48 protein-coding genes, 3 tRNA genes and 2 pseudogenes (2 of these 53 cut by a window edge) are annotated in these 57,671 nt (G+C 59.3%); 19 read left to right on the top strand and 34 right to left on the bottom strand.

Annotated elements, in window-relative coordinates; genetic code table 11:
- The 5 genes from ABTV29_RS27150 to ABTV29_RS27170 all read left to right on the top strand — a co-directional run.
- On the top strand, positions 1-73 hold the final stretch of the coding sequence (locus ABTV29_RS27150) for an ABC transporter substrate-binding protein (RefSeq protein WP_433767637.1). It extends 1,523 nt beyond the left edge of the window; 73 of the gene's 1,596 nt are visible here — the last part of the coding sequence; the start codon falls outside the window, past its left edge; its stop codon occupies positions 71-73.
- A 74-nt stretch (positions 74-147) separates the two neighbouring features.
- Entirely contained in the window at positions 148-1,158 is a 1,011-nt protein-coding gene (locus tag ABTV29_RS27155; protein ID WP_110966326.1) for an ABC transporter permease subunit, read from the top strand.
- Between the two features lie 11 nt (positions 1,159-1,169).
- A complete protein-coding gene (locus tag ABTV29_RS27160) occupies positions 1,170-2,096 on the top strand; it encodes an ABC transporter permease subunit (RefSeq protein WP_433767639.1) in 927 nt (308 codons plus the stop codon).
- Positions 2,097-2,106: 10 nt separating this feature from the next.
- Positions 2,107-3,075: an ABC transporter ATP-binding protein gene (locus tag ABTV29_RS27165; RefSeq protein ID WP_433767640.1), complete on the top strand. Its 969-nt coding sequence runs from the start codon at positions 2,107-2,109 to the stop codon at positions 3,073-3,075.
- Positions 3,075-4,055, top strand: coding sequence for a peptide ABC transporter ATP-binding protein (locus ABTV29_RS27170; protein WP_433767641.1), 981 nt, complete (start codon positions 3,075-3,077; stop codon positions 4,053-4,055). The genes ABTV29_RS27165 and ABTV29_RS27170 overlap by 1 nt, the downstream gene beginning before the upstream one ends.
- Positions 4,056-4,236: 181 nt before the next feature.
- On the opposite strand, the gene ABTV29_RS27175 is transcribed toward ABTV29_RS27170, so the two are convergent.
- Positions 4,237-4,494 carry a hypothetical protein gene (locus tag ABTV29_RS27175; protein WP_433767643.1) on the bottom strand — a complete coding sequence of 86 codons (258 nt, stop codon included), beginning with the start codon at positions 4,492-4,494 and terminating at the stop codon, positions 4,237-4,239.
- Positions 4,495-4,829: 335 nt separating this feature from the next.
- Complete coding sequence (locus ABTV29_RS27180) at positions 4,830-6,413, bottom strand: peptide chain release factor 3 (protein WP_433767644.1); 1,584 nt, start codon at positions 6,411-6,413, stop codon at positions 4,830-4,832.
- A gap of 447 nt (positions 6,414-6,860) precedes the next feature.
- Between ABTV29_RS27180 and ABTV29_RS27185 the strand changes: the two genes are divergently transcribed.
- The 4 genes from ABTV29_RS27185 to ABTV29_RS27200 are packed head-to-tail and all read left to right on the top strand — an operon-like array spanning position 6,861 to position 10,325.
- The gene (locus tag ABTV29_RS27185) at positions 6,861-7,577 is read left to right on the top strand and encodes an ABC transporter permease (protein WP_433767645.1); all 717 of its coding nucleotides are present in this window, start codon (positions 6,861-6,863) and stop codon (positions 7,575-7,577) included.
- A 34-nt stretch (positions 7,578-7,611) separates the two neighbouring features.
- Entirely contained in the window at positions 7,612-8,505 is an 894-nt protein-coding gene (locus ABTV29_RS27190) for a glycine betaine ABC transporter substrate-binding protein (RefSeq protein WP_433767646.1), read from the top strand.
- A gap of 12 nt (positions 8,506-8,517) precedes the next feature.
- Entirely contained in the window at positions 8,518-9,171 is a 654-nt protein-coding gene (locus ABTV29_RS27195; protein ID WP_433767647.1) for an ABC transporter permease, read from the top strand.
- A complete protein-coding gene (locus tag ABTV29_RS27200; protein WP_433767648.1) occupies positions 9,168-10,325 on the top strand; it encodes an osmoprotectant ABC transporter ATP-binding protein OsmV in 1,158 nt (385 codons plus the stop codon). Before ABTV29_RS27195 ends, ABTV29_RS27200 begins: the two co-directional genes overlap by 4 nt.
- Before the next feature lie 201 nt (positions 10,326-10,526).
- Here the strand turns inward: ABTV29_RS27200 and ABTV29_RS27205 are convergent, their stop codons facing one another.
- Entirely contained in the window at positions 10,527-11,636 is a 1,110-nt protein-coding gene (locus ABTV29_RS27205) for a DUF3472 domain-containing protein (RefSeq protein ID WP_433767649.1), read from the bottom strand.
- A 406-nt stretch (positions 11,637-12,042) separates the two neighbouring features.
- On the opposite strand from ABTV29_RS27205, the pseudogene ABTV29_RS27210 reads away from it, so the two are divergent.
- From ABTV29_RS27210 to ABTV29_RS27220, 3 genes and pseudogenes are all read left to right on the top strand, one after another.
- Positions 12,043-12,252 (top strand): annotated as a pseudogene (locus tag ABTV29_RS27210) (type III PLP-dependent enzyme); the annotation flags it as partial.
- Positions 12,253-12,374: 122 nt separating this feature from the next.
- Positions 12,375-12,806: a hypothetical protein gene (locus ABTV29_RS27215; RefSeq protein ID WP_433767650.1), complete on the top strand. Its 432-nt coding sequence runs from the start codon at positions 12,375-12,377 to the stop codon at positions 12,804-12,806.
- A gap of 148 nt (positions 12,807-12,954) precedes the next feature.
- Positions 12,955-14,118 (top strand): annotated as a pseudogene (locus ABTV29_RS27220) (type III PLP-dependent enzyme).
- Positions 14,119-14,286: 168 nt separating this feature from the next.
- Here ABTV29_RS27220 and ABTV29_RS27225 read toward each other — a convergent pair.
- Together ABTV29_RS27225 and ABTV29_RS27230 are read right to left on the bottom strand one after the other, a co-directional pair.
- Positions 14,287-15,054, bottom strand: coding sequence for a tetratricopeptide repeat protein (locus tag ABTV29_RS27225; RefSeq protein ID WP_433767651.1), 768 nt, complete (start codon positions 15,052-15,054; stop codon positions 14,287-14,289).
- Complete coding sequence (locus ABTV29_RS27230) at positions 15,051-15,731, bottom strand: Fe2+-dependent dioxygenase (protein ID WP_433767652.1); 681 nt, start codon at positions 15,729-15,731, stop codon at positions 15,051-15,053. The genes ABTV29_RS27225 and ABTV29_RS27230 overlap by 4 nt, the downstream gene beginning before the upstream one ends.
- A 208-nt stretch (positions 15,732-15,939) precedes the next feature.
- On the opposite strand from ABTV29_RS27230, the gene ABTV29_RS27235 reads away from it, so the two are divergent.
- Together ABTV29_RS27235 and ABTV29_RS27240 are read left to right on the top strand one after the other, a co-directional pair.
- On the top strand, positions 15,940-18,264 hold the full coding sequence (locus tag ABTV29_RS27235) for a TonB-dependent receptor (RefSeq protein WP_433767653.1): 2,325 nt from the start codon (positions 15,940-15,942) through the stop codon (positions 18,262-18,264).
- Positions 18,265-18,522: 258 nt separating this feature from the next.
- On the top strand, positions 18,523-21,051 hold the full coding sequence (locus ABTV29_RS27240) for a PepSY domain-containing protein (protein ID WP_433772038.1): 2,529 nt from the start codon (positions 18,523-18,525) through the stop codon (positions 21,049-21,051).
- A 716-nt stretch (positions 21,052-21,767) separates the two neighbouring features.
- On the opposite strand, the gene ABTV29_RS27245 is transcribed toward ABTV29_RS27240, so the two are convergent.
- The 4 genes from ABTV29_RS27245 to ptsP all read right to left on the bottom strand — a co-directional run bounded on the left by ABTV29_RS27245 (position 21,768) and on the right by ptsP (position 29,016).
- On the bottom strand, positions 21,768-23,309 hold the full coding sequence (locus ABTV29_RS27245; RefSeq protein ID WP_433767654.1) for an alkaline phosphatase D family protein: 1,542 nt from the start codon (positions 23,307-23,309) through the stop codon (positions 21,768-21,770).
- Positions 23,310-23,462: 153 nt separating this feature from the next.
- Positions 23,463-25,202 carry a PTS fructose-like transporter subunit IIB gene (locus ABTV29_RS27250; RefSeq protein WP_433767655.1) on the bottom strand — a complete coding sequence of 580 codons (1,740 nt, stop codon included), beginning with the start codon at positions 25,200-25,202 and terminating at the stop codon, positions 23,463-23,465.
- A gap of 11 nt (positions 25,203-25,213) precedes the next feature.
- Positions 25,214-26,155: a 1-phosphofructokinase gene (gene pfkB / locus ABTV29_RS27255; RefSeq protein ID WP_433767656.1), complete on the bottom strand. Its 942-nt coding sequence runs from the start codon at positions 26,153-26,155 to the stop codon at positions 25,214-25,216.
- Positions 26,155-29,016: a phosphoenolpyruvate--protein phosphotransferase gene (gene ptsP, locus ABTV29_RS27260; protein ID WP_433767657.1), complete on the bottom strand. Its 2,862-nt coding sequence runs from the start codon at positions 29,014-29,016 to the stop codon at positions 26,155-26,157. The genes pfkB and ptsP overlap by 1 nt, the downstream gene beginning before the upstream one ends.
- Positions 29,017-29,310: 294 nt before the next feature.
- On the opposite strand from ptsP, the gene cra reads away from it, so the two are divergent.
- Both cra and ABTV29_RS27270 read left to right on the top strand, forming a co-directional pair.
- Positions 29,311-30,306, top strand: a complete 996-nt coding sequence (cra, locus tag ABTV29_RS27265) for a catabolite repressor/activator (protein WP_433767658.1) — start codon at positions 29,311-29,313, stop codon at positions 30,304-30,306.
- Between the two features lie 3 nt (positions 30,307-30,309).
- Entirely contained in the window at positions 30,310-31,086 is a 777-nt protein-coding gene (locus ABTV29_RS27270; RefSeq protein WP_433767659.1) for a TatD family hydrolase, read from the top strand.
- Here ABTV29_RS27270 and ABTV29_RS27275 read toward each other — a convergent pair whose 3' ends face one another.
- From ABTV29_RS27275 to ABTV29_RS27295, 5 genes are all read right to left on the bottom strand, one after another.
- Positions 31,087-31,476 carry a hypothetical protein gene (locus ABTV29_RS27275; protein ID WP_433767660.1) on the bottom strand — a complete coding sequence of 130 codons (390 nt, stop codon included), beginning with the start codon at positions 31,474-31,476 and terminating at the stop codon, positions 31,087-31,089.
- A 242-nt stretch (positions 31,477-31,718) separates the two neighbouring features.
- Positions 31,719-33,749 (bottom strand): methyl-accepting chemotaxis protein, encoded by a 2,031-nt coding sequence (locus tag ABTV29_RS27280; protein WP_433767661.1) that lies wholly within the window; start codon positions 33,747-33,749, stop codon positions 31,719-31,721.
- Positions 33,750-33,960: 211 nt separating this feature from the next.
- Positions 33,961-34,797, bottom strand: a complete 837-nt coding sequence (ampE, locus tag ABTV29_RS27285) for a regulatory signaling modulator protein AmpE (RefSeq protein WP_433767662.1) — start codon at positions 34,795-34,797, stop codon at positions 33,961-33,963.
- Entirely contained in the window at positions 34,794-35,369 is a 576-nt protein-coding gene (ampD, locus tag ABTV29_RS27290) for a 1,6-anhydro-N-acetylmuramyl-L-alanine amidase AmpD (RefSeq protein WP_433767663.1), read from the bottom strand. The genes ampE and ampD overlap by 4 nt, the downstream gene beginning before the upstream one ends.
- 64 nt (positions 35,370-35,433) lie before the next feature.
- Positions 35,434-37,356: a DUF1631 domain-containing protein gene (locus ABTV29_RS27295; RefSeq protein WP_433767664.1), complete on the bottom strand. Its 1,923-nt coding sequence runs from the start codon at positions 37,354-37,356 to the stop codon at positions 35,434-35,436.
- Positions 37,357-37,598: 242 nt separating this feature from the next.
- On the opposite strand from ABTV29_RS27295, the gene nadC reads away from it, so the two are divergent.
- A complete protein-coding gene (nadC, locus tag ABTV29_RS27300; protein ID WP_110966302.1) occupies positions 37,599-38,447 on the top strand; it encodes a carboxylating nicotinate-nucleotide diphosphorylase in 849 nt (282 codons plus the stop codon).
- A 95-nt stretch (positions 38,448-38,542) separates the two neighbouring features.
- Here nadC and ABTV29_RS27305 read toward each other — a convergent pair whose 3' ends face one another.
- Positions 38,543-38,848 carry a DUF6388 family protein gene (locus tag ABTV29_RS27305; protein ID WP_433767665.1) on the bottom strand — a complete coding sequence of 102 codons (306 nt, stop codon included), beginning with the start codon at positions 38,846-38,848 and terminating at the stop codon, positions 38,543-38,545.
- 300 nt (positions 38,849-39,148) lie between these two features.
- Between ABTV29_RS27305 and ABTV29_RS27310 the strand changes: the two genes are divergently transcribed.
- Positions 39,149-39,655 (top strand): hypothetical protein, encoded by a 507-nt coding sequence (locus tag ABTV29_RS27310; RefSeq protein ID WP_433767666.1) that lies wholly within the window; start codon positions 39,149-39,151, stop codon positions 39,653-39,655.
- Between the two features lie 8 nt (positions 39,656-39,663).
- Here the strand turns inward: ABTV29_RS27310 and ABTV29_RS27315 are convergent.
- The 16 genes from ABTV29_RS27315 to rlmE form a co-directional block, all read right to left on the bottom strand.
- Positions 39,664-39,739, bottom strand: a tRNA-Thr gene (locus tag ABTV29_RS27315).
- Between the two features lie 137 nt (positions 39,740-39,876).
- The gene (gene pnp, locus ABTV29_RS27320) at positions 39,877-41,982 is read right to left on the bottom strand and encodes a polyribonucleotide nucleotidyltransferase (RefSeq protein ID WP_433767667.1); all 2,106 of its coding nucleotides are present in this window, start codon (positions 41,980-41,982) and stop codon (positions 39,877-39,879) included.
- A gap of 216 nt (positions 41,983-42,198) precedes the next feature.
- Positions 42,199-42,468, bottom strand: a complete 270-nt coding sequence (gene rpsO, locus ABTV29_RS27325; RefSeq protein WP_002555121.1) for a 30S ribosomal protein S15 — start codon at positions 42,466-42,468, stop codon at positions 42,199-42,201.
- 117 nt (positions 42,469-42,585) lie between these two features.
- Positions 42,586-43,503 carry a tRNA pseudouridine(55) synthase TruB gene (gene truB, locus ABTV29_RS27330; RefSeq protein WP_433767668.1) on the bottom strand — a complete coding sequence of 306 codons (918 nt, stop codon included), beginning with the start codon at positions 43,501-43,503 and terminating at the stop codon, positions 42,586-42,588.
- A gap of 3 nt (positions 43,504-43,506) precedes the next feature.
- Positions 43,507-43,908 carry a 30S ribosome-binding factor RbfA gene (gene rbfA / locus ABTV29_RS27335; protein ID WP_110966297.1) on the bottom strand — a complete coding sequence of 134 codons (402 nt, stop codon included), beginning with the start codon at positions 43,906-43,908 and terminating at the stop codon, positions 43,507-43,509.
- 159 nt (positions 43,909-44,067) lie between these two features.
- Positions 44,068-46,596, bottom strand: a complete 2,529-nt coding sequence (infB, locus tag ABTV29_RS27340; protein ID WP_433767669.1) for a translation initiation factor IF-2 — start codon at positions 46,594-46,596, stop codon at positions 44,068-44,070.
- Between the two features lie 27 nt (positions 46,597-46,623).
- Positions 46,624-48,105 (bottom strand): transcription termination factor NusA, encoded by a 1,482-nt coding sequence (nusA, locus tag ABTV29_RS27345; protein ID WP_110966295.1) that lies wholly within the window; start codon positions 48,103-48,105, stop codon positions 46,624-46,626.
- Positions 48,106-48,152: 47 nt separating this feature from the next.
- Positions 48,153-48,611, bottom strand: a complete 459-nt coding sequence (gene rimP / locus ABTV29_RS27350) for a ribosome maturation factor RimP (protein ID WP_085728105.1) — start codon at positions 48,609-48,611, stop codon at positions 48,153-48,155.
- Between the two features lie 137 nt (positions 48,612-48,748).
- A tRNA-Met gene (locus ABTV29_RS27355) sits at positions 48,749-48,825 on the bottom strand.
- Positions 48,826-48,922: 97 nt separating this feature from the next.
- Positions 48,923-49,008: transfer RNA gene (locus ABTV29_RS27360), tRNA-Leu, on the bottom strand.
- A 22-nt stretch (positions 49,009-49,030) separates the two neighbouring features.
- On the bottom strand, positions 49,031-49,414 hold the full coding sequence (secG, locus tag ABTV29_RS27365; RefSeq protein WP_017336473.1) for a preprotein translocase subunit SecG: 384 nt from the start codon (positions 49,412-49,414) through the stop codon (positions 49,031-49,033).
- 4 nt (positions 49,415-49,418) lie between these two features.
- A complete protein-coding gene (gene tpiA / locus ABTV29_RS27370) occupies positions 49,419-50,174 on the bottom strand; it encodes a triose-phosphate isomerase (RefSeq protein WP_433767670.1) in 756 nt (251 codons plus the stop codon).
- Between the two features lie 66 nt (positions 50,175-50,240).
- Positions 50,241-51,578 carry a phosphoglucosamine mutase gene (gene glmM, locus ABTV29_RS27375; protein ID WP_433767671.1) on the bottom strand — a complete coding sequence of 446 codons (1,338 nt, stop codon included), beginning with the start codon at positions 51,576-51,578 and terminating at the stop codon, positions 50,241-50,243.
- 16 nt (positions 51,579-51,594) lie between these two features.
- Positions 51,595-52,446, bottom strand: a complete 852-nt coding sequence (folP, locus tag ABTV29_RS27380; RefSeq protein ID WP_433767672.1) for a dihydropteroate synthase — start codon at positions 52,444-52,446, stop codon at positions 51,595-51,597.
- A gap of 8 nt (positions 52,447-52,454) precedes the next feature.
- Positions 52,455-54,365: an ATP-dependent zinc metalloprotease FtsH gene (ftsH, locus tag ABTV29_RS27385; RefSeq protein ID WP_110966290.1), complete on the bottom strand. Its 1,911-nt coding sequence runs from the start codon at positions 54,363-54,365 to the stop codon at positions 52,455-52,457.
- A gap of 205 nt (positions 54,366-54,570) precedes the next feature.
- Positions 54,571-55,200: a 23S rRNA (uridine(2552)-2'-O)-methyltransferase RlmE gene (gene rlmE, locus ABTV29_RS27390; RefSeq protein WP_433767673.1), complete on the bottom strand. Its 630-nt coding sequence runs from the start codon at positions 55,198-55,200 to the stop codon at positions 54,571-54,573.
- A 101-nt stretch (positions 55,201-55,301) separates the two neighbouring features.
- Here rlmE and ABTV29_RS27395 point away from each other — a divergent pair, with 101 nt between their 5' ends.
- Positions 55,302-55,610 carry a YhbY family RNA-binding protein gene (locus ABTV29_RS27395; protein ID WP_007942889.1) on the top strand — a complete coding sequence of 103 codons (309 nt, stop codon included), beginning with the start codon at positions 55,302-55,304 and terminating at the stop codon, positions 55,608-55,610.
- A gap of 9 nt (positions 55,611-55,619) precedes the next feature.
- On the opposite strand, the gene ABTV29_RS27400 is transcribed toward ABTV29_RS27395, so the two are convergent.
- The 3 genes in view from ABTV29_RS27400 to carB are tightly spaced (at most 28 nt apart) and all read right to left on the bottom strand, a layout consistent with a single transcriptional unit that may run on beyond the window.
- Complete coding sequence (locus tag ABTV29_RS27400; RefSeq protein WP_433767674.1) at positions 55,620-56,024, bottom strand: MFS transporter; 405 nt, start codon at positions 56,022-56,024, stop codon at positions 55,620-55,622.
- A 28-nt stretch (positions 56,025-56,052) separates the two neighbouring features.
- A complete protein-coding gene (gene greA, locus ABTV29_RS27405) occupies positions 56,053-56,529 on the bottom strand; it encodes a transcription elongation factor GreA (RefSeq protein ID WP_433772040.1) in 477 nt (158 codons plus the stop codon).
- A 2-nt stretch (positions 56,530-56,531) separates the two neighbouring features.
- Positions 56,532-57,671, bottom strand: partial view of a carbamoyl-phosphate synthase large subunit gene (carB, locus tag ABTV29_RS27410; RefSeq protein WP_433767675.1) — the end only. Its footprint extends 2,082 nt past the window's final position; 1,140 of the gene's 3,222 nt are visible here — the last part of the coding sequence; its start codon lies beyond the right edge, outside the window; it ends in the stop codon at positions 56,532-56,534.

A 57,671-nucleotide genomic window follows, 5' to 3' on the forward strand; every position in this document is an offset into this window, starting at 1 on the left:
GCGCAACAACGTAGAGGGCTATCACATTAGCCCCCTCACCACGAATAACTTCGCCACCACCCAGGTGAAGTAAATAAGAAAACTCCCGGCATGCCTGATCCCAGGCCTGCCGGGCACGCCTAACCGGCTGATGAGGTACACCACACGATGTTTAGTTTTATTGCCCGCCGACTGGGGTTACTGATCCCCACGTTCTTCGGCATCACGTTGCTGACTTTCGCGTTGATTCGCATGATCCCTGGCGACCCCGTGGAAGTCATGATGGGAGAACGTCGGGTCGACCCCGAAATGCACGCTCAGGCAATGGAACGCCTTGGTCTGAACAAGCCGCTGTACGTCCAGTACCTGGATTACGTCGGCAAACTGGCCCACGGCGATCTGGGAGAATCCCTGCGTACCCGTGAAAGCGTCTGGACCGAGTTCACCTCCCTATTCCCCGCGACCCTGGAACTGTCCATGGCCGCGCTGCTGTTCGCCGGCATCCTGGGCCTGCTGGCCGGGGTGATTGCGGCACTCAAGCGAGGATCCCTGTTCGACCACGGGGTGATGGGCGTCTCCCTGGCGGGATACTCGATGCCGATCTTCTGGTGGGGCCTGATCCTGATCATGTTCTTCTCGGTGTCCCTTGGCTGGACCCCGGTATCCGGGCGGATCGACCTTCTGTACGACATCGAGCCGCGCACCGGCTTCATGCTCATCGATACGCTGCTGGCTGACGAGCCAGGTGCGTTCGCCGATGCCCTGCACCACCTGATCCTGCCGGCCATCGTCCTGGGCACCATTCCGCTGGCGGTCATCGCCCGGATGACCCGCTCCTCGATGCTCGAAGTGCTGCGCGAGGATTACATCCGTACCGCCAAGGCCAAAGGCCTGTCGCCAGCACGCGTGGTATTCGTGCACGGCCTGCGCAACGCGCTGATTCCGGTACTGACCGTGGTCGGCCTGCAAGTCGGCACCCTGCTGGCCGGTGCGGTCCTGACCGAAACCATCTTCTCCTGGCCGGGCATCGGCAAATGGCTGATCGAAGCCATCGGCGCCCGTGACTATCCAGTCGTACAAAACGGCATCCTGTTAATCGCCTGCCTGGTGATTCTGGTCAACTTCGTAGTGGACATCCTCTACGGCTTTGCCAACCCACGCATCCGTCATCAGCGCTGAGGTCAATATTCATGAGCACTCCAACTTCCTCAGTAGCCACCGCCGCAGCCGCCGCGGATCAAAGCCTGCTGTACCCATCGCCGTACAAGGAATTCTGGCAAGCGTTTGCCAAGAACAAGGGCGCCGTCGCCGGCCTGCTGTTCATGCTGCTGGTAATTTTCTGCGCCATCTTCGCCCCGTGGGTTGCCCCCCATGACCCGAGCGAGCAGTACCGCGACTTCCTGCTGACCCCGCCAGCCTGGCTGGAAGGCGGGCAACTGCAGTTCCTGCTGGGCACCGATGAACTGGGTCGCGATCTGCTTTCGCGCCTGATCCAGGGTTCGCGCCTGTCGCTGCTGATCGGTCTGTCGTCGGTGGTGATGTCGCTGATCCCGGGCATCCTGCTGGGCCTGTTCGCCGGTTTCTTCCCGAAAATGATCGGCCCGACCATCATGCGTCTGATGGACATCATGCTGGCCCTGCCATCGCTGCTGCTGGCCGTGGCGATCGTCGCCATCCTCGGCCCAGGCCTGATCAACACCGTGATCGCCATCGCCGTGGTATCGCTGCCGTCCTACGTTCGTCTGACCCGCGCCGCGGTGATGGGCGAGCTGAACCGCGACTACGTGACCGCTGCGCGCCTGGCCGGTGCCGGCCTGCCGCGCCTGATGTTCGTGACCGTGCTGCCTAACTGCATGGCGCCGCTGATCGTTCAGGCAACCTTAAGCTTCTCCTCGGCGATTCTCGATGCCGCCGCCCTGGGCTTCCTCGGCCTTGGCGTACAACCGCCAACCCCTGAGTGGGGCACCATGCTGGCCTCGGCTCGCGACTACATCGAACGCGCCTGGTGGGTAGTCAGCCTGCCTGGTTTGACCATTTTGCTCAGCGTGCTGGCAATCAACTTGATGGGTGACGGCCTGCGCGACGCGCTGGACCCGAAACTCAAGAACGCCGCCTGAGGAGATTCCAATGTCACTGCTAGAAATCAAGAATCTCAACGTTCGCTTCGGCGACAAGAACGCCACACCGGTAGTCGACGGCCTCGACCTGAAGGTGGACAAGGGCGAAGTACTGGCCATCGTTGGCGAGTCCGGTTCCGGCAAGTCCGTAACCATGATGGCGCTGATGGGCCTGATCGAGCACCCGGGGATCGTCACCGCCGACTCGCTCAGCTTTGACGGCAAGGACATGCTCAAGCTCAGCAACCGTCAGCGCCGGCAGATCGTCGGTAAAGACCTGGCCATGGTGTTCCAGGACCCGATGACCGCGCTGAACCCGAGCTACACCGTGGGCTTCCAGATCGAGGAAGTGCTGCGCCTGCACCTGAAACTGTCCGGCAAGGCCGCTCGCCAGCGCGCCATCGAGTTGCTGCAGAAAGTTGAAATCCCGGGCGCGGCCAGCCGTATGGACGCCTACCCGCATCAACTGTCCGGTGGTATGAGCCAGCGTGTCGCGATCGCCATGGCGATTGCCGGCGAACCGAAACTGCTGATCGCCGACGAACCGACCACCGCACTGGACGTGACCATCCAGGCGCAGATCATGGATCTGCTGCTGGCCCTGCAGAAAGAGCAGAACATGGGCCTGGTGCTGATCACCCACGACCTCGCCGTCGTGGCCGAAACCGCCCAGCGCGTGTGCGTGATGTATGCCGGTCAAGCGGTGGAAGTCGGCCAGGTGCCGCAACTGTTCGACATCCCGGCGCATCCGTACAGCGAAGCGCTACTCAAGGCGATTCCGGAACACAGCCTGGGTGCCTCGCGCCTGTCGACCCTGCCGGGCATCGTGCCGGGCCGTTACGACCGTCCACAGGGCTGCCTGCTGTCGCCGCGCTGCCCGTACGTGCAGGACAACTGCCGCGCGCAGCGTCCAACCCTTGACCCGAAAAGCAACAGCCTCGCCCGCTGCTTCTACCCGCTGAACCAGGAGGTGGCGTAATGGCCGTCGTACTTACCGCCCGCGACCTGACCCGTCACTACGAAGTGTCCCGTGGCCTGTTCAAGGGCCACGCCACCGTGCGCGCCCTCAACGGCGTGTCGTTCGAACTCGAAGCCGGCAAGACCCTCGCGGTCGTGGGCGAATCGGGCTGCGGCAAATCCACCCTGGCCCGTGCCCTGACCCTGATCGAAGAGCCGTCCTCGGGCTCCCTGAAAATCGCCGGCCAGGAAGTGGCCGGCGCCGACAAGGCCCAGCGCAAACAACTGCGCAAAGACGTGCAGATGGTGTTCCAGAGCCCGTACGCCTCGCTCAACCCGCGGCAGAAAATCGGTGATCAGCTGGCCGAACCGCTGCTGATCAACACCAACCTGTCTGCCGCCGAACGTCGCGAGAAAGTCCAGGCGATGATGAAGCAGGTCGGCTTGCGTCCCGAGCACTACCAGCGTTATCCGCACATGTTCTCCGGCGGTCAGCGCCAACGGATCGCCCTGGCCCGCGCCATGATGCTGCAACCGAAAGTGCTGGTGGCGGACGAACCGACCTCGGCACTGGACGTGTCGATCCAGGCGCAGGTGCTCAACCTGTTCATGGACATGCAGCAGGAGTTCAACACAGGTTACGTGTTCATCTCCCACAACCTGGCCGTGGTGCAGCACGTGGCCGATGACGTGATGGTGATGTACCTCGGTCGCCCGGTGGAAATCGGTCCGAAGGACGACATCTATGCCCGTCCCCTGCACCCGTACACCCAGGCACTGCTGTCGGCGACACCGACCATCCACCCGGATCCGTCGAAGCCAAAAATCAAGATCGTCGGCGAGTTGCCCAACCCGCTGAACCCGCCACCGGGCTGCGCGTTCCACAAGCGCTGCCCGTACGCCACCGAGCGCTGCAGCAGCGAAGAGCCGGCCCTGCGCCAGCTCGACAGCCGCCAGGTGGCTTGCCACTACGCCGAGCAGTTCCTCGACGGCGCGGCATAAAAGCAAAAAACTGTAGGAGCGAGCCTGCTCGCGATAGCGATCTGTCAGTCGGTATACATGCTGACTGACAGGACGCCATCGCGAGCAAGCTCGCTCCTACAGGGGATATGCGTTAACCCAACCCCCTTCTATTTCGATTGCGCATCGGTCGAGGCAGAAGGGGTTTTCTTTTGCCTCAAATCTACGTCTGGCTATCACCTTCGTCAGGATCATCCGAGTCTGGCTCGTCGGTGGTCGAGTCATCATCGCCCTCGCTGCCACCCTGCCCCTTGTCACCGGCCTCGGAGTCGGACGCAGCTATCATCAACCCACCCTGCCCCACCTGCCCGCTCGAAGCCTGGGTATCGTGATTCTCACATTCAGCCCAGGCCATCGATGTCCCGAAGGACAGCATCACCACCACCTTCAACAGCAATAAAACACGAAGCAACTTGTTCATAGCCGAATCCTTCCTTTCTTGAGGGCCTGTCTGGCGCTGAGTGAAATCTAGTTCCGAACAGCGGGGTTCTCCAGATAGGACGCTAACGAAGGGACGGAATGCGGTGGTTTCAGAGACTGGTTTTGAATAAGGGTTATACCCAAATCCACTAACACCGATGGGCCCTTGTAGGAGCGAGCCTGCTCGCGATGGACGCTAACGATGACGCGTACTGTCTGGATAAACGCGGTGTGCTTGAGATCTTCGCGAGCAGGCTCGCTCCTACAGGGGAATGAGCAGGCAATAAAAAACCCCGCAGCTTTCGCAACGGGGTTTTCGGTGTTTCAGCTCAGCGCTTAGTGATGCTCGCGCGTCGCACGGAATTTCACGTCCGGCCAGCGCTCTTCCATCAGCGCCAGGTTGACCCGCGTTGGAGCCAGGTAGGTCAGGTGACCGCCGCCGTCCAGCGCCAGGTTTTCCACGGCCTTGTTGGAGAATTCCTCGAGCTTCTTCTTGTCGCTGCAATCGACCCAGCGCGCGGAGTACACGGTGATGGGCTCGTAGGAGCACTCGACCTTGTATTCCTCTTTCAGGCGACTGGCGACCACATCGAACTGCAGCACACCCACGGCACCGAGGATGATGTCGTTGCTGCGCTCGGGGAAGAACACCTGGGTCGCGCCCTCTTCGGCCAGCTGTTGCAGGCCCTGGCGCAGTTGCTTGGATTTCAGCGGATCCTTCAGGCGCACGCGGCGGAACAGTTCCGGGGCGAAGTGCGGGATGCCGGTGAAGCCCAGGGTTTCGCCTTCGCTGAAGGTGTCGCCGATCTGGATCGTGCCGTGGTTGTGCAGGCCGATGATGTCGCCCGCGTAGGCCTCTTCCAGCTGCTCGCGCTCGGAGGAGAAGAACGTCAGGGCGTCGCCGATACGCACGTCCTTGCCGGTCCGCACGTGGCGCATCTTCATGCCTTTTTCGTACTTGCCGGAGCAGATACGCATGAAGGCGATGCGGTCGCGGTGCTTGGGGTCCATGTTCGCCTGGATCTTGAAGATGAAGCCCGAGAACTTCTCTTCCACCGGCTCCACGGTGCGCTCGTTGGCCACCCGTGGCAGCGGGCGCGGTGCCCAGTCGACAACGGCGTCGAGTACGTGATCGACACCGAAGTTGCCCAGCGCGGTACCGAAGAACACCGGGGTCATCTGACCGTCGATGAACTCCTGCTGGTTGAACTCGTGGCAGGCGCCCTGAACCAGTTCGAGCTGTTCGAGGAAACGCTCGTACTCGTCACCCAGATGCTCGCGCGCCTCGTCGGAATCGAGCTTCTCGATGATCTTGGTCTCGGTGCGTTCGTGACCATGACCGGCGGTGTAGACAATGATGTAGTCGCCGGCGAGGTGATACACGCCCTTGAAATCACGGTAGCAACCGATCGGCCAGGTGATGGGCGCCGCCTTGATCTTCAGGACCGCTTCGATTTCGTCGAGCAGTTCGATCGGGTCGCGGATGTCACGGTCGAGTTTGTTGATGAAGCTGACGATCGGCGTGTCACGCAGACGGCAGACGTCCATCAGGGCGATGGTCCGTGGCTCTACACCCTTACCGCCGTCGAGCACCATCAACGCCGAGTCCACCGCGGTCAGGGTGCGGTAGGTGTCTTCGGAGAAGTCTTCGTGGCCCGGTGTGTCGAGCAGGTTGATCATGTGCTCGCGATACGGGAACTGCATGACCGACGTGGTAATCGAGATACCCCGCTGCTTTTCCATTTCCATCCAGTCGGAGGTGGCATGGCGGTCGGACTTGCGGGATTTCACCGTACCGGCCACAGCAATCGCCTTGCCCATCAGCAAGAGCTTTTCGGTGATGGTGGTTTTACCGGCGTCGGGGTGGGAAATAATGGCGAAAGTGCGGCGTTTCGCGACTTCGGCGGCCTGTCTGGTCATGGGAAATCGCCTGGCGGTGATCAAAAAAAGGGCGGCGAGTATAGCGCAAACCGACCTCCACGAACCACCGTTCGCCCCGCAGGAAGGCCATCCGGGGTGGCCAAACGCTGCCAATTATGGAACCTTTTAAAAGGTGGAGGCGTCCACTCCCCTGTAACGACCACTCGTCGGGGGCTGAAACACCAGCAAGTCAGCCTGACGAGGCTGCGCTCATGGCTCGAAAAGCCGTACGCCTCCCCCTGTAGGAGCGAGCAAGCTCGCGATGGACGTTAACGATAACGCGGGATATCTGAATGCACGCGTTGTCTGGGCGTTTTTCGCGAGCATGCTCGCTCCTACAGGGGATTGCGCTCGGCTTGAGCTGCTTCTCGCGAACGCCTTGCCCGGCAGCCAATGATGGCCTGCCACACGGGACTGCGTTCGCCGACTGAAAAAAGGAGTCCGCCTGTGGCTATCCACCATGGCAAAGGGCTGATAGGAGGCGCGCTGGTAATCGCCCTTCTGGCCCTGCTGATCCACTGGATCGGCATCGACACGATCGAACATTACCGCGACGATCTGTTGTTTTACCTGCAAGCTCATCTGCTTCTCGTCCTCGCTTCCATGCTGGCCGCCCTCGTCGTGGGCCTCCCCGCCGGCATCTTCCTCAGCCGTCCGACCCGGGTCGCGCGTGCCGAGCGATTCATGCAGATCTTCAACATCGGCAACACCATTCCGCCGCTGGCGGTGCTGGCCATTGCCCTGGGCGTGCTCGGAATCGGCAGCGGCCCGGCGATCTTCGCCCTGTTCCTCGCCTCGTTATTACCCATCGTGCGCAACACCTTTGAAGGCCTGAAAAACGTTCAAAGCTCACTCAAGGAAGCCGCCATCGGCATCGGCATGACCCCGCGGCAGGTGCTGTGGAAAGTCGAACTGCCGAACGCCATGCCGATCATCATCGGTGGCGTGCGCGTGGCGCTGGCAATCAATGTCGGGACAGCGCCGCTGGCGTTCCTGATCGGCGCCAACAGCCTGGGCAGCCTGATTTTCCCCGGCATTGCCTTGAACAATCAGCCGCAACTATTGCTCGGCGCCGCCTGCACGGCGTTGCTGGCACTGTTGCTGGACGCCCTGGTGACAATGGCCAGCCGCCTCTGGCTCGAACGCGGATTGCGTCCGTCATAAGCGCTGAAAAGTAAGCCTCGTCAAAGGAATTCTCATGAAGACATCAAGCTTTTTATTAGGCTGCGTCCTGCTGTGCGCAGGATTTGCCCAGGCGGTCGAAAGGCCCGTGATCCGCATCGGCGCCCGGGTGTTCACCGAGCAGACGCTGCTGGCGGAAATCACCTCGCAATACCTGCGCGCCAAGGGTTACGACGCACGAGTGACCGGCGGCCTGGGCAGCAACCTGGCCCGCAGCGCCCATGAAAGCGGGCAACTGGACATGCTCTGGGAATACACCGGCGTGTCGCTGGTGGCCTACAACCATGTCACTGAAAAACTCGACAGCGAACAGTCCTACGCCCGGGTGAAAGAACTCGACGCGAAAAAAGGCCTGGTCTGGCTCACACCGTCGAAATTCAGCAACACCTATGCCCTTGCCCTGCCGAAAAACGTCGCAGACCAGTACCCGCAGATCAACAGCATCAGCGAGCTCAACAACGTGCTGCGTGACGAGGCTAAGACCCGTCATCTGGTGGCGCTCGATACCGAGTTCGCCAATCGCTCGGACGGCCTGGGCGGCATGGTGCAGCTATACGACATGAACCTGACGCGCCAAAACATTCGCCAGATGGATGCCGGGCTGGTCTACACCGCGCTGCGCAACGGCCAGGTGTTTGCTGGCCTGGTCTACACCACCGACGGTCGCTTGAACGCCTTCAATCTGAAGCTCCTCAAGGACGACAAGCATTACTTCCCGGACTACACCGCCGCCCCGGTGGTGCGTCAGGTGTTTCTCGATGCTCATCCGGAATTGGCCGGGCAGCTCAAGCCGCTGGCCGAACTGTTCGATGACGACACCATGCGCCAGCTTAATGCGCGGGTGGATGTCGACCATGAAAGCCCCTCTGCCGTTGCCGCCGATTTCCTGCGCCAGCATCCATTCAATTAAGGAGGAGAAGTCATGGAATTCTTGAACGCCTTTTCCCATCTCGACTGGCAGCAGGTGATGCACCTGACCTGGCAGCACATCACCCTGGTCGGCATCGCCGTGACCCTGGCCATTGCAGTCGGCGTGCCGCTGGGCATTCTGATGACGCGCTTCCCGACGCTCGCCGGCCCGCTGCAAGCCAGCGCCACGGTGCTGCTGACCGTACCGTCGATTGCCCTGTTCGGTCTGCTGCTGCCGTTCTATTCGAAATTCGGTCAGGGCCTGGGGCCGATGCCGGCGATCACCGCCGTGTTTCTGTATTCGCTGCTGCCGATCATGCGCAACACCTACCTGGCCCTGACCAACGTCGAGCCCGGCATCCGAGAAGCCGCGCGCGGCATCGGCATGACCTTCGGCCAGCGCCTGCGCATGGTTGAACTGCCCATCGCCGTGCCAGTGATCCTTGCCGGCGTGCGCACCGCCGTGGTGATGAACATCGGTGTCATGACCATCGCCGCCACCATCGGCGCCGGCGGCCTGGGCGTACTCATCCTCGCTTCCATCAGCCGCAGCGACATGTCGATGCTGATCGTCGGAGCCGTGCTGGTCAGTGTGCTGGCCATCTTCGCCGACCTGTTTCTGCAAATGCTGCAACGCTCGTTGACTCCAAAAGGACTGCTCAAATGATCGAACTTCAAAACCTCAGCAAGACTTTCCAAAGCAACGGCAAGGACGTGAAAGCCGTGGACTCGGTGAGCCTGACCGTCAATGAAGGCGAGATCTGCGTGTTCCTCGGGCCATCGGGCTGCGGCAAAAGCACCACGCTGAAGATGATCAACCGCCTGATCAAACCCACCTCGGGCAAGATCCTGATCAACGGCGAAGACACCACCGACCTCGACGCCGTGACCCTGCGGCGCAACATCGGTTATGTGATCCAGCAGATCGGCCTGTTCCCGAATATGACCATCGAGGAAAACATCGTGGTCGTGCCGAAACTGCTCGGCTGGGACAAACAGAAATGCCACGACCGCGCCCGCGAACTGATGAGCATGATCAAGCTGGAGCCCAAGCAGTATCTGCATCGCTATCCCCGTGAACTATCCGGAGGCCAGCAACAGCGCATTGGTGTGATTCGCGCGCTGGCGGCCGATGCGCCGTTGTTGTTGATGGACGAACCCTTCGGCGCGGTCGACCCGATTAACCGGGAAATGATCCAGAACGAATTCTTCGAGATGCAGCGGGCGCTGAACAAGACGGTGATCATGGTCAGCCATGACATTGACGAGGCGATCAAGCTGGGCGACAAGATCGCGATCTTCCGCGCCGGCAAGTTGCTGCAGATCGACCACCCCGACACCCTGCTGGCGCACCCGGTGGATGACTTTGTCAGTAACTTCGTCGGCCAGGACAGCACCCTCAAGCGCCTGCTACTGGTAAAAGCCGAAGATGCGGCGGACAACGCGCCATCCGTCAGCCCGGAAACTTCGGTGGCCGAGGCGCTGGAGTTGATGGATGAGCATGACCGGCGCTACGTGGTGGTCACCTGTGCCGAGAACAAGGCGCTGGGTTATGTAAGACGTCGCGACCTGCACCGTCAGACCGGCACCTGCGGCCAATACCTGCGCGAGTTCAACGCAACGGCCGCGTACGACGAGCATTTGCGCATCCTGTTGTCGCGGATGTACGAGTTCAACCGGGCGTGGTTGCCGGTGATGGATGCCGAGCGGGTGTTTTTGGGGGAGGTGACGCAGGAGTCGATTGCCGAATATTTAAGTTCCGGCAAGTCCCGTGGGGGCAAGACCAGCATCGTTTCGCCTGCCGAGATTGTGATCGCCTGATCTGCGCTCGTCGCCGCTGGCTCAGACTTTCCAGCGGCGACATCCAATACAAACCATGTTCCTTAACTGCCAATGTTGCTGTCGTGAAGCACAGAGCCAGAAAAACTACGCCTCTGTTTACAAACGAAACTTCTCAATACAACCACCAACCGACAGCGTAACCATGACACTCACTAACATCAACTTTTCAATATACAGCCCTCAAACCACAAAACTGGTGTAACCATAATTTGACTTCTGATTAAAAATATCATGAAGTTCAAGACTCACGTAATAAGTTCCCGGTGACAGACTCTTATCAAACGTGGCAGAACGTCGCTCTGGCACACTATCAGAAACCGTTACCAAAACGGGACCAGTGGCGCTACTAGTGCGCAATTTCAACTCGTAGCTTAATTGCGGTGTAAGCTCATCATCGATCGTCCAATCAACTTTAACTCTGCCATTTTGATATGTAGCAACCATCGTCATGACTGCTATTCTTAAACTAAGCGGACGTGGCTTATCGTACGAAGGGCGAACATAAACTTTTTTGTAATTTTCAGTATTGGAGTTCTGTCCACCACATACGACCAATACCTCCCCCCATTTCCCATCACCGTGAGGAAGGATATCCCACGTCCAAGGTCTGTTACCTCCCGCTGCCCCCTCGTAATACTGCGGCACTTGCCACGTACCATTTTGATTCATTCGAAATTGCGCCCCCCAAATTCCCTGATAACGCGAGGCACTCCCTCCAAATCGTTCAAGAAATCCTGCGGTTGTTTTCCCCTGGAAGGAAACATCCCGTTCAGGGATAGTCATCGTGGAATAGTGCGTCCACTTAAGATCATCAAAGGAGTATATGAACGTAGCCATTCGCGTTAAGTTTTCTCCTGGCTTATACCATCTACGTATCGCGGTAGCATATGTCTTACCAGGCACCCAAGGCATTGGATCTGATGTATGCCGTCCCACCCCCTCCCCCGTAAAAATATTACTAAACAATTTTGGAGACCTATACTCTAACCCGGGATTAACACCACCCACACCCCACACTGAACATATATTATTATTAAAATATGGATTCCCTCCAATTATAGCTCCGCCGTTTGTTTGCAACCCTGCATAACCTCCCCACCTCCCGAGCGCGAAGTTACTACCACACCAATAAATACCGGCATAATCGGTACCTACAGCGATTCTCTGTTCAAAATAAATTAGTTCTGCCGAGGACTCCGCGAACACCGCACTTACGTGCGGCCCATCGTCTGGACGGGTAGGGTCGGTCAAATTTTCAATCGGTTTCAACTTGTCGAGATAGCTTTCCATAACGAAGGACTCAGTGATTCAAAGGTATCCCAATCTAATCCCACTCCCTTTTTTTGTGACCTGTCAGATATGACAGGTTGATCCCATCTAAAAAGAACATTTCGGCATAACCAATGCACGAAAATCGGTCACAAAAGTCGGTTACATCAGTACCTGTCAGGGACCGCAGCGCGACATTTTTTTGATCTCGAGACCCTCACGCCCTAAAGTTCGCGCCGAACGTCCATGCTGGAAACGATCCATCCGGCTCAAGTACTGACGACGAGACATCAAGGCCAAGGGAAAGCCCCATGGCCTTTTTGCTTTCGGCGACATGCCTTGGGAAGTAGGCGAACCAAAGTGGGGATACGGAGAACGTCCATTTGCACCTATTGATAATTTCAGTTTGCCAGTAGGAGCTCCCAGCATGTCGATCCAGGTCGAAGACTATTTCGTGCGCGAAACCTTTCAGAAAATGAAGGCGTTCGCCGACAAGCGAGAAACCCCGTTCGTATTGATCGATACCGGCATGATCAGTCAGGCCTACGACGACCTGCGCGCCGGTTTCGAATTCGCCAAGGTCTACTACGCGGTCAAGGCCAACCCGGCCGTGGAAATCATCGACCTGCTCAAAGAATTGCGGCCTATCTAAGCTCTGGACCTCCGCGGGGGATGAAGACCGGCATCGTGTTGCCGGCCGAGGCAGTAGTTGAATAAAAAGGCAAAACCCGTGGGAGCGAGCCTGCTCGCCAAAGCGCAATGCCAGTCAACGACGATGCTGACCGTGAAAAAGTCTTCGCGAGCAGGCTCGCTCCCACAAAATTTGCACGCGCTGGAAGCCGGAAAAAAATATCAACACCTGTCTCGTCAAGCGGCCTCCAAAAAGGTCTGCCGAAACAGTCAAAACTGCGCTCAACCGACCTTTTGGCCGCCAACGTCGCCGATGTTGACGCCATCGCAGTTATCTTTGAGTTGGCAGGCAAAAGCGTCGAACGTGCAGGTATTTTTAACACTTCACAATTCACCGGGAACATCCGCCTGTCATCTGTGTCGAGTACAAGGAGAGCTGGCGGCAACGTGCGTCAGACAAGTGCAAAAACGCGACATTTTTTGTTGATCTCGAGCCCCTCACGCCCTAAAGTTCGCGCCGAACGTCCATGCTGGAAACGATCCATCCGGCTCAAGTACTGACGACGAGACAGCAAGGCCAAGGGCTGCGACCCATGGCCTTTTTGCTTTCGGCGACATGCCTTGGGAAGTAGGCGAACCAAAGTGGGGATACGGAGGACGTTCATTTGCACCCATTGATAATTTTAGTTTGCCAGTAGGAGTTCCCAGCATGTCGATCCAGGTCGAAGACTATTTCGCGCGTGAAACCTTTCAGAAAATGAAGGCGTTCGCCGACAAGCAAGAAACCCCGTTCGTATTGATCGACACCGGCATGATCAGTCAGGCCTATGACGACCTGCGCGCCGGTTTCGAATTCGCCAAGGTCTACTACGCGGTCAAGGCCAACCCGGCCGTGGAAATCATCGACCTGCTCAAGGAAAAAGGCTCGAGCTTCGACATCGCCTCTATCTATGAGCTGGACAAAGTGCTGAGCCGCGGCGTCAGCGCCGACCAGATCAGCTACGGCAACACCATCAAGAAATCCAAGGACATCCGCTACTTCTACGAGAAGGGCGTGCGCCTGTATGCCACCGACTCCGAAGCCGACCTGCGCAACATCGCCAAGGCCGCGCCGGGCTCGAAAGTCTACGTGCGCATCCTGACCGAAGGCTCGACCACCGCCGACTGACCGCTGTCGCGCAAATTCGGCTGCCAGACCGACATGGCCATGGACCTGCTGATCCTGGCTCGTGACCTGGGCCTGGTGCCTTACGGCGTTTCGTTCCACGTTGGCTCGCAACAGCGTGACATCAGTGTCTGGGACGCAGCGATCGCCAAGGTCAAAGTGATCTTCGAACGCCTGAAAGAAGAAGACGGCATCGAACTGAAACTGATCAACATGGGTGGCGGCTTCCCGGCCAACTACATCACCCGTACCAACAGCCTGGAAACCTACGCCGAAGAAATCATCCGCTTCCTCAAGGAAGACTTCGGTGACGATCTGCCGGAAATCATCCTGGAGCCAGGTCGCTCGTTGATCGCCAACGCCGGCATCCTGGTCAGCGAAGTGGTACTGGTCGCTCGTAAATCCCGCACCGCCGTCGAGCGCTGGGTATACACCGACGTGGGCAAATTCTCCGGCCTGATCGAAACCATGGACGAAGCCATCAAGTTCCCGATCTGGACCGAAAAGAAAGGCGAAGTGGAAGAAGTCGTGATCGCCGGCCCGACCTGCGACAGCGCCGACATCATGTACGAAAACTACAAGTACGGCCTGCCGCTGAACCTGGCCATCGGTGACCGCCTGTACTGGCTGTCGACCGGTGCCTACACCACCAGCTACAGCGCTGTTGAATTCAACGGCTTCCCGCCGCTGAAATCTTTCTACGTGTAAGCGCTACACGCAGAAAACAAAAAGCCCATGACATGTCATGGGCTTTTTTGTGCATGGATAAAACGCATTCCCCTGTAGGAGCGAGCACGCTCGCGATGGACGTAAACGATAACGCGGGAAACCTGGTCCCCCGCGGCGTTCTCACGTTTTTCGCGAGCATGCTCGCTCCTACAGGGGGTTGAGTTGCTGCTCGAGTTCGGCTTGTCGCTGGGCGTAATCAGGCGCCAAGGCGCGAATTTCCGGATCGGTTGCGCTGAGCAACGCTTTACTCGCCACCCGCAGAAAATTCACATTCCCGCCGACCAGCGCCTTGCGCAACCAGACCAGCGCTTCATCGATCTGGCCTTCATCCGCCAGCACCGCGGCATAACTGAACTGCCCGCGAAAATCTCCGCCGACTGCCGAACGTCGATACCAGTCGCGTGCCGCTTTCGCATCCGCAGGGCAAACACGCCCTTCTTCCAGGTACCGCCCCAGCAGGTTCATCGATTTCGCATGTCCCAGTTCAGCGGCGCGACGATACAGATCCAGCGCCTGCACCTGGTCTTCACGCACGCCACGTCCGGTCGCCAGCAGATTGGCGAAGTTGTACATCGCCCAGTCCAGCCCGGCTTCTGCCGCAACCCGATAATGCTGCGCAGCAACCGAAGCGTCGGCTGAACACCCCCAACCATGCTCGTGACAGCGCCCGAGCATATTGCGCGCCATCAGGTGCCCCTGGCGGGCGGCGATGTCGAACCAGCGCAGCGCCAGTGGCTGATCCTGCGCGATACCTCGTCCGTCCAGCAGAATCTGCCCGAGCAGCGCCTGGGCATCGACGAGCCCTTCCCGGGCCGCCATCAGAATCGCCTGGGCCGCACGGGCCGGGCTTTCATCGAGCATGGCCTTGAGACGTTCGCCGTCGAGCTCCTCTTCGCGGCGCAATTGAAAGCTCATACCTCAACCCAACGGCGCAGCAGGTTGTGATAGGTGCCGGTCAGGCGGATCAGCGAGGGGTGGTCCGGGACATCCTGGGTCAACTGGCGGATCGCGCCGTCCATCTCGAACAACAGGGCGCGCTGGCTGTCTTCACGCACCAGGCTCTGGGTCCAGAAGAACGAGGCATAGCGGGCGCCACGGGTCACGGGATTGACCTTGTGCAGGCTGGTGCCGGGGTACAGCACCATGTCGCCGGCGGGCAGCTTCACGCGTTGGGTGCCGTAGGTGTCCTGGATTTCCAGTTCGCCGCCGTCGTAATCCTGCGGCTCGCTGAAGAACAGCGTGGCCGACAGATCGGTGCGCACCCGTTCGATGCTGCCCTTGGGCTGGCGCACGGCATTGTCGATGTGGAAGTCGAAACTGCCACCGGCCGTGTAACAGTTCACCAACGGTGGAAAGACCTTGTGCGGCAGCGCCGCTGACATGAACTGCGGATTTCTCCACAGGCGTTCCAACATCGCCGCGCCGATTTCCTTGGCCAGCGGATGCCCTTCCGGCAGCTGGAGATTGTGCTTGGCCTTGGCCGACTGGTGGCCGGCAGTGATTTTGCCATCGGCCCAATCGGCCTGTTCCAGAGCCTCGCGAATGCGCTGCACTTCTTCTTTGTCGAACAAGCCGGGAATGTGCAACAACATGCAAAGGACACCAGAGAACCAAGGGGTGCCAATGGTATTGATTCTTATTGCCTGTGTAAAACCCGATAGACGAACGAAACAGTAAAAACCGTAAGGGCAAATTGTAAAGAATGTAAATTCGATGCAAATAGTAACGTTTCGCAATTGATACAAAGACGCGTCTACCCTATATTCCGCCGCCTCAAATCCTTGGGGAAGGGGAATAAAAATGTCACGGCAATACCCACAACTACCGGTCAGCTCACCACGCCTGCTCGCTTCTGCAATTGGCGTGGCCATCACTGCCGGTTCTGCGGGCCACATGGTCTTCGCTGCTGAAAAAACCGACGAGAAAGCACCGAGCAACACCATTTCGCTGGGTGCTACCGCGATCACCGGCGAGGCCCAGGACGAGACCTCCTACAACGTCGAGAAAGCCTCTTCGCCCAAGTACACCGCACCGCTGGTCGACACCCCTCGTTCGATCACGGTCATCCCGCAACAAGTTCTCAAAGACACCGGCGCCCTGAACATGCAGGACGCACTGCGCACCGTGCCAGGCATCACCTTCGGTGCCGGTGAAGGCGGCAACCCACAGGGCGACCGTCCGTTCATTCGCGGCTTCGATGCCCAGGGTGACACCTACCTGGATGGCGTACGCGATACCGGTTCGCAGAGCCGCGAAATCTTCGCCGTCGAATCGATCGAAGTCAGCAAGGGCCCGAACTCGGCCATCGGCGGCCGTGGCGCGGCAGGCGGCAGCATCAACCTGGTGAGCAAGAAGGCGCACCTGGGCAACTCGTTCGACGGTGGCTTCACCTGGGGTTCGGACCAGACCCAGCGTTACACCCTGGACGGCAACTATCAGTTCTCCGACACCGCCGCCGGCCGTCTGAACCTGATGAGCCACGAAAGCAACGTCGCCGGCCGGCAGAGCGTCAATTACGACCGCTGGGGCGTCGCACCTTCCTTGGCCTTCGGCCTGGGCACCGACACCCGCGTGAACCTCGACTACTACCATCTGGAAAGTAACGACTTGCCGGACTCGGGCATTCCATATTCGATCCCGACCGCAGGCTCGGCTGCCCGTACCAAGGCCAATCCGGACAAGCCGGACGACGGTGGCAACAGCAGCAATTTCTATGGCCTGAATGACCGCGATTTCCGCAAGGGCCGTACCGACACCGCGACCATCTCCGTGGAGCACGACCTGAGCGACGCGCTGACCGTCAAGAACACCCTGCGCCACGGCACCAGCATGCAGGACTACATCCTGACCCAGCCGGACGACAGCAAGGGCAACGTCAACAACGGCAGCGTCTGGCGCCGGGCGAATACCCGCGTCAGCAACACCGAGACCACCACCAACCAGACCGACCTGTTTGGTGATGTGTACATCGCCGGCTTCAAGAACAGCTTCGCCACCGGTATCGAGTTGAGCCGCGAGGAAAGCAAGAAGTCCTCGTACAACGTCAACACCGACACCACCCCAGGCACTGCGGCCGCGACCACCAACTGCTCGCCGGCCCTGATCGGCGCGCCAAGCGGCTACAACTGCACCTCGCTGTCCAACCCGAACCCGAACGACCCGTGGAACGGCGCGATCTCGCGCAACTACGCCGGCACCGACACCAAGGCCAACACCTACGCGCTGTACGTGTTCGACACCCTGGAGTTGAACGAGCAGTGGCTGGTGAACATGGGCCTGCGCTACGACCATTTCGACACCGACTACAAGACCTACACCGCCGCTGGAGCCACCACGAACAAGGGCGATGACGTCAGCGAGTTCGTCACCGGTCAGTTCGGCGTGGTCTACAAGCCGGCGGAAAACGGCAGCATCTATGCGTCCTACGCCACCTCCGCCACGCCACCGGGTGCGACCCTTGGCGAAGGCATGGACGGCAACCCGCTGGGCGGCACTCCGGATCGCAACGGCAACCTGCTGAGCAGCGACATGGAGCCGGAAACCACCAAGAACTACGAAATCGGTACCAAGTGGGACTTGATGAATGATCGTCTGTCGCTGACCGCCGACATCTTCCGCACCGAAAAAGAAAACGCCCGTGTGCAGACCAACACCACCTCGTACGAAAACGTCGGCAAGACCCGCGTGCAAGGTTTCGAACTGTCGGCCACCGGCAAGCTGACCGACAAATGGCAAGTCTTCGCCGGCTACGCCTACATGGACAGCGAGCAGATCGACGGCGGTCCACTGGCGGCCAACAAGGCCAACGACGGCAACGAACTGCCTAACACGCCGAAAAACAGCGCCAGCCTGTGGACGACCTATCAGGTCACGCCGAAGCTGACGATCGGTGGCGGTGCGTTCTACGTCGACGACGTGTTCGGCAGCGTTGCGAACACCACCATGGTCGACTCCTACGTTCGCTACGATGCGATGGCCGCCTACAAGCTGACCAAAAACATCGACCTGCAACTGAACGTGCAGAACCTGACCGACGAAACCTACTACGACAAGGCGTTCTCGACCCACTTCGCCAACCAGGCGGCGGGCCGTACGGCGCTGCTGAGCACCAACTTCCACTTCTGATGGAAATGTGAACACGCAACCTCTGTAGGAGCGAGCCTGCTCGCGATGGTCGTGAACGATAACGAGGTCAACCTGACACCCCGCGTCGTTCTCCAGTTCATCGCGAGCAGGCTCGCTCCTACAGGAAAGCGCAAAAGCAGATGCCCCGCTCACCCAAGTGAACGGGGTTTTCGTGTGTAAAAAAGAATGTTTCTCGACAACCCACGGCATCATAATGCGCGCCGTGATGACTATCTTCGAATGAACAAGGCGAGCGACGTGTTGAAGAAAACCCTGTTCCAGTTGCACTGGTTTTTTGGCATCAGCGCAGGTCTCGTCCTGGCCCTGATGGGCATTACCGGGGCGACGGTGTCGTTTCAGGATGAAATTCTGTACGCCATGAACCCTTCTGTACTGCAGGTACAGAAGCAGGTCGCCGGTGTGCTGCCACCCGCCGAGCTGGTGGAAAAAGTCGAAGCGGCCACCGGCCTGAAAGTAGCGATACTCTCGGTGGACATCGACAGCGACATTGCCGCCCGCGCCTTCTTCACTCCGGCGCCGGGTGAGCGTCGCGGCCCCATGCGTTTCTTCGATCCCTATACCGGCGAGCTGCTGGGCGACGCCACCGGCCAGCAATTCTTCGGGCTGATGCTGCAACTGCACCGCTTCCTCGCCATGGGTGACACCGGCCGGCAGATCACCGGTGCCTGCACGCTGATCCTGGTGTTCTTCTGCCTCTCGGGCCTGTACCTGCGCTGGCCCCGTCAGTGGGCCAGCTGGCGCGCCTGGCTGACCCTCGACTGGAAGAAAAAGGGTCGCAGCTTCAATTGGGACCTGCACTCCGTCGCAGGGACCTGGTGCCTGGTGTTCTACCTCCTGGCGGCGTTGACCGGCTTGACCTGGTCCTACGAGTGGTACAACAAGGGCGTGAACCGCCTGCTCTCCGACTCACCGCAAAACGAACGCGTTCGCGGCGGTCGTGGTCCAGCACCCGAGGGCCCCGCGCCAACTGCCAATTACTCGGCCATGTGGAGCAGCATCTACAGTGCGGCGGGCCCCGACCTGAGTTTCTACAACACCCGTATGCCACCCGTGGCCGGACAACCGGCGACTGTCTTTTATCTGTTGAAAGACTCACCCCACGACCGCGCCCTGAACCAGATCACACTCGACCCGGTCACCGGCGAGATCAAACGCCACGACCGCTACAGCGACAAAAGCTTCAAGGCGCAGTTGCTGACCAGCGTCTACGCGCTGCACACCGGCAGTTATTTCGGCATCGGCGGACGCATCATCCTGACCCTCACCGCCCTGAGCATGCCGCTGTTTTTCGTCACCGGCTGGCTGCTGTACCTGGACCGTCGACGCAAAAAAAGCCAGATCAAGGATGCGCGCAAAGGCCTGGCCCAACCAGGCAGCGACACCCCGGCCTGGCTGATCAGCTTCGCCAGCCAGAGCGGCTTTGCCGAGCAACTGGCGTGGCAGACCGCCGGCCAGTTGCAGGCCGCCGGGCTGCCGGTGAAGGTGCAGCCACTGGCGAGCGTCAGCGAACAGGACCTGCGGGATTCGAGCAACGCGTTGTTCGTGGTCAGCACCTTCGGCGACGGCGAAGCGCCGGACAGCGCCAGTGGTTTCGAGCGCAAGGTACTGGGTCGGGCGTTGAGCCTGGACAGCCTGAACTATGCGGTATTGGGCCTCGGTGACCGTCAGTACCAACACTTCTGCGGTTTCGCCCGACGCCTGCACAGCTGGCTGGGCGAACACGGCGGCAAGACGCTGTTCGCCCCGGTGGAAGTCGACAGTGGCGACCCTTACGCCCTGCGCCACTGGCAGCAGCAACTGGGGCTGTTGACCGGCCAGGCACCGGTGGACACCTGGCAAGCGCCCAGCTACGACAACTGGACCCTGAGCCGCCGCGAATTGCTCAACCCCGACAGCTCCGGTGCGCCGGTGTACCTGTTGGGCCTCACCGCGCCGAGCACCAGCAGCTGGCTGGCCGGTGATCTGGTGGAAGTGCTGCCGCGCAATTGCCCATGGGCCATCGAGCATTTCCTCGAAGGGCTGGGCATCGACGGTCGCGCGACCATCACGCTCGACGGCTTGTCGCAACCGCTGGAGCAAGCCCTCGCCAGCCGACAGTTGCCCGAGAACCGCAGCCACCTGGTCGGCCTGCACGCCCAGGCGTTGGTGGATGCTCTGGTGCCGCTGGCCATGCGCGAATACTCCATCGCTTCGATTGCGGCCGATGGCATTCTCGAATTGATCGTGCGTCAGGAACTGCGCGCCGATGGCAGCCTGGGCGTCGGCTCCGGCTGGCTCACCGAACACGCGCCGGTGGGTAGCAGCATCAGTCTGCGGGTTCGACGCAACAGCGGTTTCCACCTGCCGAACGAGCCGGTGCCGATGATCCTGCTCGGCAACGGTACGGGGTTGGCCGGGCTGCGCAGCCTGCTCAAGGCGCGGATCGCCGACGGCCAGCAATGCCACTGGCTGTTGTTCGGCGAGCGTAATCGGGAACACGACTATCTGTGTCGCGACGAACTGCAAGAGTGGTTGATCTCCGGCGATCTGTTGCGCCTGGACCTGGCCTTTTCCCGGGATCAGGTCGAGAAGATCTACGTGCAGGATCGCCTGCGCGAATCCGCCGATGAACTGAAGAAATGGCTGGCGGACGGTGCCGTGATCTACATCTGCGGCAGCTTGCAAGGGATGGCGGCTGGGGTTGATCAAGTACTCAACGATGTACTCGGTGCCGTCGAGGTGGAACGTCTGATCGAACAGGGCCGTTATCGCCGCGACGTTTACTGATAAACCTGAATATTGATGAAAGATCGTTCCCAATTATGGGAACGATCTAATTCAAATCATGACAGGGGAATCAATCTCAAGGCGACTTGATTAATTTTTCGTCTGTCGCTCGGCCTAATGTATCGAGTCGTGCACTTATTTCGTCGAGTTGCTTGCTTACGGGGCATGTAACTCTAGAGCAGTTGTTGTTCAGGCGACACATTTCATTACAGTCGATCCCCCTCTGACGCCCCGCCTCATCGACTATACATTGGTCGCTGGTGCCACTTCGGTAGACCCCGTTTCGATCATTGTCTTTTCCAAAAAAAACACACAGGACACCCCCTCCGCCAATCGGGTTTAGATTGCAGTAATAACCCCCGACCATCCCCCACGCACCGTTGCACAACCCGGCGTTGGCTTCACTGGCATAGACGTTTTTACAGGTTGCAAGAAAGAGCACAGAAAAGATCAACGAAGCCATTATCTTCCATAGGTTTTTTTGATATTCCACTATCAACTTCATCATTGATTACTCGGTTGGATTGAGGCACAACCATAAATGGAAGCCATAAAAAATACCTATCACAAACAACATGAACTTCATCTCAATCAATTCGAAGTTTTACTTCCTTCTTCCGACAGCATGCCAATGCACACTGAGAGAACACTTTTATTTCTTAAATACTTTATTGAGAAAAAGGTACTCCCCCCCACAAGCCCCAGATGCTGATCCGTCAGACCACTTCCAATGTCCGCTCAAACACGCTGATTCCATCCAGATCCCGCAACACCACGCTCAACTCCCCGCTCTGCCCATCTATGTTCACCTCACCAAAAAACTGAAACCCGGCAAACGGCGAAGCATTCAGGGCGGGCGAAGTTTTCTGGAACACCGCTTGCGGGCCGAAGGTTTTGTCCAACTGATCGGGGCCGAAGCTCCCTGCATTCAAGGGACCGGCAACAAACTCCCAAAACGGTTCGAAATCCTGAAACGCGGCACGGTCCGGGTGGTAATGATGCGCGGCGCAGTAATGCACATCCGCCGTCAGGAACACGAAATTGCGCACCTGCTGCGCCCGCAGAAACCCCAGCAACTCGGCGATTTCCAGCTCACGTCCCTGCGCCGGCCCCGGGTCGCCATTGGCCACTGCTTCCCAGCGCGTGACACCGGGGCTGACCTCGCCATCCGGTGCCCCGAGCCCGATCGACATGTCCGCGGCGATCACTTTCCATTGGGCCCCGGAGGCTTTGAGCGAAGCCTTCAGCCAATCCAGTTGTTCACGCCCGAGGAAGGGCTTGGCCTCGCCCAGGTTGTCGTCATTGGCGCCGCGATAACTGCGCATGTCGAGCACGAAGAGATCGAGCATCGGCCCGTAGCTGAGCTGACGATAAATCCGTCCCCCGCCGTCGGCGTCCTGCCAGCGCATCGGTGCGTATTCGAGCCAGGCCTGACGCGCGCGGCCCACCAGGCTGTGGATATCTTTGTTCGCGTAACGCGCATCCAGTCGTTTACCCGGGGACCAGTTGTTCACCACCTCGTGATCGTCCCATTGCCAGATCTGCGGCACTTCGGCGTTGAAACGACGGATGTTTTCGTCCATCAGGTTGTAGCGGTAATTGCCCCGGTAATCATCCAGGGTTTCGGCGACTTTGCTCTTGGCCTCGGTGGTGATGTTGCGCCACACCCGGCCACCCTCGGTGACCAGCTGCGCTGGTATGGGGTTGTCGGCGTAGATGGTGTCACCGCTGTGGATAAAAAAATCCGGCAGGCGCAGGCGCATGGCTTCGTAGATGCGCATGCCGCCGATGTCCGGGTTGATGCCGAACCCCTGGCCAGCGGTGTCGCCACTCCAGACGAAACGGATGTCGCGGCGAGTCTGGGGCACGCTGCGCAGATGACCGAACCAGGGCTCGCTGGCGACCCCGCTTTGGGCATCTTCAAACTGGACACGATAGAAAATCGCCTGGTCGGCGGGCAGGCCGGTCAGTTCGACCCGAGCGGTGAAGTCAGTTTGGGCATCGGCCAGGGGCGAAACGAATCGGCGGGGGTTGGGAAACAGGCTGCGGGTGTCCCACTCCACCACCATCCGCGCCGGACGATCGCAGCGGCTCCAGATGATCGCGCGGTCGCCGAGCAAATCACCGGACTGCACGCCATCGGTGAGCTGTGGGCGATCCTTGACCGAAGCGATCACTGCCGGCGCCAGCCCAGGTAGCAGCAGCCCGGCGCCTACCGCCTGAATGACACGACGGCGACCGAGGTCGAACTCGCTCATGGTGTTCTCCCTGAGAAAGGAAAACTGAAGTGCCCGCGTGAGAACGCGATCCCTGTGGGAGCGAGCCTGCTCGCGATAGCGTCGTGTCAGTCTAAGACCATTTCAATGACAGGGCGCTATCGCGAGCAGGCTCGCTCCTACAGGGGATCGGCGTCAGGCGCTGACGGGCTCTACTGCCAACTCTACAACTTCCGGCCGCTTGACCAGCGCATACACCACCGCCGTCAACAAGCTCCCCGCCACAATCGCCAGCAAATAAAGCAGTGCATGGTTGATCGCATTCGGGATCGCCAGTACGAACAGGCCTCCGTGGGGCGCCATCAACTTGCAGCCGAAGTACATCGACATCGCACCAGTCAGCGCGCCACCGGCAATGCTCGCCGGAATCACCCGAAGCGGGTCCTTGGCGGCGAACGGAATCGCGCCTTCGGAGATGAAGCACAAGCCCAGTACCAGCGCCGCTTTCCCCGCTTCGCGTTCGGTCTGGGCAAACTTGCGTCGCGCGATGAAGGTGGCGATCCCCAGGCCGATCGGTGGCACCATGCCCGCGGCCATGGTCGCCGCCATCGGTGCATAACTCTGCGACGCCAGCAGCCCGACCGAGAACGCGTACGCAGCCTTGTTGATCGGCCCGCCAAGGTCGACACACATCATGCCGCCCAGCAGTACGCCAAGCAGGATCGCGTTGGTGGTGCCCATGCTGTCGAGGAAGTGCGTTAGCCCTTCAAGCATCCCCGCCACCGGCTTGCCGACCACGTAGATCATCACCAGTCCGGTGAACAGACTGGCCAGCAACGGGATGATCAGGATCGGCTTCAACGCCTCCAGGCTTTGCGGCAACCGCGCATAGCGATTGATGGCCTGCGCCGCGTAACCGGCGATGAAGCCGGCAATGATCCCGCCGATAAAACCGGCGCCCAGGGTGCTCGCCAACAGACCGCCGATCATCCCCGGCGCCAGGCCCGGACGGTCAGCGATGGAATACGCGATATAGCCGGCCAGCAGCGGCACCATCAGCTTGAACGCGGTGTCGCCGCCGATCTGCATCAGCGCTGCGGCAAGGGTGCCTTGTTCCTTGAACGCGGTGATGCCGAACACGAATGACAGGGCAATCATCAGGCCGCCCGCCACCACCATCGGCAACATGAACGAGACACCGGTCAGCAGGTGTTTGTAGATCCCGGTCTTCTCTTGCTTGACCGGTCCTTTCGCACCGGTCGATACGCTTTCCTGCACGCCTTCGGCCAGCGCCTTGTTCAGGGTTGCCTCGGCTTGCTTGAGGGCGATGCCGGTACCGCAGCGATAGACTTTCTTGCCGGCGAAACGCTCGGTGGCCACTTCGATGTCCGCGGCCAACAGCACCACGTCGGCATCGGCAATCGCTTGTGCACTCAACGGATTGCGCGCCCCGACCGAGCCCTGGGTTTCCACTTGCAGCTCGTAGCCCAGGCGCTTGGCCGCCTGTTGCAGGGCCTCGGCCGCCATGAAGGTGTGGGCGACACCGGTCGGACAGGCAGTGACGGCGACCAGACGCGGCACGTTGGCGGCGACGGCGGCTGGCTCAGCGGCGGCCTCTGGTGCGCGATAGACAGTCGCCTCTTCGGCGCCACGGCGCAGCACCGCTTCCACGTCCTGCAAGGCCTGGGCCGGGGTGCTGCGGTAGACGCGCTTGCCGACGAATCGCGACATGTCCACCGGGGTGCTGGCCACCAGCAATACCCACTCGGCTGCATCGACAGTGGCCGCCGACAACTGGCGTTCGGGATGGGCTGCATCGCTGATTTCGACACAGGTCATCCAGCCCTGGCGCTGGGCCGCCGCATCCAGCAGGCGCGCGCACAGCACACTGGTGACCATGCCGTTGGGGCAGGCAGTAACAATGGCTAACTTCATGACCAACCCTCTTATTGTTCTGTCAGGGGATGCACGCGCACGCCCTGTTCGAGCAGCGCCAGTTGCGCCGTATCGCCAATGCCGAAACCAATCTGGGTCACCGCCATCGCGGCAATCGCCGTGGCGGTTCGCAAGGTTTGCTCGGGGGTGTGGGCCGTCAGCAAACCGTGGAGCATGCCCGCCAAGAGCGAATCACCCGCACCTACCGTGCTGGCGACGCTGACTTTGGGCGGCGTGGCATGCAGCGCCGAACCGACGCTGAACCAGTTCACGCCCTTGGCGCCGTGGGACACCACGACGTGCTCGATGCCTTGTGCATGCAAACGGCTGGCGGCCTCGGCCTCCGCCAGCACCGATACCACTTCGCAGCCGAGCACTTCGGCCAGCTCGTCGGTGTTGGGTTTGATCAGCCACGGAGCGGCCTTGAGTGCGGCTGCCAACGCCTCGCCACTGGTATCGAGCGCGACTTTCAAACCGAGTTTTTTCAAACGCAGGATCAAGCCCTGCAACCACTGCGGGCTGACGCCTTGGGGCAAGCTGCCGGCGACGACGACCGCGTCATGGCCCGGGGCAATCCGGTCCAGATGATCAAGCAAGGCCTGCTGCGCCGCCGCGCTGACCTGGGGTCCCGGGCCGTTGAGGTCGGTGATGCGGCCGTCGCTTTCCGCCAGCTTGATGTTGCTGCGAGTCTCGCCGGGCACGCGGATGAACGCGTCGGTGAAACCGCGTTTGGCGAACAGGGTTTCGAACGCTTGCAGGTTGTCTTCACCGAGAAAACCACTGACCGTCAGTTGATGCCCGAGGTCCGCCAGCACCTGCGCCACGTTCACCCCTTTGCCGGCGGCGTGGGTGTGCATGACGTCGCTGCGGTTGACCTGGCCAGGCTCCAGGCGCGGCAACTGCACCGTCAGATCCAGCGCCGGGTTGAGGGTCAGGGTCAGAATCCTGGCCATTACAGGGCCTCCACTAATGCACGGACTTCATTGGCACTGCCCACGGCGAGCGCCTCCTGGGCGAGGTGTTTTGCCTGGCTCAGGCTGAGTTCGCGAACCCGCGCCTTGACCTCGGGGATGCTGCGCGCGCCCACACTCAACTCATCCACCCCCAGCCCGACCAGCACCGGCACGGCCAGGGGGTCGGCCGCCAGCTCGCCGCACACGCCCACCCATTTGCCATGGGCATGGGCCGCGCGCACAGTGATGTCGATCAGTTGCAGCACCGCCGGGTGCAAGCCATCGGCCTGGGCCGACAGGGTCGGATGACCACGGTCGATGGCCAGGGTGTATTGCGTCAGGTCGTTGGTGCCGACGCTGAAGAAGTCGACTTCCTTGGCCAGCACCGGCGCCAGCAGTGCTGCCGACGGCACTTCGATCATGATCCCCAGTTGCAGATCCTGCACCGGAATTTCCCGACGCAGGCGCTCGGTCATGTCCCGGGCCTGGCGCCACTCGTCGACGCTGCCGACCATGGGAAACATGATGCGCAGCGGACGGTTGTCGGCGGCCCGCAGCAAGGCGCGCAACTGCGCTTCCATGATCTGCGGCCGTTGCAGGGTCAAGCGGATGCCACGCACGCCGAGGAAGGGGTTTTCTTCCTTGGCGATCGGCCAATAGGGCAAGGGTTTGTCGCCACCGACATCGAGGGTACGCACCACCAGCGGCCGCCCCGCGAGGCCATCGAGCACGCGGCGATATTCGGCTTCCTGGGTGGCTTCGTCCGGCGCTTGCGGGTGGGCCATGAAGATCAGTTCGGTGCGCAGCAGGCCAATACCTTCGGCGCCCTGCTCCACCGCGCCAATGACGGCGGCGCTTTCGCCGATGTTGGCGACTACTTCGACGGCATGCCCATCAGTGGTCACTGCCGGTTGGTGGCGCTGTTCGGCGGCAGCCTTGAGCCGTTGCTCGCGGTTGTCGCGCTCTTCGATGGCACGCTGCAAGGTGCTCGCGTCGGCGTCCACGTGCAGCCGACCGCGCTGCCCGTCGAGCAGTAACGCAGTGCCCGGCGCCAGCAACAGCACGGCCGCGCCGGCACCGACCAGGGCCGGAATACCGAGCGCCCTGGCAACGATGGCGCTGTGTGCGGTGGCGCCACCCCGGGCGGTGAGAATGCCAGCGACCCGGGCCGGATCAAGGCGCGCCACGTCGGACGGGCCGACTTCGTCCATCACCAGAATGTACGGTTGCTCGGGTTCGCTCGCGGTCTGCACGCCACACAACTGCGCCAGTACCCGGCGACCCACATCGCGCAGGTCGGCGGCGCGCTCGGCGAGCAACGCGTCCTGCAGGGACTCCTGTTGCCGGGCGGCGGCTTCGATCACCGACATCCACGCCGCTTCCGCGCTTTCACCCTGCTTGAGGCGGGTGTCGACCTCATCGGTCAATTCCGGGTCGTCGAGCATTTCCTGATGGGTGATGAAAATCTCGCGAATCGCCTTGGCCTTGCTGCGCTCGATCAAGCCCTGAATATCGCCGCGCACCTGCAGTAAGGCTTGCTTGAGACGTTCGCGTTCAACGGCGGCGGACCCACCGCGCAGCGGGTAATCGATGGCTTGCTGGACCTGAATATGCGCCGGGCCAATGGCGATGCCCGGTGCGGCGGCAATCGCCTGAATCAGGCTGCCGGACGCCGGGGCGAGCAATACTTCAGTGACCTCGGCCACCTCTTCGCTCGGTCGACTGAGCGCCGGCAGCGGTTCGACTTCCTCGCCAAGGCCTTCTTCAATGGCGGCCAATAACGCGGGCAAGGCATCGGCGGCGATGCTCGGTTCGGCGATGATTTCCAGCACCTGGCCACGGCGGGCACCGAGGCTGAGCAGCTTGCTCAGGCTCTTGACCGACACGGCGCTGTCCTGGCCATCGACGATGCGGATGCGAATTTCACCCTCAAAGCTCTTTGCCAACTGCGCGAGGATCTTCGCCGGCCGCGCATGCAAGCCATGGGCGTTGGCCAGTGCGATACGGGCGCTCGGCCAGTCCGCGGGCAGTTCGCCGCCGAGCACTTCGAGCACCGCGCGGCAGCTGGTGGCGCGCCCCAATTCGTGGCCGCGGCCTTCAATCAACAAGGCACACAGGCGTTCGAGCAAGGCCTGATGAGCCTCGCCCAGGCTGGCTAGGCAAAACAGTCCATTCAGCGGCTGCCCCAGGTAGCGCAATGGCTTGTCCGGGGTGACGAAGGCCAGGCCCGGGCGCCTGACCGTTTGCTCGCTGTGCAACCACCACAGGCCATCGCCCAATGGCAGTGCTTCGACCTGCTGCAGCACGGCGGAGAAACCGTTGCTGACGCAGTCGGCCTGGCGCAACAGACGCGCACCGCGCCACACCAGCTCTTCGAAATCCTCAGCGGCAACGCCCAGGCCGATCATCTGCGCATCCAGCGCCAGCTCCTGCGGCGCACCTTGCAGCAGCTTCAGCAGGGCCTCGGGAGAACTGGCGCGGCGCAGGGCCTGGCCCAGATCCGTCTCGCCCAGAGCACGGGTCAGCAATTGCAGCAGGCGCAGGTGCTCGTCGGACTTGGCGGCAATACCGATCGCCAGGTAGACGATCTGTCCGTCGCCCCAGTCCACCCCTTCGGGGAACTGCATCAGGCGCACGCCGGTGGTGAACACCTGATCGCGGGTTTGCGGGGTACCGTGGGGAATGGCAATACCTTGACCGAGAAAGGTCGAGCCCTGGGCTTCGCGCGCCTGCAAGCCGGCGAGGTAACCCTCGTCGACCAAGCCATCGGCAACCAGATGCCGGGCCAGCAGCTGCAACGCTTCGGACTTATCCACAGCCGACTGGCCCATGGATATCTGCTCCACAGTGAGCTCGAGCATGCTTTCTCCTTTTTGGCGCCATATGGGCACCAGGTATTGTTTTGGATGATTCAGCTTAGGCGCCTGTGTGAAGACAAGATTTGGCAGTTTCGCGGCAGAACTGACAAAAGGCACCAATAACCTTGAAAATACGCCTGCTGAAACGTTTAATCTAGCATGATTCGCACGTTACTCGATAACCTCGAAATCGTGAAGTCCAATTGTCGGATGCGCTGCGACGAGGGTCGACTACCTGAATCGGTTAGGATTGGCGAAACTGTCGGGCAAGCTCGAAAAAAACAAGGAAACAGCGGGTTGAAACTCAGTGATATCGCCCAGTTGGCCGGTGTGTCCGTCACCACCGCCAGCTATGTCATCAACGGCAAGGCCGAACAGCAACGCATCAGCAGCGCGACTGTCGAGCGCGTGCGCGCGGTCGTCGATCAGCATGGCTTCACGCCCAACCCCCAGGCCGCCGGGCTGCGCAGTCGCCATACCCGCACCCTGGGGTTCATTCTGCCGGACCTGGAAAACCCCAGTTACGCACGAATCGCCAAGTTGCTGGAACAAGGTGCACGGGCTCGCGGCTATCAGCTGCTGATCGCCAGCAGCGACGACGCGCCGGACAGCGAACGGCAATTGCTCAAACTGTTCCGCGCCCGGCGCTGCGATGCGCTGATCGTCGCCAGTTGCCTGCCCGTCGGTGACGACAGCTATCGCCAGTTGCAAGCCAAGGGCATCCCGATCATTGCCGTCGACCGGGTCATGGAGCCGGAGCACTTCTGCTCGGTGATCAGCGACGACCGCGAAGCCAGCCAGCATCTGACCCAGAGCCTGCTCGATCCGCTGCCCAAACAGATCGCCCTGATCGGCGCCCGCCCGGAACTGAGCATCAGCCAGGAACGGGCCGCCGGTTTCAAACAGGCGCTGACCGGCTACACCGGTGAAGTGCTGATCGAACACGGCGAATCGTTCAGCCGTGAATGCGGCAAGCAATTGATGGAAGAAATGCTCCAGCGCGTAGGGCATTTGCCCGAGGCACTGATAACCACTTCCTACGTGCTGCTGCAGGGCGTGTTCGACGCCTTGCATGATTTCCCGCTGAAAACCCGGCCCCTGCGCCTGGGCACATTCGGCGACACCCAGTTGCTGGACTTCCTGCCGTTGCCGGTCAATGCCATGGCCCAGCAGCATCAGCTGATTGCCGACAAAGCCCTGGCCCTGGCCCTGGCGGCGATCGAGCAGTCCGATTACCAGCCTGGCGTACAGGCCATCGCGCGGACCTTCAAACAGCGTATCCGCCAGGATTGAACCGTGGAGCTGATCGACACCCACACCCATCTGGACTTCCCGGACTTCGACGTCGATCGCCAGGCGCTGATGGCGCAAAGCCGCGCCCTCGGTGTGCGCAAGATGGTGGTGCTGGGGGTTTATCAGGGCAATTGGCAACGGGTCTGGGAGCTGGTGCGCAGCGATCCTGACCTCTATGCCGCGTTCGGTTTGCATCCGGTGTATCTGGACGATCATCGCCCCGAGCACCTGACGCAGCTCGGCGACTGGCTGACGCGGCTGGCCGGGCATCGACAACTATGCGCCGTGGGCGAAATCGGCCTCGACTACTTCATCGAAACCCTCGACCGCGAACGCCAGCAGGCCTTGTTCGACGCACAACTGCAACTGGCGGCGGACTTCAACCTGCCAGCACTGATCCACGTAAGGCGCAGCCATGCGGCGGTGATTGCCACGCTCAAACGCTTCAAGCTCAAACGCGCCGGCATCATTCATGCCTTCGCCGGCAGTCGCGAGGAAGCCCGGGAATACATCAAGCTCGGTTTCAAGCTGGGATTGGGCGGCGCCGCCACCTGGCCACAGGCATTGCGCATGCACCGCGTACTGGCCGAGTTACCGCTGGAATCGGTGGCTCTGGAAACCGACTCACCCGACATGGCGCCCGCCATGTTCCCCGGTCAACGCAACAGCCCGGCGCATTTGCCGGCAATCTGTGAGGCACTGGCTGGGATCATGGCGGTCAGCCCCGAACAATTGGCCGGCGCCAGCACGGCCAATGCCCGCGAACTGTTCAACTGGTAGTCATTCGACGTGGGCCTTGGCGGCCTCGAGAATCAACGTCATGTGCTGACGCTGGCGGGCAAATCGCAGAGCGATGAAGTAGACGAAAATCGCCAACAACGAAAAATTGATCTGTTCGACGACACTGAGCAATCCGATCCACTCCATCACCAATGCGACCAGCAGTGCGGTGCAAATCATCACCAGCAGGCTCGCCTTCAACATGGCCAGCGAATCGAGCGACCTGAAGCGCTTGATCTGTTTGGGATCGTTCAGTTGCAAGGCTTTCTGACAGTTGGAACAGGTGAACGCCTCATTGATGGCGATGGCATTGAGCTGCCAGGATTCGAGCAACAACGTGCGCTGGCAATGGGCGCAGTGTCCCAGGATTCCAAGCGTTGCAACGGACATAACCATGGCTCCTTCATGTGGTCAGTGAACTGAATCATCTTGCATTGAAGACGAAAAGCCAGCGCGCGGAGCAAATCAGGGCTTTTCCTACCAGTACACGGAAAAAGTACTACAGAAAATTAAGCCACTCCTCCTGTAGGAGCGCGCCAGCTCGCGATAACAGTTTGCCAGTCAACACCCTGTTAAATCTGTGAACGCCATCGCGAGCAGGCTCGCTCCCACATTTGAATGTGTGATGCCCATTAAACGCGGAATGCGCTGATCAGTTGCTTGAGTTCCACCACCTGCATCGACAGCGCCCGGCTGGCATCTTCGGTCTGGTGCGCGCCTTCGGCGGTACGCTCACCGGCGCGATTGATCTCGACAATGTTCTGGTCAATGTCGTGGGCCACGGCGGTTTGCTGTTCCACGGCCGCCGCGATCTGCTGATTCTGGTCGACGATCGTGCCCACCGCGTCAAGGATGTTCTCCAACGCCTGCTGGACCTTTTCCGACTGACCTACCGTACCGTTCGCCATTTCATGGCTGACGCCCATCGCCTTGACCGCCGCGCCCACGCCACCGTGGAGCTTGCTGATCATCTGCTCGATTTCCTCGGTCGACTGCTGGGTACGCTTGGCCAGGGTACGCACCTCATCCGCCACCACCGCGAAACCACGGCCCTGTTCCCCGGCCCGCGCCGCTTCGATGGCGGCATTGAGCGCCAGCAGGTTGGTCTGCTCGGCGATGCTCTTGATCACTTCCAGCACACGGCTGATGGACTGGCTGTCGCTGGCCAGTTGATTGATCACCAGCACCGATTGATCGATCTCGCTGGCCAGCGCGGCGATGCTGCCCTGCTGGGATTGCACCAGGCCGCGCCCGCTGATGGTTTCGTCATTGACGCTGTGGGCGCTGCTGACCGCCGCGGCGGCGCTGCGCGCGACCTCCAGGGATGTGGCGGACATCTGGTTCATCGCCGTGGCGACCTGTTCGATCTGTGTGCGTTGCCCGGCCACGGCCTGGTTGCTCTGCGCCGAGACATTCTCCACTTGCCCGGCCTGGCGCTCGACTTCGCTGACGGTCTGCCCGACACGTTCGATCAGGTCATGGATTTTTTTCACGGTGCCGTTGAACACTTCACCCAACTCCCCCAGCTCATCACGGCTGTGGGCACTGAAGGTGACGGTCATGTCGCCAGCCGCCACTTTGTCCATCACACCGCCAAGGCGCTTGAGCGTGGTGCGGGTCGAGGCATAAAAGCCGCCGTACAGATAGAAAATCAGCACAAACACCACTGACAGTGCCACGGCCTGCAGGATCATGTGCGTACGGTTCTGCTCCAGGCGCTGCTGCAACTGGGTGTCGAGAAATTTCAGGGTGGCGTCGTTGAGCTGGTAGGTCTGATCCATCAAGCCCGTGACCTGATCGTAAAAAGCCTGCCAAGGCGCATCCAGGGTGTCGGCCATCACCACTTTCTCTTCAAACAGCTCACTGGCCTTTTTCAAGGACGCCTTGCTGTTATCGGCCTGGACGGCCAGGATGTCCCGCGCGGCCTTGCTCGAGGCCAGCGCGTCCTGCAACTTCAGGCCGTATTCGCCCTGGACTTTCTCGATCTGCGCCAGCAGCTCATCGAATCGAGTGCTCGATGCCGAGTTGAGAAACCCCTGCCCCAGGGAAGAGGAACCGAGCGCCCGGCCGTCACCCAGGATCTGCGTAATGCGTGGCGTCACGGCAGTGGCGAGTTCGCTGAGCTGACGCATGTCGCTTTGATTGTCGCGGCTCAGCCCCGCCTGGCTGGCGATGATCTGGCTGAAAATCTGCGCGCTGCCCAGCAACTTGGCGGTCAGGGCACTTTTGCTTTGCAGGGATTTTTCCGTTTGCTGTGCCTTGAACGCAGCGATCATTTCATCGCGCTTGCCGTCGAACACCGCGATCTGTTCCGGATCGGTGGTCATCGCCGTCAATGCTTGCATGCGCGCCAGTACGCCTTGCTCCAGCGTGCTGATCTGCGACTCGAGATTGCCCGCCTTGCCCGACTGGCCGAGGGCGACGTTGATCTGCACCAGGTTGTTCAGTGTTTCCAGGTCGCGCCGTAGCTCCACGCTGCGGCCCAGCAGGCCGAGGCTCTGCAGTTCGATGCGGGTGCCCTGGAATTCGCGATAGGAATCACGGACCAGGTAGAAGTTGGTCACCAGCATCGGCACCAGGAACAGGACACTGATCAGGCTGAACTTCATGCCGAAGCTCAAGCGGTTCATCAGCGCGACAGCGGGATAGAGCAAGCTCTTCACTGAATGTCTCCCTTGGATTTCTTATTTTTATTGGCGGGCGCAACCGGGCAGCAGATAGCCACTATTGGGCGCTATCTGTATATAACTCAATTTTGGGGAGGGTTTTGTAACTTAAGGTTAACGAAAAAAATCGCAGCCTGCGCCAGCTCCTACCGCCGTATCGACTGTAGGAGCTGGCGCAGGCTGCGATTTTTTGATCGCTATCGAAAACTCAGGGCAGGACGGTCCACAACGCAATCCCCGCATACCAGAGCACCGCCGAGCGCAGGAGCAACTCCCAGATCCGGTCGAGGTTGTTGATGCCATCAGGCCCCACGACCGGCGCCGGGATTTCAGCGGCCACCAGCCCGGCCTTTTCGATCAATTGCGCGGCGCTGATGTTCCAGTTCAGCAACTCGTGCAGCATCATCCTGCTGACCGCGACAAAGTTGCCGACCAGGGCAAAACTCGCCGCCAACAAGCGCACCGGTATCCAGTCGAAGGCGTGGCGCAATTGTCCGGCGCGCTCGACCACCGCTGGGTTTTGCCCGTGCTCCTCAGCCAGGGCCAGCAGGCGATAGCTCAGGGCGGCGACTGGCCCCAACAGGAAGTACCAGAAAATGACCGCGAAAAAGCTCTGGTAGGCCTCCCACAACAAATGCCCTTCGACTCGCTCCAGCAATTGCTCGCCACTGTCGGCACAGATATCCAGGTCACGCTTGGCGACATGGGCCGCCGCCTGCAAGTCTTCCCGGCGCCAGGCATCGCGGAAAGGCCCGAGACCGCCCAGCAGATCGCCCCGGCCCAGGCTGTAAATCACCACCAGCAGGTGCACCGGTAGCGCAAACAGACCGTAGGCCACCGGGTCCAGTACCCACAAAAGCAGCGCCAGCAGTGCGACCGGCAACAACACCAGCACGACCAGCACCAGCCATGGATTTTTCACCATGCGCGGGTTCGATTCGAGTTTGTGCAACTCGCGAACCCAACCGCCATCTCGCTGAATCTGATGGCGCAGGGCCGAGAACTTCTCGATCCACACCGCCAACAGCAACACCAGAAAACTCATTGTGGTTCCTCTTTTTCCGCAGCGGCTTTTGCCAGGGCCGCACGGTAGCGCTGCCAGTCAAACGCCGGTCCCGGATCGGTCTTGCGCCCGGGGGCGATGTCGCTGTGCCCGCAGATACGCTCTGGGGTGATGCCCGTGAAGGCGCCTTGCAGTTGCCGGGTCAGGGTGATCAAGGCGTCGTACTGCGCATCGGTGAACGGCAAATCATCCGTGCCCTCCAGCTCGATGCCCACGGAGAAATCGTTACAGGTTTCCCGTCCCTCGAAACTCGACACCCCGGCGTGCCAGGCGCGCTCAAGGCAAGAGACAAACTGGGTGACGGCACCGTCACGCTCGATCAGAAAATGCGCGGACACGCGCAGGTCGGCGATCCCCGCAAAGTAAGGGTGTTCCGTGACATCCAGGCGATTCTGGAAAAATTCCTGCACCTTGCCGGTGGCGAATTGCGCCGGCGGCAGGCTGATGTTGTGGATCACCAGCAGGGAAATTTCGCCCGTGGGGCGCGCATTGAAGTTGGGCGAGGGACATAAACGCACGTCCTGACACCAACCGCTCGCGGGGTCCAACTGCATACCGATTCCTTCAACGACGACTGTGTTGGTGCCCAGTATGCCGCGATAGCCCCCCGAGACGCGATCACTTGGCGTGATTGAGGCGTTGCAGATGACCGATCGCTGACTCAAGTGCCCTGTCAAACAGCAAGGTGTCGTCCAGCGCACGCACTGCGCCACGACGGAATTCGAGGGCCAGGCGGCTACGACTGCGCTCCAGCACTTTCAGGCCGGATCGATTGACGAAGACATATTGGCCAGAGGCTTCGACAATGGCCGCCAGCTTGCAGCGCAGCGGGTTGCCCGCATCGCCCTGAAACTCGACCCAACAGCCAGGATGCAGCCGGTCAACCTGGCGCAAGCCCTCATCATCCACCGACAACTGAACCGGAACCGTCTCGAAAGCACCATTGTCAGCGCCAGGCAAGACAAGCTCCTCCAGCACTTCGACCATCAACGACCCGGCCTGGGCGCCGTGCGGCAGCGGTTCGAACAACTGAGCATGCAGGGTTGCCAGCTCGGTAAAGAATTCGCTGGTGGCAAACGGATCGAATGCCGAGCCATTCAGCCCCTCGCGCAATGCCTTGAGCAAATCCGGCACCAACGCCAGCAAACGCGCACGCGCGCCGGGCTCTTCATGGCGCTCGACGCTCCAGATCAACTGCTCCATGGTCAGCACCGCGGCGCACCACTGCGCAGATTGATCGCCATGCTTGAGACAGGTCAGCAGCAACACTTTGCTCCAGGTCTCGTGGACGAATACCACCACCGCGCGCGGCAAAACCCTGCCCAGCAACGCCTGGTTCAACACCTGCTCGACACGGCGGCGGGCCAGCACGGACTGGGCGCGGCCCTCTTCGGCATCACGGGTACGCTGCTCCAGTAATTCACAGCGACGACGCTCCTCACCGGTGAACGCGAGGAAGTCCGTCAGTAGCTCGGAAAATATCGCCGGGTCTTCCACGAAGTCATTCAAGAGGCGCTGCACCACCTGCTCGATGTGCAGGTACAGGCTGTCGCGCTCATGGGCATCGCACCCACTCCATTCCACGGCCGCCCGGGCGATTTCGTTGAGCAGACGTCGGGCCGGATGCGTGCTGCGGCTGAAGAAACGCTTGTCGAGCAGGGCAACTTTCACCACCGGAGTTTGCAGGCGGCCTATCAGCGCTTTGACGGCATCCGGCAGATTGCGATCGTCGCAGAGGCGTTCGAACACCAGGGTGATCAGGCCGATCACCTCTTCATCAGCGATGGCGAGCGCAGGCTCGTCGACCGGCGGAATGTCGGACTCGGATGCCAGCTCCACGTCCAGGCCTGTCGGAGCGGGCTTGAGATCGGACAGCACACCGGTGGCCACCAGCAGTCGGTTGGCATCGGCGTAGAGCTGATCGGTGCCGGTCAGCACATAGCGGTCAAACAATTTGAGGATGATGAGCTTGACCTTGATCTCTACCCCCAGGCTGCGCCCGGCTTGCAGGAAATACTCGCAGAGCATCGTCGGCCCGATGGGATTGTGCTGCTCCATCAGCGACCTGCCCAGCAGAGTGCTCAAGCGCGCGGTGAGCTGGTCAAGGGCGAAGCCGTCACGGCTCAACACCTTGTTGACCATCGCTTCCACCGCCACATTGCGTTCCAGTTCATCAGTGCACAACGGCGTGCAGGTCGCTGCCTGAGGCAATGCCATGTGCGTGGCGCTGTACCGGGTCAGGCTGATAAACGCTTCGAAGAATTGCTCGAAAAAGAATCGCTCGATGCTTTTGCGCTTCAGGCGCAGGTCACGCATCGCCTGGAAGAAAATATTCTGTTCGAGGTCATTGCGAGCACGGTCGGCCATTTCGAAGAGGGTGTCGTCGGCGTTATCGAACAGCGCCTGCAATCCCTGGCGCAGCTGTTGCGCAGCCTTGTCGCGGACCTGGAGCAGAATCACCGGCAGGCGAACAAGCGGCGAATGAATCGCTTGGTCGGTACTCGCCTTGCGAAAAGGCACTACATTTCCGTTGTTGTGCATCCTGCCTCCTGAAAACGGTGACGCCTCGTATCGTCAAAGCCATGGCGTCAATTACTAGGCGAATTATCTTGTAAAAAGTTCCCCCTGTACCAGAGGAGTCTGCAATGACTTCAAGCACGGCACCCGATCGCTGCCGGGAATCGACAAAATGCAGGCTTTAGCGCGCCGTGAACCCTTCGCACGCCTTGGGTTGCCCTGCGCCATGCCCCTATAATCGGGCCACTTTGTTTGTGGAGCTCGTTATGCCGAATCTACGTCTCGCCGATTTGACCGCCGAAATCGAAGCCAACGTGCGCCGTGCGTTGCTCGAAGACGTCGGCAGCGGCGACATCACTGCGCAATTGATCCCGGCCGAACGCCTGGCCAAAGCCACCATCATTACTCGCGACGCCGCCGTCATCTGCGGCACGGCGTGGGTCGATACCGTGTTTCGGCAACTGGACCCACGGGTTGCAGTGCACTGGCAGGTCGCCGATGGCGAACGGGTCAAACCCAACCAGGTGCTGTTCCATCTCGAAGGCCCTGCCCGCTCGCTGCTGACCGGTGAACGCAGCGCTCTGAACTTCCTGCAATTGCTGTCTGGCGTGGCCACTCGCGCGCAGTACCTGGCGGATTTTGTCGCCCAGACCCAGGTCAAGCTGCTCGACACCCGCAAGACCTTGCCAGGCTTGCGTCTGGCGCAGAAATACGCCGTGACCTGCGGCGGTTGCCACAACCACCGCATCGGCCTGTATGACGCCTTCCTGATCAAGGAAAACCATATCGCCGCTAGCGGAGGCATCCCGCAGGCCATTGCCGCCGCACACAAGATCGCACCGGGCAAGCCAGTGGAAATCGAAGTGGAAAGCCTGGATGAGTTGAAAGAGGCCCTGGCGGCTGGCGCCGACATCATCATGCTCGATGAACTGAGCCTGGACGACATGCGCGAAGCCGTGCGCCTGAACGGCGGCAAGGCAAAACTGGAAGCCAGCGGCGGAATCAACGAAAGCACGTTGTTGCCGATTGCAGAGACTGGCGTGGATTACATTTCGATTGGTGCGATGACCAAGGATGTGAAGGCTGTCGACTTGTCGATGCGTCTGAGTCTTTGAACCACCTGTAGGAGCACGGCTTGCCGGCGATGGCGATCTCGGGGACGCTTCGCGGGCAAGCCGTGCTCCTACAAAAGCGGATAAGCAGTTTTTCGTCAAACCACCAGATTGTTCATCTCGCAGTACTCTTCCCACTCCACGCCCAGCACCTCGGCCGCCTCTTTATGCAGCTTCAGGCGTTCGGCCTCGTATTCTTCCGGTGTGGTGGTGTACTTGAGCGTCAATTCCCAAGGCTGCAGGCCCTGGGCCTCCGCCTCATCCTCGAACGCCCACTGTATCTGGTCTTTCTGATCGTCCGGACTCAAGTCCTTGATCTCTTCCAGTAACTCGGGCGCATCGAGTGCGTACTTTCTGAGCGCTTCCTCGTGGCGGGCTTCCTGGCTCAATTCTTTTACGGTCATGTTGTTCTCGCTGATCGGGGGGAATGGAAGATGGATGTGGATCATCAAGGATCTCTCTGACGCAAAAAACCGTGTGTCGCGCGGTTTATCTGGCCTTCAGAACCATTCGGGGATCATCTGAAAACTGCTGGGCGAAGCTCAGGCAGGCTCCGAATATAGGATGTTTGTCGGACGATTTACACGACTCTTTACATCCACCCCACAAAAAAACCGCAAAGCCTGAGTCTGGAACGGGAACATAAATCGAAAGCCCAAGTCATAGCGATGTGCCATCTCGGCATGTCATATGGAACCCTCGCGATGCCTGGCTACCCGAAGCTTTCCGCCGTTCTATCCGCCACTGCAATGACGACCCTGCTGGGAGCCCTGGCACTGCCAGGAACAGCTCTTGCCGGTATTGAACTGGGCAACAGCTCTGCGAACTCATACGGGAAAATGACCGCCATCCAGAATGAGTACGGCAAGGACGTGCTGGTCAAATCCAGTTTCTCGGTCGAAGATCTGGAAAAGATGCAATACACCCTCAAGGATCAGGAGCGACAGATCGAAGAACTCAAGCGCACCAGTGGCTCCAGCTCCAGTTCCAGCAGCAAGGAGATCGATGAGCTCAAGCGCACCGTCAAGGAGCAAGAGCGCGACCTGGAGAATCTGCAAAAGCAGGTCGAAGAGCTCAAGCGTAATAGCGGCTCCAGTTCGAGTTCCAGCAACAGCGAGATTTCGAACCTCAAACGGGAAGTGAGCGATCAGGATCGCACCATCGATCAACTCAAACGAGCCGTCGAGGACTTGAGCAGGAAGGTGAAGTAAGAAAGGGATGGTGCCCGAGACAGGAATCGAACCTGCGACCTTCGCGTTACGAGTGCGCTGCTCTACCGACTGAGCTACACGGGCAGTGCGCTAAACCTAGCATCGCCAGGCTTTACCGGCAACTTCAGCCAGCATCTCGCCTCCATCCGAATAAAAAAGGCCCCGCCGTTTTCACGGCAGGGCCTTTTTTACAACGTTGAAGCAATCAGGCTTGGGGCTGATTAAACGCCAGAAGCCTTGGCTGCTGCTACGTCTTTGATGGACAGCTTGATACGGCCGCGGTTGTCCACGTCCAGTACCAGTACTTCCACTTCCTGACCTTCCTTGAGGATGTCGGTCACTTTCTCAACGCGAGCGTCGCTCAGCATGGAGATGTGAACCAGACCGTCCTTGCCAGGCAGGATGTTGACGAATGCGCCGAAGTCGACGATGCGCTCAACCTTGCCGACGTAGATCTTGCCGATTTCCGCTTCAGCGGTGATTGCCAGAACGCGCTGACGTGCAGCCTCTGCCGCGTCCTTGGTTTCGCCGAAGATCTTGATCGAACCGTCGTCTTCGATGTCGATCGAAGCTTTGGTTTCTTCACAGATCGCACGGATGGTCGCGCCGCCTTTACCGATGACATCACGGATTTTGTCGGTGTCGATTTTCATCGCGATCATGGTCGGAGCGTTGGCCGACAGTTCGGTACGCGACTGGCCAATGATCTGGTTCATCTGACCGAGGATGTTCAGGCGCGCTTCCAGGGCCTGGCCCAAGGCGATTTCCATGATCTCTTCGGTGATGCCCTTGATCTTGATGTCCATCTGCAGCGCGGTCACGCCTTTGGCGGTACCGGCTACCTTGAAGTCCATGTCGCCCAGGTGGTCTTCGTCGCCCAGGATGTCGGTCAGAACAGCGAATTTCTCGCCTTCCTTAACCAGACCCATGGCGATACCGGCAACCGGAGCCTTCATCGGTACACCAGCATCCATCAGCGCCAGGGAAGCACCACAGACCGAAGCCATGGAGCTGGAACCGTTGGACTCGGTGATTTCCGATACGACACGAATGGTGTACGGGAACACGTCAGCAGCAGGCAGCATGGCCTGAACCGAACGGCGGGCCAGACGGCCGTGACCGATTTCGCGACGACCGGCGCCACCCATGCGGCCACACTCGCCTACCGAGAACGGTGGGAAGTTGTAGTGCAGCATGAACGGGTCTTTTTTCTCGCCTTCCAGGGTGTCCAGCAGTTGCGCGTCACGGGCGGTGCCCAGTGTTGCAACAACCAGCGCCTGGGTTTCACCACGGGTGAACAGCGCCGAACCGTGAGTCTTCGGCAGAACGCCGACTTCGATGTTCAGCGGACGTACGGTGCGAGTGTCGCGACCGTCGATACGTGGCTTGCCGTTAACGATGTTTTCGCGAACGGTGCGGTATTCGATTTCGCCGAAAGCGGCTTTGACGTCGGCAGCGGATGGCTGGCCTTCTTCGCGTGCCAGCTTGGCAACGACCAGATCCTTCAGCTCACCCAGGCGAGCGTAACGGTCGGCCTTGACGGTGATGGTGTAGGCCTGGGAGATCGCTTCGCCGAACTCTGCGCGGATAGCACCCAGCAGTTCGGTGGCTTCGGCTTGTGGAGCCCAGGTCCAGGTTGGCTTGGCAGCTTCGGCAGCGAGTTCTTTAACGGCGTTGATCACAACCTGGAACTCGTCGTGAGCAAACAATACCGCGCCCAGCATCTGGTCTTCGGTCAGCTCTTCGGCTTCCGATTCAACCATCAGTACGGCGTCCGAAGTACCGGCAACGACCATGTCCAGGCTCGAAGCAGCCAGTTGTTCGTAAGTCGGGTTCAGCAGGTAGCCGGTGCTTTCGTGGAAAGCAACACGGGCGGCGCCGATCGGGCCATCGAAAGGAATGCCGGAGATAGCCAGGGCAGCGGAAGTACCGATCATCGCAGCGATGTCCGGATCGGTCTTCTTGCTGGTGGAAACGACGGTGCAGACAACCTGCACTTCGTTCATGAAGCCTTCTGGGAACAGTGGACGGATCGGACGGTCGATCAGTCGGGAAGTCAGGGTTTCTTTCTCGGAAGGACGGCCTTCGCGCTTGAAGAAACCGCCAGGGATCTTACCGGCAGCGTAAGTCTTTTCCTGGTAGTGAACAGACAGAGGGAAGAAGCCCTTGCCTGGATCGGCCTGCTTGGCACCAACTACAGTCACCAATACGCTGACGTCGTCGTCAACGGTGACCAATACTGCGCCGGATGCCTGACGGGCGATACGGCCAGTCTCGAGGGTAACGGTCGACTGACCGAACTGGAATTTCTTGATTACCGGGTTCACGGTGTCCTACCTTCTTTTGTGGCTCTTGGGGAAACTGGTTTCTTGCGAAATTCTTGGGCAACGTCGGGAATCGGCCCGAGCGGGTTGTCCTGGTGCTACTTGGGTGAAGCTTGGGAAAGCAGATATCCAGATAAAACTTGAGGCTGGGAGCCTGCCACGCGCCGGCGGAAACCCGCTGACGCACGACAGACAACCAACCTCTAGCGCAATCGCTTATTAGCGACGCAGACCCAGGCGACCGATCAGAGCGCTGTAACGGCTCACGTCTTTGCCTTTCAGGTAGTCCAGCAGCTTACGACGCTGGTTAACCATGCGGATCAGACCACGACGGGAGTGGTGATCTTTACCGTTGGCCTTGAAGTGACCTTGCAGTTTGTTGATGTTGGCGGTCAGCAGTGCAACTTGCACTTCTGGCGAACCAGTATCACCAACAGCTTGCTGGTAGTCGGTAACGATTTGAGCTTTTTCTTCAACGCTGAGAGCCATGAGGCAATCCTTTTATCAGGAAACTGTTTCAAAAAAACAGCTTCAACAGGCCAGGGACAAATCCCTGTATCTAAAAATGAGTAGTGACCGTGCCTGTTAACAGCCACCCTCGTTCGGTCATTCTGACCGAATCAGTCGACGTGGCGCGATGCGCCCGTCTTCGCTCACTTCACCGATCCCGATGAAGCGACCATTGTGATCCTGTACCCGTACCATGCCGACCTTCGGTGCATCCGGGGCACGTACCGGCTGGCCATTGAGCCAGTAGAACGCGCTCGCTTCCGAGAACTGCAGGAGCGGCCAATCCAGCAGGCCGCTGTCCGATGGCATCAGGAAGCGGTCGACCGCTTCGTTGCCGCCTTCGGCATGTACCGCTTCCAGCTCTTCCAGGGTGACGGTTTGCGCCAGTGTGAAAGGCCCGGCCTGGGTACGTCGCAGCTGCGCAACGTAAGCGCCACAACCGAGTTGTTCACCGATATCCTCAACCAGGGTGCGGATATAGGTGCCTTTGCTGCAATCAACGGCAAGCCGCGCAGTATCACCTTCGAAGGCCAGTAATTCCAAGCGCGTAATAGTAACAGAACGCGGTTCGCGCTCCACTACTTCGCCAGCACGAGCCAACTTGTACAGAGGCTGCCCATCACGCTTGAGGGCCGAGTACATCGGCGGTATCTGCTTGATTTGCCCACGGAAATTCGGCAGTACCGCTTCGATATCGGTGCGACCAACGGTCACTGGACGCTCCTGCAAAACTTCACCCTCGGCATCCGCCGTGGTGGTGGTTTTGCCCAGCTGGGCCAGTGTTTCGTAACCCTTGTCGGAATCGAGCAGGTATTGCGAGAACTTGGTGGCCTCGCCAAAGCACAACGGCAACACGCCAGTGGCCAGTGGGTCGAGACTGCCGGTATGTCCGGCCTTCTCGGCGTTCAGCAACCAGCGAACCTTCTGCAGTGCCGAGTTGGAGGTGAACCCCAGCGGCTTATCGAGCAGGATGATACCGCTGACATTTCGACGGATACGTTTGACCTGAGCCACCGGTTACTCCTTGGTGTCTTCGGCGTCTGCCGCAACCGTATGCTGGCTGTCTTCAGCCACTGCACGCTCGATCAAAGCCGACAGGTGCGCACCGCGCACAACGCTTTCATCGTAGTGGAAGTGCAATTGTGGAACGCTGCGCAGCTTCATCTCGCGAGCCAACTGCATGCGCAGGAAACCGGCGGCAGAGTTGAGCACCTTGATGCTTTGCGCAATTTCTTCGTGGCTGTCCTGGCCCATCACAGTAATGAAAATCTTGGCGTGACCGACGTCACGGCTGACTTCCACAGCGGTAATGGTGACCAGGCCGACACGCGGGTCTTTGACTTCACGACGGATCAGTTGTGCGAGCTCGCGCTGCATTTGATCGCCGATGCGTTGGGTACGGCTGTATTCTTTTGCCATGTCTTGTTACCTGTTACTGCCCCATGGTGAAACCCATGAGGTCTGAAAGCGGCAAACGCCCGGCCTGACAGAAGCCAGACCGGGCGTTGCGTTTAGAGTCCGGGCGATGCGCCGTGCATTTCCATGCGGCTGGCCATCACGGCTCTTGAAGTGCGCGAGTTAGAGGCTGCGAGCAACCTGAACCTTCTCGAAGACTTCAATCTTGTCACCGACTTTGACGTCGTTGTAGCTCTTCACGCCGATACCGCATTCCATGCCGGAACGCACTTCGGAAGCGTCATCCTTGAAGCGGCGAAGGGATTCCAGCTCGCCTTCGAAGATAACGATGTCTTCACGCAGTACACGGATCGGACGGTTACGGTGAACAGTGCCTTCGATAACCATGCAACCGGCGATCGCGCCAAACTTCGGCGAACGGAACACGTCACGCACTTCGGCGATACCCAGAATGTTCTCGCGAACATCGCTGCCAAGCATACCGGTCAGGGCTTTCTTGACGTCTTCGATGATGTCGTAGATCACGTTGTAGTAACGCATATCCAGACCTTCCTGCTCGACGATCTTGCGAGCACCGGCATCGGCACGCACGTTGAAGCCGAACAGTACAGCGTTGGAGGCCAGTGCCAGGTTGGCGTCGGACTCGGTGATACCACCAACACCGCCACCCACAACACGCACTTGCACTTCGTCGTTGCCCAGGCCGTTCAGAGCGCCCTGCAAAGCTTCCAGCGAACCACGGACGTCGGATTTGAGGACGATGTTGAGCGTCTTCTTCTCTTCCTGGCCCATGTTTTCGAAGATGTTTTCCAGCTTGCCTGCGTGAGCACGAGCCAGTTTGACTTCGCGGAACTTGCCTTGACGGAACAGAGCCACTTCACGGGCTTTCTTCTCGTCGGCAACCACGCTCATCTCGTCGCCAGCGTCCGGGGTACCGTCCAGGCCGAGGATCTCGACAGGGATAGCTGGACCGGCTTCCTTGATTGGCTTGCCGTTCTCGTCGAGCATGGCGCGAACGCGGCCATAGTTCGAACCGACCAGGACCATATCGCCTTGACGCAGGGTACCGTCCTGAACCAGAACGGTCGCCACCGGGCCACGGCCCTTGTCCAGACGGGACTCGACCACGACACCACGACCAGGAGCCGATGGAGTAGCGGTCAGTTCCAGAACTTCGGCTTGCAGCAGAACAGCTTCGAGCAGTTCGTCGACACCAGTACCCATCTTCGCGGAAACCGGTACGAATGGAGTGTCACCACCCCAATCTTCCGACGTCACGCCGTGTACCGACAATTCGCTACGGATGCGATCGAGATCAGCGCCCGGCTTGTCGATCTTGTTCACCGCTACAACCAGCGGAACACCCGCGGCCTGAGCGTGCTGAACTGCTTCGATGGTTTGTGGCATCACGCCGTCGTCCGCTGCAACCACAAGGATCACGATGTCGGTCGCCTTGGCACCACGGGCACGCATTGCGGTAAACGCAGCGTGACCCGGGGTGTCGAGGAACGTCACCATGCCACGGTCGGTTTCAACGTGGTATGCGCCGATGTGCTGGGTAATACCACCGGCTTCGCCAGCAGCAACCTTGGCACGACGGATGTAGTCGAGCAGGGAAGTCTTACCGTGGTCAACGTGGCCCATTACGGTCACGACAGGCGCACGGGCAACTGCCTCGCCTTCAAACTTCAGGGACTCGGCCAGGGAATCTTCCAGGGCGGTGTCGCTGATCAGGGTCACTTTGTGGCCCAGCTCTTCAGCAACCAGCTGGGCAGTTTCCTGATCCAGTACCTGGTTGATGGTCGCTGGAGTGCCCAGTTTGAACATGAACTTGATGATTTCAGCGGCCTTGACCGACATCTGCTGGGCCAGATCGCCCACAGTGATGGTCTCGCCGATCTTCACTTCGCGCACGACAGGACCGGTAGGGTTCTGGAAGCCATGGGCGTTGCGTTTCTTCAGCTTGGCCTTGCCGCGACCACCACGACGGAAGCCATCGCTTTCTTCGTCGGTAGTACGTGGGGCAACGCGTGGAGCTGGAGCCTTTTCCTTGACCGAAGCACGATGCGGAGCGTTTTTGCGCTCGCCATCGCCACCGCCGCGACGATTTTCGTCGGAACGGGTTTTGTCCGGACGACGCTGCTCGTCGCGCTTGCGGGTATCAGCCACAGGAGCCGGAGCAGGCGCCACAACCGGGGCGCTCTCACGCACAGGCTCGACGACCGCAGCAGGCGCCTCAACAGCTTCGACCGGAGCAACCGGCGCAGCGACAGGAGCGGGCTGGCGGCGCGCTTCTTCTTCGGCGCGACGTTTGGCTTCTTCCTCAGCCTTCTGACGGGCAGCATTCTCTACTGCGCGACGTTCATCCAGTTCACGCTTGCGCTCAGCTTCGATTTCTTCCGGGCTACGCTGTACGAAGACTTTCTTCTTGCGCACTTCAACGCTGATGCTTTTGCTGCCAGCAACACGCAGGGTGCTGGTGGTTTTACGCTGCAGCGTAATCTTGCGTGGCTCTTCCACTTTCGCCTTGTGGCTGCTTTTCAAGTGAGTCAGCAGGGATTGCTTCTCACTGTCAGTCACATGTTCTTCGGCGGCGGTGTGCGGCAGACCTGCCTCACGCATCTGCTGCAACAGGCGCTCTACCGGTGTTTTGACCTCATCGGCCAGTTGTTTCACCGTGACTTGCGTCATGCACTTCTCTCCTCAGGCCGCGCCTAATTACTCGAACCAGTGGGCTCGGGCGGCCATGATCAACTTGCCGGCACGATCTTCGTCAATGCCGTCGATGTCGAGCAGATCGTCAATAGACTGCTCGGCCAGGTCTTCGCGGGTAATGACGCCGCGCACCGCCAGTTCCATCGCCAAATCCTTGTCCATACCCTCAAGCGAGAGCAGGTCTTCGGCCGGATGGGCGTCTGCCAGCTTTTCCTCGGTAGCGATGGCTTTGGTCAACAAACGATCCTTGGCACGAGCGCGAAGCTCGTTGACGATCTCTTCGTCAAAGCCGTCGATGTTGAGCATTTCTTCCAACGGTACGTAGGCAATCTCTTCCAGGCTGGTGAAGCCTTCATCTACCAGCACCTGCGCCAGCTCTTCGTCGACTTCCAGCTCGTCGATGAAGTTGCGCAGGATGTCGCCGGTTTCTGCTTGCTGCTTGGCCTGGATGTCTGATTCGGTCATCACGTTCAGGGTCCAGCCAGTCAACTGGCTCGCCAGACGCACGTTCTGACCACCGCGACCGATGGCCTGAGCCAGATTGTCTGCGCCAACGGCGATGTCCATGGCGTGGGCATCTTCGTCAACGATAATTGCCGCAACCTCAGCCGGGGACATGGCATTGATTACGAACTGAGCCGGGTTGTCGTCCCACAGGACGATGTCCACACGCTCACCGCCCAACTCGCCCGACACTGCCTGGACGCGCGAACCGCGCATACCGATGCAAGCGCCCTGCGGGTCGATGCGTTTGTCCTTGGAGCGGACGGCGATCTTGGCACGGGAACCCGGATCACGGGATGCAGCCATGACTTCGATCAGACCTTCAGCAATCTCCGGCACTTCGATGCGGAACAGCTCGATCAGCATTTCCGGCGCGGTGCGCGACAGGATCAGCTGCGGGCCGCGGTTTTCAGTGCGGATTTCCTTGAGCAGCGCACGCAGACGCACGCCAACCCGGAAGGTTTCGCGAGAAATGATGTCTTCACGGGCCAGCAACGCTTCAGCGTTGTTACCCAGATCGACGATCACGTTGTCGCGGGTCACTTTCTTTACGGTGCCGGAGATGATTTCACCCAGGCGCTCGCGGTAAGCGTCGACAACCTGAGCGCGCTCGGCTTCGCGAACTTTCTGCACGATGACTTGCTTGGCAGTCTGTGCAGCGATACGACCGAACTCGATCGACTCGATTTTTTCTTCGACGACATCACCAACCTTGGCGCCAGGATGCGTTTGAGCAACCTTGCTTGGCCAGGTTTCGATCGCTGGATCGTCCAGGTCATCTTCTTCGACGACCGTCCAGCGGCGGAATGTCTCGTAGGAACCGGTGTGGCGATTGATTTCCACACGCAGATCAACTTCGTCCTCGAAACGCTTTTTGGTAGCAGTGGCCAGAGCCAGCTCCAGCGCTTCAAAAATCACGTTTGGCGGTACGCCTTTTTCATTGGATACCGACTCAACAACCAGCAGTACTTCTTTGCTCATCGTACGCCTCGCCTTTCGCAAGCCATTGGATCCGCGGGATCCGCGTCTCAGTCAAAACTGGGAATAATATTGGCCTTGTCGATCATATCGATCGGCAACAGGAACTCATGGTCATCTACCTGCACCACAACGTCCTGCTCTTCTACACCGCGCAGAAGGCCCTGAAAGTTGCGTCGTCCTTCAAAAGGAGAGCGCAGCTTGATCTTCACTTGTTCACCGGCAAATTTTGCAAACTGCTCAAGAGTGAACAGAGGGCGTTCCATGCCAGGCGAGGAAACTTCAAGGGTGTATTCAACGGAGATCGGATCTTCAACATCCAGGACACCGCTGATCTGACGGCTGACGATGGCGCAATCGTCCACCAATACGCCGCCTTCTTTATCGATATAAACGCGCAACATTGAGTGGCGACCTTGCGCCGTGAACTCAATACCCCAGCATTCATAGCCCAGGGCCACGACCACCGGGGCCAGCAAGGCCTGCAACTCTTCTAGCTTGCTCGACACCTGAACCCCCTAGTGCATGTATGTGCATGCCATGAAAAATAAAAAATGGGCGAAACGCCCATCCTTGAAACGCCGTCGAACAGCGGCGTTGAAAGTGTCCAGCTAACAAAAAGCCCCTTAAAAGGGGCTCCTTAAACTGGTTGCGGGGGCCGGATTTGAACCGACGACCTTCGGGTTATGAGCCCGACGAGCTACCAGACTGCTCCACCCCGCGACAAAGCTGGGGCGGAAGTATACGACCGATCCCCTGGAGGGTCAATGTAACCTTCCACCTGCAAGAAAGCCCGCAACAGCGGGCTCTCCTGACTAATTGGTACCGAGAAGGGGACTCGAACCCCTACACCCTATGGGCACAACCACCTCAAGGTTGCGTGTCTACCAATTCCACCACCTCGGCAAAACTACGTTTGAAACCCTTCTTACTTCTGCTCTTGAGCTGGAGGTACGTCAGTCGCTGGAGTAGCCGACTTTTGCTCTTGAAGCACCGGGACATCATCAGAAGCCGGTTGTTGCTTTGGAACTTCCAACACCGCTGGATTTGGGAGACCTACCTGAGTCAGCTGGTGAGCCTTCTCTTTAGCAAAGTAACCTAACCCCAAGCTGGTTATGAAAAAACCTGCGGCAAGTATAGCAGTAAACTTACTAAGAAAGGTAGAGGAACCTTGGCTTCCGAACACAGTATTTGAAGCACCTGCTCCGAAAGACGCGCCAGCATCCGCACCTTTACCCTGCTGCAGCAATACCAGAGCAACTACGCCCAATGCACCCAGCAGATGAAAAACGACTACGACTGTTTCCAGCATTTTTTCAGTTTCCCGCGGCGCGACAAATCGCACCGAACTCATCTGCATTCAGGGAAGCCCCACCAATGAGACCCCCATCGATATCCGGCATGCCGAACAGTTCGACCGCATTGGCCGCCTTCACGCTGCCGCCGTATAGAAGTCGCACACCTTGTGCCACTTCAGAATTCTCTGCTGCCAACTGAGCACGAATGGCTGCATGTACATCTTGCGCCTGCTGTGGCGAAGCGGTCAGCCCGGTACCAATGGCCCAGACCGGCTCATAAGCGATTACCGCTTTTGCAAAAGCACCGACACCCAACTCACCGATGATACTGCTCAGCTGATGCGAGACAACTTCAAGAGTTTTCCCCGCTTCACGCTGCTCGAGGGTTTCCCCTACGCACAACACCGGAATCAAGCCACATGCCTGTGCCGCTGCAAACTTGCGGACCAGCATTCCGTCCTGCTCGCCCATGATCCGGCGGCGTTCGGAGTGTCCAACAAGCACCAGGGAACAACCTGCATCCACCAATTGACTCGGTGCAACCTCACCAGTTAACGCACCTTGCACGGATTCCACCGCAGAGTTCTGCGCGCCGACCGAAATCGACTGGCCTTTCAAACCATCAATCACTTGATTGATATGCAGAAAAGGCGGGAATACCGCTACATCAACACCGCTCGGCAAGGCCAAATCAGAAAGGCCATTGATCAGCTCAGCGACGCTGGCGCGGGTACCGTGCATCTTCCAGTTACCAGCTACCATAGGGCGACGCATGCTGTACCTCGTCGGTCAAAGTGGGCGCAGATGTTACCCAACACAATCATGGCTGGCAAGCCAAAATCAGGCAGAAACTTCAGCAACCAGTTTTGCCAGCTCTTCGGCGTACGCACGAACCTGTTTTTCGTCTTCACCTTCGACCATCACACGCACCAATGGCTCTGTCCCGGACTTGCGCAACAACACACGTCCGCGCCCCGCCATGGCCTTGGTCACACGCTCACTGGCTTCCTTGACTGACGGATGATCGAGAGGACTGGCACCGCCACCAAAACGAACGTTGATCAACACCTGAGGACACTTGCGCAGCGCCTGCCGAGCCTGAGCCAACCCTTCGGAACGGGTTTTCAGCGCCATCAATACCTGCAGCGCAGCGATAATCGCATCTCCCGTCGTGGTGTGATTGAAGCAAACGATATGGCCTGAGTTCTCGCCACCCACCAACCAGTTTCGCTCGAGCAGATCAGCAATCACATAGCGGTCACCAACATTGGCACGCACGAATGGAATCGCCAGATCCGCGAGGGCCAGTTCCAGCCCCAGATTACTCATCAGCGTACCGACAACGCCGCCCTGCAGCTTGTCACGCTCGCGCAGATCGCGAGCGATGATGTAAAGCAATTCGTCACCATCGACGATAGCGCCGGTGTGATCGACCATCAGAACCCGGTCACCGTCACCGTCGAATGCAATCCCCAGGTCGGCGTGTTCAGCAAGAACGGCAGACTGCAACTGACCCATATGGGTCGAACCGCAATTATCGTTGATATTCAAACCGTTGGGCTGCGCCGACAACACCACTACGTCAGCACCCAGCTCACGGAACACGCTAGGCGCCACCTTGTAAGTCGCGCCATGGGCACAATCGAGAACGATTTTCAGGCCCGAGAAACTGGTGCCCGTCGGCACACTGCTCTTGCAGAATTCGATGTAACGCCCCGAGGCGTCATTGATTCGCGAAACCTTGCCGATTTTGCTCGACTCGACCACAGTCATCGGAGTGTCCAGCAGCTCTTCGATCATCTGCTCGACTTCATCCGGCAGCTTGGTGCCCTTGCCTGAGAAGAACTTGATGCCGTTGTCGTCATGAGGGTTGTGAGAAGCGCTGATCACGATGCCGGCTTCAGCATGGAAGGTGCGGGTCAGGTAGGCGATGGCCGGTGTCGGCATAGGCCCCAGCAGCATGACGTCAGCGCCAGCCGATGTGAGCCCTGCCTCAAGCGCCGATTCAAACATGTAACCGGAAATACGGGTGTCCTTGCCAACCAACACCTTGCAAGCACCCATCTTGCGGAACGCCATGCCCGCAGCCCAACCGAGTTTGAGCATGAAGTCAGGAGTAATCGGGTATTCGCCCACTCGACCACGAATGCCGTCGGTACCAAAATATTTCCTAGTCATAAACGCTCCATAACTCTTATTCGGCTGATTCCACTGCGGCGACCATCTTCACCACATCGACTGTTTCGGCTACATCATGGACACGCAATATACGCGCACCTTTGTGCGAAGCCAGCGCTGCCAGGGCAAGACCACCATAAAGGCGCTCACCCACGGGGCGATTCAACGCCTGCCCAATCATGCTCTTGCGCGAAACCCCAACCAACAGAGGCCTGCCCAAGGCATGCAAAGCATCCATATGTTTGAACAAGCTTAGATTGTGCTGCAATGTTTTTGCGAAGCCGAATCCGGGATCGAGAATGATTCGCTCGGCAGGAATCCCCACCGATGCGCAACGAGCCATGCGCTCGGCAAGAAACTCGCCCACCTCTTTGGTGACATCCTGGTACTGCGGATTGTCCTGCATATCACCCGGCTCACCGAGCATATGCATCAGACAGACCGGCAACCCAGTTGCCGCCGCAGCATCAAGCGCACCGTCGCGGCGCAATGAGCGCACGTCATTGATCAATCCAGCCCCCAGCCTCGCAGTCTCGCGCATCACGGCTGGTGTAGAAGTATCGACGGAGATAATGACATCCAGCTCGCGATGGATCCGCTCGACGATCGGCGCCACGCGCTCAAGCTCTTCCAGCGGCGACACTGCCCTTGCACCCGGCCGCGTCGACTCACCACCGACATCGATCAGCGTTGCACCGGCTGCCACCATGGCTTCAGCATGACGCAAGGCTGCATCTAGCTGGCTGTACTTGCCACCATCGGAAAAGGAATCGGGAGTGACATTAAGAATGCCCATGACATGTGTCTGGGCCAAATCAAGAACCCGGTTGCCGCAAGGCAACCGGGTCGAGGACTGAACAGAAGTCATTTCAAACCTTAAACGTCAGCAGCTGGACCGCCGATAGGTGTTTGCGGACGCTCATCCTGCACCACCGGAGGTGTTCCGGAAGTGCCCGTGCCACCGGACCAATCACGAGGCTCGCGCGGGGTACGACCCGCCATGATGTCGTCGATCTGCTCGGCATCGATCGTTTCGTACTTCATCAATGCATCAGCCATGGCGTCGAGCTTGTCACGGTTATCCGTGAGAATCTGCTTCGCTGTGCCGTAGCAATGATCAATGATGCTGCGGACTTCGGAGTCGATCAGTTTCGCAGTTTCACCCGAGAAGCTTGCGTTCTGGCCACCACCACCGCGACCAAGGAACACTTCACCTTCCTCTTCGGCGTACATCAGCGGACCAAGCTTCTCGGAAAGCCCCCACTTGGTCACCATGTTCCGCGCAATCTGACTTGCACGCATGATGTCGTTGGAAGCACCGGTGGTTACACCATCGAAGCCCAGGGTCATCTCTTCAGCGATCCGACCACCGTAAAGCGAGCAGATCTGACTGATCAAGGCACGCTTGGACAAGCTGTAGCGGTCCTCTTCCGGCAGGAACATGGTCACACCCAGCGCACGACCGCGCGGGATAATCGAAACCTTGTACACCGGATCATGCTCAGGCACGACGCGACCAACGATGGCGTGGCCCGCTTCGTGGTAAGCGGTGTTCTGCTTTTCTTTCTCGGACATGACCATGGATTTGCGCTCTGCGCCCATCATGATCTTGTCTTTTGCCAGTTCGAACTCTTTCATCTCGACGATGCGCTTGCCCGCACGAGCGGCGAACAGCGACGCCTCGTTTACGAGGTTCGCGAGATCGGCCCCCGAGAAACCTGGGGTACCACGAGCGATAACGGCCGCTGCCACATCATCACCCATTGGCACTTTGCGCATGTGAACCTTGAGAATCTGTTCGCGGCCACGGATATCCGGCAAACCAACCACGACCTGGCGGTCGAAACGGCCCGGACGCAGCAAAGCAGGGTCAAGAACGTCAGGACGGTTGGTCGCTGCAATCACGATGATGCCGTCGTTCATTTCGAAGCCGTCCATCTCTACCAGCAACTGGTTGAGAGTCTGCTCGCGCTCATCGTGACCACCACCCATACCAGCGCCACGATGGCGACCGACGGCGTCGATTTCATCGATGAAGATGATGCATGGAGCATGTTTCTTGGCCTGTTCGAACATATCGCGAACACGACTGGCGCCGACGCCGACGAACATCTCGACGAAGTCGGAACCGGAAATGGTGAAAAATGGCACTTTGGCCTCGCCAGCAATGGCTTTGGCCAGCAGGGTTTTACCAGTACCTGGAGGGCCGACCATCAGCACGCCGCGAGGAATGCGACCACCCAGGCGCTGGAACTTGCCTGGATCACGCAAGAACTCGACCAACTCACCAACTTCTTCCTTGGCTTCGTCACAACCGGCAACGTCAGCCAGCGTCGTTTTCACCTGATCTTCAGAGAGCAGTCGGGCTTTGCTTTTACCGAAGCTCATAGGGCCGCCTTTCCCGCCGGCACCGCCCTGCATCTGCCGCATGAAGAACATGAAGACGGCAATGATCACCAGGATAGGGAAGCTTGCAACCAGGAGTTGGGTCCAGATGCTTTGTTGCTCAGGCTGCTTGCCTTCGACCACGACATGGTTATCTACCAGGTCACCAATCAGGCCGTTGTCCTGAATGGCCGGACGAATGGTCTTGAAACTGTCGCCATCGTTGCGTTTGCCAGTAATCACGTAGCCATCAACCGCTACGCGCTCGACCTTGCCATCCTTGACCTGCTGGATGAAGTCGGAATAGTTGAGGGTCTGCGGCTCGTTAGGACTGGAGAAGTTGTTCATCACTGTCACCAGGACGGCCGCGATGATCAACCACAGGATCAGATTCTTTGCCATATCGTTCAATTAACTACCCTCTGAAGCAAGCGCCGCTGCTGATGGCGCGCGCTTCGCATGATATTCACCGGCCTAACTTACTACATTACCTACGACTCTGGCAGGCGCCGTCTGTAACCCTTTGTGAAACACTTTCTACACAATATTCGCTTATGCACGCAGGGCAAAATACGAAAAACCTATCGCCCCGCCAAAAAACCTCGTTTTACTCACTACGACCGCGGTAGCCCCAACCCAGCATGTACTGCTCGCGGGAACTGTCACGGGAAGACTCCGGCTTGATCATCTGGACCTTGTCGAATTTCTGACGAGCGTCCTTCAGGTAAACATCAAATCCTTCGCCCTGAAAAATCTTGATCAGAAAATTACCACCCGGTTTGAGTATCCGATCCGCCAAATCAAGAGCCAGTTCGCAAAGAAACATGGCTTTTGGCATGTCCACGGCAGGCGTACCACTCATATTGGGGGCCATATCGGAAATCACAAGGTCTACCTGCGAATTACCCACGGCTTCAAGGATCTGAGCAAGGACTTCGTCCTGGGTGAAGTCACCCTGGATGAAAGTCACGTCCGGAATGCTGTCCATTTCCAGGATGTCCGAGGCGATCAGACGCCCCTGACCACCGATCAGCCGGCTGGTGACCTGCGACCAGCCGCCAGGCGCCGCACCCAGGTCGACGACGCTCATGCCCGGACGGATCAGTTTGTATTTCTCCTGGACCTCCAGAAGCTTGTAACTCGCACGCGAGCGGTAGCCGTCCTTCTGCGCCTGCTTCACGTAAGGATCATTGACATGTCTTTTCAGCCAACCAAGGCTTGTCTTGGAACGCGCCATTGGGCACCTCGTTGATAAGGGTCGTGATTAGTTGGGCGGATCCACGAGCCCTCGGGTAAAATGGCCGCCATTTTACAGAATCCAGACGAAAGGGTCAGATTATGCCGCTCACTCAAGAGCAGAAGAAACAGTACAAATCCATTGGCCACCACCTGAAACCAGTTTTGATTGTGGCTGACAACGGTTTGACTGAGGGTGTTTTAGCCGAACTTGAACGCGCTTTGGCGGATCACGAGCTGATCAAGATCAAGCTCAACATCCTGGATCGCGAATCGCGCCTGGCGTCCATTGCAGAGCTGTGCAAGGTCGGCAAGGCGGATCTGGTTCAGGTCATCGGCAAGATGGCACTGATTTACCGCAAAAACTTCAGCGTCAACAAACAGCTGTCGAACGTCCATCGCTTCAAGTGATGGCAAGGGTCAAGGGTGTGCTTCGCGCACCCTGCCACTCCACCCCGGCACCGACTGCAACACCAGCAGCAGCCCGGAAAAGCCCAGCACCAGATAGCTGAATATCTGCCAACGCACCGCCTCCGGCCAGACAACATGCACCGCGAAGTACATCGCACACGCATACAGCGCCATCAATAACAGTTGCCCGCGAATATCCCGCCATAGACTGGCAAGGCCCTCGGCCTGAATCAGCACCAGAACCTGAAAAACCACGCACACCGCGGCAATCCCCACGGTCACGCCATACAAAACTGACGCAATCTCGTCGACCAACAGCGGCGCCATGCCAATTCGCCCCAGCACTGGCAGCAAGCCGATTTGCAACAACCACAAGCCGCCGACCCAGAGCATCTGGGTCAGCTGCCAAAGCATGGCGCGCGCACGAAGCGGGCGCCGGCCTTCAGATGTGGCGAACTTCGACAATCTCGTACTCGATCACGCCGCTCGGCGTCTTCACCGAAACCACATCACCCTCTTCCTTGGCAATCAAGGCACGGGCGATAGGCGAACCCACGGAGATCTTGCCGAGCTTGATGTCTGCCTCGTCCTCACCAACGATCTGGTAAGTCACGCTTTCATCCGTTTCGACGTTGGCGATTTCGACAGTCGTACCGAAAATCACCTTGCCGGTGTGAGGAATGGTCGTGACATCGATAACCACAGCGTTCTGCATACGGCCTTCAATGTCACGGATCCGCGCCTCGACCATACCCTGCTCTTCACGAGCGGCATGGTATTCAGCGTTTTCCTTGAGGTCGCCCAGCTCCCGCGCTTCGCCAATAGCCTGGCTCAAGCGTGGGCGTTCGACCTTGCTCAGGTACGTCAACTCTTCTTCCAGGGCGCGAGCGCCCTGAACGGTCATTGGGTACTTGGTTATGCTCATGCCTTCAATCCTGCGTGTAGATCCTGCAAGCGGCGTACGGTCTTCTCGGGACCGAACTTCAGCGCTTCGCAGATGGCTTCGCCAGCAGCAATGGTGGTGGTGCAGTAAATCTTGTGCTGCAGGGCATTGCGACGAATGGAGTAAGAGTCAGCGATCGACTGACGACCTTCGGTGGTGTTGATGATCAGGGTGACTTCGTCGTTCTTGATCATGTCGACTACGTGCGGACGGCCTTCGGTCACCTTGTTCACGCGGCGCACTTTCAGACCTGCGGCTTCGATCAGCTTGGCAGTACCGGCAGTGGCAACCACTTCAAAGCCCAAGTTGATCAGATCACGGGCCACGCCAGCAACCAGTGGCTTGTCGTCATCACGCACGCTGATGAATGCGGTACCGCCGGTCGGCAGCACTTCGCTGGCACCCATCTGAGCCTTGGCGAAAGCTTCGCCGAAGGTGTCGCCCACACCCATGACTTCACCGGTGGACTTCATCTCTGGGCCGAGGATCGGGTCGACACCAGGGAATTTGGCGAATGGGAATACCGCCTCTTTCACACTGTAGAAGTTCGGGATGATTTCCTTGGTGAAGCCCAATTCTTTCAGGGTTTTACCGGCCATCACGCGCGCAGCGATCATTGCCAGGGAAACACCGATGCACTTGGACACGAAAGGCACGGTACGCGAGGCACGCGGGTTGACTTCGATGACGTAGATGTCTTCGCCTTGCAGCGCCAACTGTACGTTCATCAGGCCGATCACGCCCAGCTCCAGGGCCATTTTCTTGACCTGGTCACGCATCTCGTCCTGGATGTGCGCTGGCAGCGAATACGGCGGCAGGGAGCAAGCGGAGTCACCGGAGTGAACACCAGCCTGTTCGATGTGCTGCATGATCGCACCGATCACAACGTCCTTGCCGTCGCTGACCGCATCCACGTCCATTTCAATGGCGCAGTTGAGGAAGTGATCCAGCAGCACCGGACTGTCATTGGACACCTGCACAGCTTCGCGCAGGTAACGCTTGAGTTCTTCTTCCTTGTAGACGATTTCCATCGCCCGGCCGCCCAGTACGTAGGACGGACGCACCACCAACGGATAACCGATCTTGGCAGCAGCGCGTACAGCTTCGTCTTCGCTGCG

The organism is Pseudomonas putida, assembly GCF_050989985.1.
Lineage (GTDB): Bacteria > Pseudomonadota > Gammaproteobacteria > Pseudomonadales > Pseudomonadaceae > Aquipseudomonas > Aquipseudomonas putida_AI.

Excerpts from the sequence above, each read along its gene's own strand:
- ABTV29_RS27295 (WP_433767664.1), bottom strand. The coding sequence starts at position 37,356 with ATGCACAACAACGGAAATGTAGTGCCTTTTCGCAAGGCGAGTACCGAC.
- infB (WP_433767669.1), bottom strand. The coding sequence starts at position 46,596 with ATGACGCAAGTCACGGTGAAACAACTGGCCGATGAGGTCAAAACACCG.
- folP (WP_433767672.1), bottom strand. The coding sequence starts at position 52,446 with ATGACTTCTGTTCAGTCCTCGACCCGGTTGCCTTGCGGCAACCGGGTT.
- ampE (WP_433767662.1), bottom strand. The coding sequence starts at position 34,797 with ATGAGTTTTCTGGTGTTGCTGTTGGCGGTGTGGATCGAGAAGTTCTCG.
- ABTV29_RS27165 (WP_433767640.1), top strand. The coding sequence starts at position 2,107 with ATGTCACTGCTAGAAATCAAGAATCTCAACGTTCGCTTCGGCGACAAG.
- ABTV29_RS27230 (WP_433767652.1), bottom strand. The coding sequence starts at position 15,731 with ATGTTGTTGCACATTCCCGGCTTGTTCGACAAAGAAGAAGTGCAGCGC.
- ABTV29_RS27190 (WP_433767646.1), top strand. The coding sequence starts at position 7,612 with ATGAAGACATCAAGCTTTTTATTAGGCTGCGTCCTGCTGTGCGCAGGA.
- pfkB (WP_433767656.1), bottom strand. The coding sequence starts at position 26,155 with ATGGCCAGGATTCTGACCCTGACCCTCAACCCGGCGCTGGATCTGACG.
- rlmE (WP_433767673.1), bottom strand. The coding sequence starts at position 55,200 with ATGGCGCGTTCCAAGACAAGCCTTGGTTGGCTGAAAAGACATGTCAAT.
- ABTV29_RS27215 (WP_433767650.1), top strand. The coding sequence starts at position 12,375 with ATGCCAGTCAACGACGATGCTGACCGTGAAAAAGTCTTCGCGAGCAGG.
- ABTV29_RS27305 (WP_433767665.1), bottom strand. The coding sequence starts at position 38,848 with ATGACCGTAAAAGAATTGAGCCAGGAAGCCCGCCACGAGGAAGCGCTC.
- ftsH (WP_110966290.1), bottom strand. The coding sequence starts at position 54,365 with ATGGCAAAGAATCTGATCCTGTGGTTGATCATCGCGGCCGTCCTGGTG.
- ABTV29_RS27395 (WP_007942889.1), top strand. The coding sequence starts at position 55,302 with ATGCCGCTCACTCAAGAGCAGAAGAAACAGTACAAATCCATTGGCCAC.
- ABTV29_RS27400 (WP_433767674.1), bottom strand. The coding sequence starts at position 56,024 with ATGCTTTGGCAGCTGACCCAGATGCTCTGGGTCGGCGGCTTGTGGTTG.
- nadC (WP_110966302.1), top strand. The coding sequence starts at position 37,599 with ATGCCGAATCTACGTCTCGCCGATTTGACCGCCGAAATCGAAGCCAAC.
- ABTV29_RS27170 (WP_433767641.1), top strand. The coding sequence starts at position 3,075 with ATGGCCGTCGTACTTACCGCCCGCGACCTGACCCGTCACTACGAAGTG.
- ABTV29_RS27205 (WP_433767649.1), bottom strand. The coding sequence starts at position 11,636 with ATGGAAAGCTATCTCGACAAGTTGAAACCGATTGAAAATTTGACCGAC.
- ABTV29_RS27310 (WP_433767666.1), top strand. The coding sequence starts at position 39,149 with ATGCCTGGCTACCCGAAGCTTTCCGCCGTTCTATCCGCCACTGCAATG.
- ABTV29_RS27225 (WP_433767651.1), bottom strand. The coding sequence starts at position 15,054 with ATGAGCTTTCAATTGCGCCGCGAAGAGGAGCTCGACGGCGAACGTCTC.
- ABTV29_RS27275 (WP_433767660.1), bottom strand. The coding sequence starts at position 31,476 with ATGTCCGTTGCAACGCTTGGAATCCTGGGACACTGCGCCCATTGCCAG.
- ABTV29_RS27195 (WP_433767647.1), top strand. The coding sequence starts at position 8,518 with ATGGAATTCTTGAACGCCTTTTCCCATCTCGACTGGCAGCAGGTGATG.
- secG (WP_017336473.1), bottom strand. The coding sequence starts at position 49,414 with ATGCTGGAAACAGTCGTAGTCGTTTTTCATCTGCTGGGTGCATTGGGC.
- nusA (WP_110966295.1), bottom strand. The coding sequence starts at position 48,105 with ATGAGCAAAGAAGTACTGCTGGTTGTTGAGTCGGTATCCAATGAAAAA.
- ABTV29_RS27180 (WP_433767644.1), bottom strand. The coding sequence starts at position 6,413 with ATGACCAGACAGGCCGCCGAAGTCGCGAAACGCCGCACTTTCGCCATT.
- rbfA (WP_110966297.1), bottom strand. The coding sequence starts at position 43,908 with ATGGCAAAAGAATACAGCCGTACCCAACGCATCGGCGATCAAATGCAG.
- ABTV29_RS27250 (WP_433767655.1), bottom strand. The coding sequence starts at position 25,202 with ATGAAGTTAGCCATTGTTACTGCCTGCCCCAACGGCATGGTCACCAGT.
- ABTV29_RS27200 (WP_433767648.1), top strand. The coding sequence starts at position 9,168 with ATGATCGAACTTCAAAACCTCAGCAAGACTTTCCAAAGCAACGGCAAG.
- ABTV29_RS27160 (WP_433767639.1), top strand. The coding sequence starts at position 1,170 with ATGAGCACTCCAACTTCCTCAGTAGCCACCGCCGCAGCCGCCGCGGAT.
- ABTV29_RS27245 (WP_433767654.1), bottom strand. The coding sequence starts at position 23,309 with ATGAGCGAGTTCGACCTCGGTCGCCGTCGTGTCATTCAGGCGGTAGGC.
- tpiA (WP_433767670.1), bottom strand. The coding sequence starts at position 50,174 with ATGCGTCGCCCTATGGTAGCTGGTAACTGGAAGATGCACGGTACCCGC.
- ptsP (WP_433767657.1), bottom strand. The coding sequence starts at position 29,016 with ATGCTCGAGCTCACTGTGGAGCAGATATCCATGGGCCAGTCGGCTGTG.
- ABTV29_RS27235 (WP_433767653.1), top strand. The coding sequence starts at position 15,940 with ATGTCACGGCAATACCCACAACTACCGGTCAGCTCACCACGCCTGCTC.
- glmM (WP_433767671.1), bottom strand. The coding sequence starts at position 51,578 with ATGACTAGGAAATATTTTGGTACCGACGGCATTCGTGGTCGAGTGGGC.
- ABTV29_RS27155 (WP_110966326.1), top strand. The coding sequence starts at position 148 with ATGTTTAGTTTTATTGCCCGCCGACTGGGGTTACTGATCCCCACGTTC.
- ampD (WP_433767663.1), bottom strand. The coding sequence starts at position 35,369 with ATGCAGTTGGACCCCGCGAGCGGTTGGTGTCAGGACGTGCGTTTATGT.
- rpsO (WP_002555121.1), bottom strand. The coding sequence starts at position 42,468 with ATGGCTCTCAGCGTTGAAGAAAAAGCTCAAATCGTTACCGACTACCAG.
- ABTV29_RS27175 (WP_433767643.1), bottom strand. The coding sequence starts at position 4,494 with ATGAACAAGTTGCTTCGTGTTTTATTGCTGTTGAAGGTGGTGGTGATG.